Below are 44,026 nucleotides of genomic sequence, written 5' to 3' on the forward strand. Positions count from 1 at the left end.
CGCCCGCCCGGCGCACCGGCGCGGGCGCGGCGGGCTTCCGGGGGTGGGGCCCCCGGCGGCCGGCCCGCCTGGGGGGGGGCCCGCCCGGCCGCGGGGCGGGGGCGCCCGGGGCCCCCCGCGCCGCGAAGTCCGCGCCGCGCACACCGGCCCGTGCGGTGCCCGCGACCGCGCCGGCCGCGGCACCCACGGCAGGGGCGGTGCCGCGCGCGACCAGACGGGGTCCGGCCAGCACGATCCCGGTGACGGCGCCCTGGGAACGCGTCAGAAGTCCACCGGCCATCTCTGTCTCTCAGCCCGCCTTCCGAGTACGCGACGCGGACGCCGCCTTGCGGCTCCTGCTCCCGGCCGCGCCGGTGGTCCGGCCGCCGACGGCGGAACGGCTGCCCGCGGCGCTGTTGCCGGTCGTGCCCCTCGCGGTGGTGGCCTTCGCGGTGGTGGCCTTCGCGGCGCTCTTCTTCGCCGCGTCGGCCTTGGCGGCGGCGGTCTTCCGCGCCGCGGTGCCGGTCGCGGTGGCCTTCTGCGCCGCGGCCCCGGACGCGGTGCTCTTCTTCGCGGCGGTCCCGGTCGCGGTGGCCTTCGCCGCGTCGGCCTTGGCGGCGGCGGTCTTCCGCGCCGCGGTGCCGGTCGCGGTGGCCTTCTGCGCGGCGGTCTTCGTGGCGGCCGACCTGGTCACGGCCGTCTTCCCCGTGGCCGACGTGCTCCGCGCCGTCTTCACCGCGACCGTCTTCGCCGCCGCCGACCTGCTCGCGGCCCGCTTCGCCACGGCGCTCTTCCCGGCGGCGCCGGCCTCCGCGGCCGCGCCCCCCGTCGTGGCCGCGCTCCCCGTCGTGGTCTTCTTCGCGGCGTTCCTCTTCTCCGCCGTCGTGGCCGTCGGCAGGCTCCCGCCGGAGGCGGAGGCCGACCCCGCCGGAGGCGACTGCCGCGAACGCGGCCGCGTCAGCCACGCCACCGCCGCTCCGGTGAGCGCCACCGGCCACTCCACCACACCGGCGACGCCCAGCACTCCGGCCCCGGTGTAGACGGCCAGCCGCCGACCGCGCGGTGACACGGCCCCGATCCTGTCCAGCGCCCCCTCGGCCACCCGGCCGACCGTCCCGGCGCCCGGCACCTTCCGCAGCGCCGATGTGGCCGCGTGCAACGGTCGCGGCAGCGTCTGCGCCGTCTTCTGCTCAGCCATGGCTGTCCTCGCCCTGTGCGAACTGTCGAAACCCTGGAACATCACCTTCCGCACATCCCCGGGTTCCCGCACTTCGGGCGGTCATCCCGGCGATGTGGCTCCGCGTTCCAGGGCGATCGCGTGCAGCCTCTCCAGCCGCTCCCGGGAGACCTCGTCGGCCGGGGCGTACGTCACCATGCGGGGCCCGGACTCCGGTCCGAGCCACAGGTCGGTGTGGTCGACGCTGACGCGGCCCACGTACCGGTTGAGGAACTCCTTGCGCTTGCCGCGGTGGGCGACCACCTCGTACCGCTCCCAGGCCTCCAGGAACTCGGGGGACTCCGCCCGCAGCCGCTTCAGCAGCATCTTCCAGGCGGGCTCGGCGAGATGACCGGCCATCGTGGCGCGGAACCGGGCGGCCATCAGCCGCTGGGTCTCCTCCAGGTGGACGATGGAGGACCGCCACTCGGCGTGGGTGAAGGACAGGACCATGCAGTTGCGGTCCTCGGGCGGCACCGCGTCCAGGTCACACAGCAGCAGCCCGTAGGTGCGGTTGTGGGCGAGGATGTCGTACCGGCTGTTCTGGATGCACGCGGGATACGGCTCGAACTGCTCCATCAGGGCGCGCAGCGCCGGGGTGACCGACGGGCAGTCGGTCGCGGGCGTCGGGTCGACGGCCCCGGCCAGCCGGAAGAGGTGGGCGCGCTCGGTCGGGTCGAGCAGCAGCGCGCGGGCGAGGGCGTCGAGGACCTGCACGGAGACCTGGATGTCGCGGGCCTGCTCGAGCCACGTGTACCAGGTGACGCCGACGGCCGAGAGCTGGGCGACCTCCTCGCGGCGCAGCCCCGGGGTGCGGCGCCGGCGTCCGCGGGGCAGCCCGACCTGTTCGGGGGCGATGCGTTCGCGGCGGCTGCGCAGGAAGGCGGCGAGTTCGTGCCGCCGGACCCGCGACTCCGCCTCCGGGGGCCGCGGTCCCCGGTCCGTCTCCCGGGCGGCCGTCCGGCCCGCCGCCCCCGCGCTCTCCTGGGCCGTCGTCGTCATGCCTCCAGGGTGCCGCCGACCGGATCCTGTTGCCAGGTACTCCTTCTACCAGGACAAGGAGACTCTGGTACCAGCCTGGCGGGCGCAGCAGTCTCGATCCCGTGACCGAAACCATCACTTCACGTCCCGTCCGACCGGCGGCCTCGGCGCCGCCCGCGCTCAGCGGCCCCGGTCTGTTCACGGTGCTGCTGGCCGCGGCACTCCCCCTCGTCGACTTCTTCATCGTCAACGTCGCCCTGCCGACCATCGGCACGGACCTCTCCGCGGGCGAGTCGGTCCTCGAACTCGTCGTCGCCGGGTACGGGGTGGCGTACGCCGTCCTGCTCGTCCTCGGCGGCCGGCTCGGCGACCTGTTCGGCCGGCGGCGGCTGTTCCTGGGCGGCATGGCCGCCTTCGGCCTGACCTCGCTGGCGTGCGGCCTGGCACCGGACGCCTGGACGCTGGTGGCGGCGCGGGTGGCGCAGGGCGCCTCGGCCGCCGCGATGCTGCCGCAGGTGCTGGCCACCATCCAGGCGACCACCTCCGGTCCCCGGCGGGCCAGGGCCATGAGCCTGTACGGGGCCACGGCCGGCCTGTCGATGGTGGCCGGCCAGATCCTGGGCGGTGTCCTGGTGGCCGCCGACATCGCGGGCACCGGCTGGCGCGCGGTGTTCCTGGTGAACGTCCCGGTCGTGCTGGCGGGCCTGCTGCTGGCCGTCCGCGCGGTCCCGGAGACCCGCTCGGCGCGCCCGGAGCCGCTGGACGGCGCCGGCACGGTGCTGCTGGCCGTCTCGCTCCTGACCCTGCTGGTCCCGCTCACCGAGGGCCGGGCGGCGGGCTGGCCGCTGTGGACGTGGCTGTCGCTGGCGGCGTTCCCGTTCGCGGCGGCGGCGTTCTACGCGGTGGAGCGCCGGGCGGACCGCGCGGGCCGTACGCCGCTGGTGCCGCCGAGCCTGTTCGCGATCGTCTCGCTGCGGCGCGGGCTGCTGCTGATCGTGCCGTTCTCGGTCGGCTTCAGCGGTTTCATGTTCGTCGTCGCGGTCGCGCTCCAGCAGGGCGCGGGCCTCGGTCCGGTGGCCGCGGGGACGGCGCTGGCGCCGCTGGCGGTGGTGTTCTTCCTCGTCTCCCTCGCCGGTCCCCGGCTGGTCGCCCGGTACGGCAGCCGGGTGGTGCCCGCGGGCGCGGTGCTCCAGGGCGTGGGTCTGGCGCTGATGGCGCTGGCCGCCTGGCGTTCCTGGCCGGACCTCGGGCTGGTCGAGCTGATGCCGGGGGCGGCGGTCGCCGGGGCCGGGCAGGCGCTCCAGCTCCCCGTGGTCTTCCGGATCGTCCTGTCGGAGGTGCCGCCCGCCCGTGCGGGCGTCGGCAGCGGCGTCATGATGACGACGCAGCAGTCGTCGCTGGCGCTGGGGGTGGCCGCCCTGGGCACGCTGTTCCTGTCCCTGGTGCCGGGCCTGGGCATGCGGGACGCGCTGGTGACGACGCTGCTGGTCCAGTTGGCGGCGGTGGCGCTGACGGGGTTGCTGAGCCTGCGGCTGCCGCGCACGATCGGCTGAGGCGGCCGGCCGCCGATGAGTTCCGGACGCGGCCGCGGTCCTCTCCCCCGCCTCGGTCCGCGCCATGACCACCGACCACCTCACCGCCGTCCAGCGCGGGGCCGCGCGCCTGTTCCCGGACGGCCAGGGCTGGGGCTACGGCGGCCAGGGCTGAAGCTACGGCGGCCAGGTCGACGTGGACCGGTCGGAGCCGTGGAACGTGCCGGGCCGCTACGGCTGGGTCGGCGGCAGCGGCACCACGGCCCACCTGGTCCCCGCCACCGGGACGACGGCGGTCCTGCTCACCCAGGTGGCCATGACGGGCCCGCGGTCGACGCCGCTGATGCGTGACTTCTGGCGGTACGCGGCCGGCGTCTGACGCTCAGCCGCGCAGGCCCCGCACCAGCAGGTCGACGACGGCCGCGAACTCCTCCTCCACACCCGGCCGCTTCCACTCGGGCGCGTGGCAGGGGTCGTGGAAGCGGCCCGTGGCGTGGAAGACGGCGCGGGCCGCGGCGGCCGGGTCGGCCACGGTGAAGACGCCGGTCTCCGCACCCTCCCGGACGATCCGGGTGAGCTGTCCGGTGAGGTCCGCGAGGTGTTCGCCGACCGCGGTGCCGGCCTCGTCGGTCAGCACCGTGTACGTGGCGAACAGCTCGGGGTCGTCGCCCGCCTTGCGGCGCTTGGCGTCGAACAGGGCCCGCAGCCAGTCGCGCAGCCGGCCCTCCGCGTCCCGGTCCTCGGCGGCGATCCCGGCGAGCGCCTCGGAGGTGCGGTCCAGCCACCGCTTGGTGACCGCCTCGCGCAGCGCGGCCTTGGTGCGGAAGTGCCGGTAGACGCTGCCGTGGCTGACGCCGAGCGCGCGGGCCACGTCGACCACGGTGGCCTTGGCCGGGCCGTGGCGGCGCAGCACCTCCTCGGTGGCTTCGAGGATGCGCTCGGCGGTCAGGGTCTCGGAGGTCGGTGCCATGGACTAGACCGTACCCGGCGCCGTTCAGCGTTCGACGTGGGCCATCTGCGCCGCCGGGTAGCGCTCACCGGCGGCGGCGCCGGCCGGGACGGCGCGCTCGATCGCGGCCAGGTCGGCGTCGTCCAGGGTCACGTCCAGGGCGCCGAGCGCCTCGGTCAGCCGCTGCCGGGTGCGGGCGCCGACCAGCGGCACGATGTCCTCGCCCCTGGACAGCACCCAGGCGATGGCGATCTGGGCGACGGTGACGCCCTTCTGTTCGGCGATCTTCCGCAGGGCCTCGACGAGGTCCAGATTGTGCCGGAGGTTGTCGCCCTGGAAGCGGGGTGAGTGGGCGCGGAAGTCGGTCGGGGCGAGCTGCCGGTCGCGGGTGAAGTGGCCGGAGATCAGTCCGCGCGAGAGGACCCCGTACGCGGTGACGCCGATGCCCAGTTCGCGGGTGGCCGGCAGGATCTCGTCCTCGATGCCGCGGGAGATGAGGGAGTACTCGATCTGGAGGTCGGAGACCGGCGCGGTGGCGGCGGCGCGGCGGATCGTCTCCGCGCCGACCTCGCTGAGGCCGATGTGGCGCACATGGCCCTTCTCGACGAGTTCCGCGATGGCGCCGACCGTCTCCTCGACCGGCACGTCCGGGTCGAGGCGGGCGATGCGGTAGACGTCGATGTGGTCGACGCCGAGGCGCTGGAGCGAGTAGGCGGCGAAGTTCTTCACGGCGGCGGGGCGGCCGTCGTATCCCGACCAGCCGCCGTCGGGGTCGCGCAGGGCGCCGAACTTGACGCTGACCAGGGCCTGTTCGCGGCGGGCGGCGGGCGCGGCGCGCAGGGCCTCGCCGATCAGCGTCTCGTTGTGGCCCATGGCGTAGAAGTCGCCGGTGTCGAGCAGGGTGACGCCCGCCTCGAGGGCGGCGTGGATCGTGGCGATCGACTCGGCCCGGTCCGCGTCGCCGTAGAGCGCGGACATGCCCATGCAGCCGAGACCGAGGGCGGAGACCCGGGGGCCGGTGGTTCCGAGGGCGCGCGTGTTCATCGTCATGACACCCACCCTGGCATGACAGCTGACAGATTTCAATATCTGTCATTCATTGAATTGTCACCGCCCGGCGGACCGTCGACACGAAAAGGCCCACCCCCCACCCGGCCGAGGCGGGTGGAGGGTGGGCGAAGGCCGGGGGTACGGGGGGCGGAGCCCCCTGGTACGCCCGCGACGAAGAACGTCAGCAGCCGACGAGCCGCGACGCGAGGTACCCCTCGATCTGGTCGAGAGACACCCGCTCCTGCTTCATCGTGTCCCGCTCGCGCACGGTCACCGCGTTGTCGTCCAGCGTGTCGAAGTCGACGGTGACGCAGAACGGCGTACCGATCTCGTCCTGGCGGCGGTAACGGCGCCCGATCGCGCCGGCGTCGTCGAACTCGATGTTCCAGTTCTGCCGCAGCGCCTGGGCGAGACCCTTGGCCTTGGGCGACAGCTCCGGGTTGCGGGACAGCGGCAGCACCGCGACCTTCACCGGCGCCAGACGCGGGTCGAGGCGCAGCACGGCGCGCTTCTCCATCTTGCCCTTGGCGTTCGGTGCCTCGTCCTCGACGAAGGCGTCGAGCAGGAAGGCGAGCATCGCCCGGCCGACACCGGCCGCCGGCTCGATGACGTACGGCGTCCAGCGCTCGCCGGCCTCCTGGTCGAAGTAGGAGAGGTCCTGGCCGGAGGCCTTGGAGTGCGCGCCGAGGTCGTAGTCGGTGCGGTTGGCGACACCCTCCAGCTCGCCCCACTCGCTGCCGCCGAACTGGAAGCGGTACTCGATGTCGGCGGTGCGCTTGGAGTAGTGGGAGAGCTTCTCCTTCGGGTGCTCGTACCAGCGCATGTTCTCTTCACGCATGCCGAGGCCGGTGTACCAGTTCCAGCGCTGCTCCATCCAGTACTCCTGCCACTTCTCGTCCTCGCCCGGCTTGACGAAGAACTCCATCTCCATCTGCTCGAACTCGCGGGTGCGGAAGATGAAGTTGCCGGGCGTGATCTCGTTGCGGAAGGACTTGCCCATCTGGGCGATGCCGAACGGCGGCTTGCGGCGCGAGGTGGTCTGCACCTGGGCGAAGTTGGTGAAGATGCCCTGCGCGGTCTCGGGCCGCAGGTAGGCGACGGAGCCGCTGTCCTGGGTCGGGCCGAGGTGGGTGGAGAGGAGGCCGGAGAACTGCTTGGGCTCGGTGAAGGTGCCCTTGTTGCCGCAGTTGGGGCAGTTGAGGTCGGCGAGGCCGTTCTCGGGGGCGTGGCCCTTCTTCTCCTCGTACGCCTCCTCCAGGTGGTCCGCGCGGAACCGCTTGTGGCAGGAGGTGCACTCGGTCAGCGGGTCCGTGAAGGTGGCGACGTGGCCGGAGGCGACCCAGACCTCGGGGGCCAGGATCACGGACGAGTCGATACCGACGACGTCCTCGCGCGAGGTGACCATGTAGCGCCACCACTGGCGCTTCAGGTTCTCCTTGAGCTCGACACCCAGCGGACCGTAGTCCCAGGCGGCGCGCTGACCGCCGTAGATCTCACTGCAGGGGAATACGAAGCCACGGCGCTTGCTCAGGCTGACGATGGTGTCGATCTTGTCGGCGGCCACGGTGCTCTCTTCATTACGACGACGGGCGACGAAGCGAGATGCTTCCAGAGAATGCCTCAGGTTACCGGCGCGGGACGCCCCCCGGCCAAATCGGGGGCCGTTCGGGGGCTTGTTGACAACGGTTTCCAGAATCGTTGAAAATGAGTGTCATGAACGTACGACGACGCTCCATATCCGGCATAGCGGTCACCGCGGCCACCGCTCTCGGCCTCGCGACTCTCTCGGCCTGCTCCAGCGACAGCGCGGCGGCGGGCAGCACGGACAAGTTCGACGTCGTCGCGTCGTTCTACCCCATGGCCTTCCTCGCCGAGCAGATCGGCGGCGACCACGTGAACGTCACCAGCCTCACCCAGCCCGGCCAGGAGCCGCACGACCTCGAGGTCAGCACCAAGCAGCGCGCCCAGCTGGAGGAGTCGGACGCCGCGCTCTACCTCAAGGGCCTGCAGCCCGCCGTCGACGAGGCCGTCACCCAGTCCGGGATCAGGACGAAGATCGACGCGGCCTCCCTGACCTCCCTGGAGGAGCACGGCGAGGAGGTCGGCGGCCACGCGGCCGAGCACGACCACGCGGCCGAGGAGGACGGGCACGGCCACGACCACGGCGGGGAAGCCGGCGGCAAGGACCCCCACATCTGGCTCGACCCGGTCAAGTACGCCGAGGTCGCCGAGGGCGTCGGCAAGGCCTTCGAGAAGGCCGACCCCGACCACGCCGCCGACTACAAGAAGAACACCGAGGCCCTGGTCAAGAGGCTCGGCGACCTGAACACGAAGTTCGAGACCGGCCTGAAGGACACGAAGACCAAGGTCTTCATCACCACGCACGCCGCCTTCGGCTACCTCGCCGAGCGCTACGGCCTCACCGAGGAGGCCATCAGCGGCCTCGACCCCGAGTCCGAGCCCAGCGCCGCCCGGATCAAGGACCTTGCGAACATGGCGAAGGCCGACGGCGTCTCCACCGTCTTCTACGAGACGCTCGTCAGCGACAAGACCGCGAAGACCGTCGCCAAGGACGCGAACCTCGAGACGGACGTCCTCGATCCGATCGAGGGCATCACCGAGAAGTCCCGGGGCGACGACTACTTCCAGGTCATGGAAGCCAACCTCAAGGCCCTGCAGACGGCCCTGGGCGCCAAGTGACCGGCCGGGACGACCAGATGGAGGGTGGCATGACCGAGCCCGTCATCGCACTGCGCGGCGTCCGCGCGGACCTCGGTTCGCGCCCCGTCCTGCGCGGCATCGACCTCACCGTGCGCCGCGGCGAGGTCGTCGCCCTGCTCGGCGCCAACGGCTCGGGCAAGTCCACGGCCGTGCGCACGGTCATCGGCCAGGTGCCGGCCGTCGCCGGGGAGATCGAGCTGTTCGGCACCCCGCGGCGCCGGTTCCGCGACTGGGCGCGCGTGGGCTACGTCCCGCAGCGCACCACGGCCGCGGGCGGCGTGCCCGCGACGGTGACCGAGGTCGTCTCCTCCGGCCGGCTCTCCCGCGCCCGCTTCGGCGTGCTGCGCAAGGCCGACCACGAGGCCGTGCGCCGGGCCCTCGACCTGGTCGGCATGGCCGACCGCGCCAAGGACTCCGTGAACGCCCTCTCCGGCGGCCAGCACCAGCGCGTGCTGATCGCCCGCGCGCTCGCCTCCGAGCCCGAGCTGCTGATCATGGACGAGCCGATGGCGGGCGTCGACCTGGCCAGCCAGGAGGTCCTGGCCGCCACGCTGCGCGAGCAGGTCGCGGCCGGCGCCACCGTCCTGCTCGTCCTGCACGAGCTGGGCCCCCTGGAGCCCCTGATCGACCGGGCCGTCGTCCTGCGCGACGGCTGCGTCCTGCACGACGGCCCGCCCCCGAAGGCCGTCGGCCAGCACGCCCTGCCCGGCCACGACCACGTACACCCGCACGCACCCGCGGGCGCCGAACCGATGCGCACAGGACTGCTGAGCTGATGGAACTGTTGAACTACGCCTTCATGCAGCGGGCGCTGCTGGCGGCCGTCCTGGTCGGCATCACCGCCCCCGCCGTCGGCATCTACCTCGTCCAGCGCCGCCAGGCCCTCATGGGCGACGGCATCGGCCACGTGGCCATGACCGGCGTCGGCCTCGGCTTCCTGCTCTCCTGGTCCCCGGTGTGGATGGCGACCCTGGTCTCCGTCCTCGGCGCCGTCCTCATGGAGCTGATCCGCTGGTACGGCCGCACCCGCGGCGACATCGCCCTCGCCATGCTCTTCTACGGCGGCATGGCCGGCGGCGTGATGTTCATCAACCTCGCGCCGACGGGCTCCAACGCCAACCTCACCTCGTACCTCTTCGGCTCGCTGTCGACGGTCTCCGAGTCCGACGTGACCGCGATCTGCCTCCTGGCCGCCTTCGTGGTGCTGGTCACCCTGGGCCTGCGCCGGCAGCTCTTCGCCGTCAGCCAGGACGAGGAGTTCGCCCGGGTCACCGGCCTGCCGGTGCGCGCGCTGAACCTGCTGACCGCCGTCACGGCCGCGGTCACGGTCACGGTCGCGATGCGCGTCGTCGGCCTGCTGCTGGTCTCCGCGCTGATGGTGGTCCCGGTGGCCGCCGCCCAGCAGCTCAGCCGCAGCTTCGCCGCGACCTTCGCGATCGCCGTCGCCATCGGCGTGACCGTGACGATCGGCGGCACGGTGACGTCCTACTACCAGGACGTGCCGCCCGGCGCGACGATCGTGCTGCTCACCATCGCCGCGTTCGTCGCGCTGACCGCGCTGGCCACCCCGCTGGCCCGGCGACGCGCGCGGGCCGCCGCCCTCGCCCGGTCCGCCGCGGATCCCGCCGAGTGCCGGATTCCGGCCACCCGGGGCGCCGGCGACGAAGTCGGCGCCTGACCGCCGACAGCCCGGGCTGGCACAATGGCCCCGGCAGTGCAGACGTGAGGAGGCACCCCGTGACGACCGCTGGACCGCCCGTGAAGGGCCGCGCCACCCGGCAGCGGGCCGCCGTGGCGGCGGCCCTGCAGGAGGTCGAGGAGTTCCGCAGCGCGCAGGAGCTCCACGACATGCTCAAGCACAAGGGCGACTCGGTGGGGCTCACCACGGTCTACCGCACCCTGCAGTCCCTCGCCGACGCCGGCGAGGTCGACGTCCTGCGCACCGCGGACGGCGAGTCCGTCTACCGCCGCTGCTCCAGCGACGACCACCACCACCACCTGGTGTGCCGGATCTGCGGCAAGGCGGTCGAGGTCGAGGGCCCCGCCGTGGAGACGTGGGCGGAGGCCATCGCCGCCGAGCACGGATACGTCAACGTCGCGCACACCGTGGAGATCTTCGGCACCTGCGCGGACTGCGCGGCGGCCGGCGACGCCTGAGCCCGCGAAACGGCCGGACGGCCGGGTCCCCGCTCAGGGGCCCGGCCGTCCGGCCTTCGCATCCCGGCCGTCCCGCCCGTGGATTCAGGCGCGGGCCAGCCGACTGCCGAGGATCGCCCGCAGCCGGTCGACGTCCTGTGGTGTCCGGGCGCCCTGCTTCACCAGCACCAGCGCGCAGTTCCCGGCCCGGTCGGGGCTGCGCAGCACGAAGACGCGGTCGGACTCCGCCCAACTGCCGTAACTCTCCCAGCCGGAATGCAGTTCGGCGTGCTCGCTGACCATGTGCACGCCCTGGGTCCCTACGGTCACCCGGATCAGACCGTGATGCCCGTTGGCCTCGATCATGCGGCCGGCCGAGATTCCGGGGACGCAGAACATCACCACGCCCCAGACAACGAGGCCCAGCCCACAGCCCACGCCGGCCGCCATGCCGGTCCACCCGCCGAGGACGGCGAGCGTCGCGCCCGCCGCCACGACGAGACCGAGGAAGGCGGTGTGGTGGAGGATCCGGGCCGACGCGCCCCGCTTGCGCAGCACCAGTCGTACGGCGTCCTTCATGTCCTCACGCAGCTGTACGAACTCCAGCTCGACGGTGTCCTCGTCCAGCCCCACGCCGTGCTTCTCGGCCACGGCCCCTCCTCCGGTTCCTCGGCGACGAGCCGTGATCGTAGCGCCGGGGCCGGCGGGGCGTTCCGGGGCTCAGGGCTGCTTGCCCTCCATGGCGAGCAGTTCCTCGTTGGGGATGGCCCCGCCGAAGCGGCGGTCGCGGGAGGCGAACTCCAGGCACGCCCGCCACAGGTCACGCCGGTCGAAGTCCGGCCACAGCACGTCCTGGAAGACCATCTCGGCGTACGCGCTCTGCCAGATCAGGTAGTTCGACGTCCGCTGCTCCCCGCTCGGCCGCAGGAACAGGTCCACGTCCGGCATGTCCGGGTAGTACAGGTACTTCGCGAGGGTCTTCTCGTCGACCTTCGACGGGTCGAGCCGCCCCGCCCGCACGTCCTCGGCGAGCGCCTTCGCCGCGTCCGCGATCTCCGCGCGGCCGCCGTAGTTCATGCAGAAGTACAGCGTGAGCCGGTCGTTGTCCTTGGTCTGCTCCTGGGCGATCTGCAGCTCCTTGGCCACCGACTTCCACAGCCTGGGCATCCGCCCCGCCCAGCGCACCCGCACCCCGAGCCCGTCGAGGGTGTCGCGGGACTTGCGGATGAAGTCGCGGTTGAAGTTCATCAGGAAGCGCACCTCGTCCGGCGAGCGCTTCCAGTTCTCGGTGGAGAAGGCGTACAGCGAGACGTTCCCGACGCCGATCTCGATCGCCCCCTGCAGGACGTCCATGACCTGCTCGGCACCGACCTTGTGCCCCTCGGTGCGCGGCAGCCCGCGCTCCTTGGCCCAGCGCCCGTTGCCGTCCATGACGATCGCCACATGCTCCGGCACCAGCTCGCCGAGGGCCGGGGGCCGCGCACCGGACGGGTGCGGTTCCGGCGCCTTGTACTCCCGGCGCTGACGCCCCAGGAAACCGCGTACGGCCATGTGTCTCTCGTCTCCTCGTGCTCTGCCTGTGTCCAGGACTTCGTCTAGGTCTTCTCGACGTACCGCAGGGAACGCAGGCCGCGCTCCAGGTGCCAGTGCAGGTACGCGGACACCAGCCCGCTGCCCTCCCGGACGTAGCGCGCCTCGCACGCGTCCGCGGTCCCCCAGTCTCCCGTGAGGAGCGCGCCGAGCAGTTCCAGGGCCTGCGGTGAGGGTACGACGCTGCCGGGCACCCGGCAGTCGGCGCAGACGGAGCCGCCCGATCCGACCGAGAAGAACCGGTTCGGTCCCGGCATGCCGCACTTCGCGCAGTCGCCGAAGGTCGGCGCGTACCCGTTCACGGCGAGGGAGCGCAGCAGGAACGCGTCCAGGACGAGGTTCGGCGCGTGCTCGCCCCGGGCGAGGGTCCGCAGCGCGCCGACCAGCAGCAGGTACTGCTGGACGGCCGGCTCGCCCTCGTGGTCCGTGAACCGCTCGGCGGTCTCCAGCATGGCCGTCCCGGCGGTGTACCGGCCGTAGTCCGTGACGATCCCGCCGCCGTACGGCGCGATGGTCTCGCTCTGCGTGCACAGCGGCAGCCCGCGTCCGACCAGCTCGCTGCCCTTCGAGAAGAACTGCACGTCCACGTGCGAGAACGGCTCCAGCCGCGCCCCGAACTTCGACTTGGTGCGGCGGACCCCGCGCGCCACGGCGCGTACGCGTCCGTGACCGCGTGTGAGCAACGTGATGATCCGGTCCGCCTCACCCAGCTTCTGGGTGCGCAGCACGATGCCGTCGTCGCGGAACAGACTCATGGAGTCCATTCTCCCGCATGCCTCAGGGCACCTCGCCACGACTTCGCGCGTTGGCGTACGCCGTCGCCGCGCTGAGCCGCTCGGCCAGGGTGGCGTGGCGCACGTCACCCGGCTCGGCGTCCCACTCCCGGCCCCCGCCGTACGGCCGCATCTGGACGTACGGCCCCTCGTGCCCCATGACGACGCCGACCCGTCCGGTGCGGGTGTCGACCGCGTAGGAACCGATCGCCGGCATCACCGCAGCGCCGCCGCGAGGCGCCGCGCGGTCTCCACGGAGCATCGCCCCAATTCGATGAGCGGACAGGGTGCCTCCCGCGCAAGACTCACCGGGTCGATCCCGAGGGAGGGAAGAATAATTCCGGCCTCCGCGAGTGCCGCGCGCAATTCTTTCAACGTCTCCTCCGCTTCTTCGGCGCAGAGCGCCGAGTGTGCCGCCTCCACTGTGTTCCCCTTCCCTTTTCGGTTTCACTCTTCGTGTCTACAGAATGCCTCTCCGTGTCTACCCTCGGCAGGGGTCCGCGCACTACAAGTGCGGGTCAGTGCAGGGGGTTTGGTCATGGCCAATGGTTCGCGGCAGGCGGCCTGGGAGTTCTTCGGTACGGAACTCGAGCGGCGACGGGAGGACGCCGGGATCACCCAGGCCGAGCTGGGACAGCGGGTATTCGTCTCCGGCGGCTACATCGGACAGTTCGAACAGGCGATTCGAAAACCGCAGTTGGATGTGGCGCAGCGGATTGACGAGTCGCTGCAAACCGACGGTTTTTTCGAACGGCTCTGGCGGTAACTCATCAAGGAGAAAAGGTACGCGGAGTACTTCGCGCATGCGGCGGAGCTGGAGCGGCTGGCGACGGGTATCCGCGAGTGGGCGCCGGCCGTAATCCCAGGGCTCTTGCAGACGCCGGGGTACGCTCGCGCGCTCTACCTGGCGAGTAATCCGCCGGCGGCAGACGAGTGGATCGAGGAGATGGTCGGTCTCCGCATGGACCGCACACGGCTCCTCAAGGGCGCTGCACGCCCCGTGTATTGGGCTCTCCTGCACGAGGCCGTACTGCGTGTTCCGGTCGGCTCCCCAGCCGTGATGGCCCAGCAACTCGAACATGTCACGGAGTTGGTGCGCAGCCGCAAGATGTTGGCTCAGGTACTGCCGTTCTCCACCGGAGCGCACCCGCAAATGGGCAAGTCGATGAAGCTCATGGAGTTCGATGACGCTCCGCCGACGGTCTATACAGAGGGCGTGCTGTCGGGCAGTCTGCTGGACGATCCGGCAGTAGTGAAGCGCGTACGAGCGGATTACGATCTTCTCAGGGGCATGGCTCTGCCACTGGAGACGTCCCTGGACATGATCGAGGCGGCGGCGGCGGGCTACAGACAATGCGCAGGTACGACCTGACCAGCGCTCGCTGGCGCAAGAGCAGCTACAGCGGCGGGAGCGGCGGCGAGGACTGCGTCGAGGTCGCCGACGGAGTCCCCGGCGTCGTGCCCGTCCGGGACAGCAAGGTGGCCGACGGGCCGGTGGTCGTGGTCGGGCCGGCGGCCTGGACGGAGTTCGTACGCACCGTGGGGGCCGCCCGCTTCTTTGCCGGTGTCGTGCTTCCACGACCCGAGTGAAGGGGCGGCCACAGGCCGACGTGAGCTGCACGCTCAGCTCCGGATCGCTCGACTCCCCGCCTGGCAGTCCCGGCCGTAACGGCGGGCCAGGGCGTGGAAGGCCTCCTTCGGTTCCCAGTGCCAGGGGGAGGCCGGGTCGTCGGGGCGGTCCTTGACGGGCTTGGTGATGGCGTAGCTCACCATGTCGAGGTCGTGGAGCGGGTCGCCGGGCGTGTGCGGTGCGTCCGGGGTGAGGAATTCGAAGGCCATCGCCGCGTACAGGCCCATCGACTCGAAGACCGACAGCAGGTCAGTCAGGTAGGCGGCCTGGGTGCGTTCACTGCGTACCAGGCCGCCCTGGACCTCCGGCGGGTCCTTGTCGTAGTCGACGACGGCCCAGCCCATGCCGCCCGCCTCCGGCGCGCCTTCGTAGGCGCACGTGCCGAACTCCGTGATCGCCAAGGGCTTGCCCCAGCGCAGATGGCGGCGCAGTTCGCGGACGTGGTCGGCGGGGCGGGGGTGGTACGCGTAGTAGTCGATACCGACCACGTCGAAGAGGGTCCAGTCGACGTCGTCGTCCTGGGCGGCGGCGTAGCCGATCCGGCCGTCGAAGACGGAGCGGCCGACCGCTGCCGCCTTCGCGGTGAAGGCGTCCAGTCGGCTCTGCATCCGCTCGAAGTCGACGTTGCCGCTCTGCAGGTTCTCGATGCGTTCCGTGGCCGTCTCGCCGGGGACGATGCCCGGGACGAACAGCCAGAACTCGCAGCCGACGCTGAGTTCCACGCTCGCGCCCTGGCGGCGCAGTCGTCGCGCGAACCGGCCGCACTCGGCGAGGTGTTCCAGGATGTCGCGCTGCGGGACGTCACCGAGGGTCGGCTGGAACCAGACGTGCAGGCCCTGTTCGGCGGCCTCGGCCGCGGTGGCGGTGAGGCGTTCCACGCCGTCGCCGGTCACGTCCACGGTGTTGGCGTGCAGGTCGCGGCGGATGGCTCGGATGTCCGCGCGCATACGGGCGGCGTCCCAGGCCGTGCCCGGGGTCTCCCCCGCGCCGACGGTGTAGACGACGCCCCGGCGGGTCAGGCCGCGTCGTCGACCGGCTTCCGCTTCGCCCGCCTGTGCGCCGGCCGCCGGGATGGCCGCCCCCGCGAAGCCCACCGCTGCCGCCCCCGCCAGGAACCGGGCCCGGCTGATGCCCTTGCCTTGCGTGCCTGTGCTGGTCTTCTCCATTCCGCCCACTGTGTCGAGGGCGTATGGCGACCGCTGTCGGCCGTCGGTCTACGGCGGGGTGACGAAAGTCGGCGCATGGTGCGCCGAAGGGCAGCCGCCTCCATGCCGGTGCGGGTACGTCGTTGTCCCCCGTGCGAGCTACACGCGTTGTCCACCTCAAGGGGAGGTTTCGTGGTGCCTGCCGCCCATAGCGTTCCCCTTGATACAGGGGCGGCTCGGCCGCCGGTCAAGGATGGGAAGCATCATGTCGCCGTGGGACACACCGTCGGTGCGATGGACGAAGCGCCAGTTCTCGCAGTCACCGTTCGAGCCGACGCGCCGGGTGCGGCCGGCCTGGGTGCGGCTGGTGGTGATGGTGGTGCTGTTCGTCCTGGTGACGGGGCTCGCGGCGGGGATGAGGAGCGTGGCGGGGGACAACCCGGTGCTGTCCCTGCTGTTCGGTGCGGCGGCCGGGGTGATCGCCCTGACGGTCTACGCGGCGGCGGTACGGTTCCTCGAACAGCGCCCCGTGTACGAACTGGATCCCGCCGCGGCCCGGTCCGGCCTGCGCCGCGGCACCGCCGTCGGGGTCGGGCTCTTCCTCGTGACGCTCGCGCTGATCGCTCTGTTCGGCGGATACGGCACGAAGGGCGGGGTCTCCCTCGGGGGCGCGTTCACCATCCTGGGGATGATGGCGGGGATCGCCGTCGTCGAGGAGATCCTCTTCCGGGGCATCGTCTTCCGCCTCGTCGAACAACTCATGGGCACGACTGGCGCCCTGGCGCTCTCGGGTGTCCTGTTCGGGGCGCTGCACCTGGTGAACTCCGGCGCCACCGTGTGGGGTGCGCTGGCCATCGCCATGGAGGCCGGCCTGATGCTCGGCGCCGCCTACGCCGCCACCCGCACCCTGTGGCTGCCGATCGGCCTGCACCTGGGCTGGAACTTCGCTCTGAGCGGCATCTTCGGTGTCACGGTCTCCGGTAACGAGGACATGCCCGCCGGGCTGCTCCACGGCGTGCTGTCAGGTCCCACCGCGGTCACCGGAGGTGACTTCGGGCCGGAGGCCAGCATCTTCGCGATCATCGTGTGCGCGGTGCCCACGGTCATGCTCCTCCGCTCGGCCAAGCGCCGGAACCACCTGTACACCCGCCGCCAGAACCGCTCCGAGGGGACGCGCACGTCGACCTGACACGGTGCCACGGACCCCGGCCACGGAAGTGACGGCGGGCCGGAGCCGCAGCGGTCGGCCGGCTTCACCACCTCGGACACCTCGCCGTGGATCACCAGTCGCTCAGCCCCGGTCGCCGCCCCCTGCCAGGCCGGCCCGGTACGCCAGGACCACCGCCTGGACGCGATCGCGAAGGTCCAGTTTGGTGAGGATGCGGGAGACGTAGGTCTTCACGGTCTCCGGGCTGATGACCATCTCGGCGGCGATCTCCGCGTTCGACAGGCCCTCGCTGACCAGGAGGAGGACCTCGCGCTCGCGGCTGGTGAGGACCTTGAGGCGTTCGAGATCGGGGGACGCGGGGGCGGCGGCGGGGCGCAGACGTTCGGCGTGGCGGCCGATCAGGGTGCGGGTGACCACGGGGGACAGAAGGGACTCGCCGCGGGCGATGGTGCGGACCGCGTTGATCAGCTCGGGCGGTGCGGCGTCCTTCAGCAGGAAGCCGCTGGCGCCGGCACGCAGGGCCTCGTACACGTACGCGTCGACGTTGAACGTGGTGACGATCAGGATCTTCGCGGGGCTGGGGGAAGCGGGGCCGGCCAGGTGGCGCGTGGCCTCTATCCCGTCGAGCAGGGGCATGCGGATGTCCATGACGACGACGTCCGGCTCCAGCTCCCTGGCGCTGCGGATCGCCGCCCGGCCGTCCGTGGCCTCCCCCACGACCTCCATATCGGGCTGGGCGGAGAGGATCGTGACGAAGCCGGTGCGCACGAGGGCCTGGTCGTCGCAGACCAGCACCCTGATCGGAGCGGGACGAACACTCACGCGGAACCTCCCGCGGGGATGCGCGCGTGCACGCGGAACCCGCCCTCCGGGCGGAAACCCGCTGCGAACTCGCCGCCCAGCGCCTCCACCCGCTCCCGCAGCCCGGTCAGGCCCCGGCCTCCCGAGATGTGCGGGCCGCCGTCGCGGAGGGCGGCGGACTCGGCGGTGCCGTCGGCCGCGCCGGCGGTGGTGACCTCGACCTCCGTCCAATCGGGGGTGTGCGCGAGCCGTACCAGCGTCCGGTGGCCCGCGGCGTACTTCACGGCATTCGTGAGGGATTCCTGCACGACGCGATAGGCCGCGAGCCGGGCGCCCACGGCCGTGGCCGGCTGCCGGCCTTCCTCGATCAGCTCGACGGGCTGGCCGCCCGCCCGTGTCTGCTCCACCAGATCAGGCACCAGGCCCGGCACCGGCCCCCCGGCCCCCGACTCGCCGGTCGCCTCCAGCACGCCGAGGAGGAAACGGAGTTCGGCCAGTGCCCGGCGGCCGGTGCCGTTGATGGCGACGAGGGCTTCATTGAGCCGGTCCGGCGCCCCGGTGAGGTACTGAGCCGCGCCGGACTGGACCACCATGGCGGTCACGTGGTGGGTCACCACATCGTGCAACTCCCGTGCCAGGCGGCTGCGTTCCTCGGCGATGGCCACCTGCGCGGACAGGCGCCGACGCGTGGCCTCCTGCCTCCGCTGCCTGCGGACCAGGGTGCCCAGTCCCCACATCGTCACCAGGACCAGGTAGTAGAGCAGGAAGTCGATCAGGCGGGCGGGCGAGCCCAGTGTGCGCAGGACGACGCAGAAGAGCAGGTATCCGCCCGTGGCCGTCAGTGGTACGGCCCGCCGGAAGCGTTCCTGGTGGGCGCCTACGGAGTACAGCGCGATGTACAGACCCAGACTGCCGAAGGTCGCAGGGGAGCCGATGGACTGGTGGACCGCGAAGGACGTGCCCGCCATCGCGAGGCACACAGCCGGCCACCGGGTCCGCACCGCGATCGGCAGGGTCTGCCCCAAGGTCAGCAGCGCGCTCGCGACGGAGGCCTCGTGGACGGGCAGGTCACCGAACTGCGCCCCGATCCGCGACATCGGGGGCGTGAACGACAGGACCGTGAAGACGAGTGCGAACTCGCGGTCCCTGATGACGGCAGGGCGCGCTTCCCACCACCGCCACACCAGACGCAGCCTGCCGGCCGCGGCGGCCGGCAGGCTCGCGCGTGCGGCAGGACCACCGTCCCGTGCCGGCGACGCGGGTCCGGATCCGGTCGGGGACGCCGCCGGCCCGTCGGTCACCGGTCGGCCCGCGCGGGGAACGGAGTCCGTCCGGGCCGACGGTGCCGCATCCGATGGTTCACGAACTGTTTGCTCTTCCATTGTCAATCCATGATCGGTCAAGCACGGTGCCGGCAGGTAACCAGTATGCGGACCGGGTCGTGGGAGGTGGTCCTCGATCCACCCCTGTCCGGCACGCTGACGGTCGCCGTCGGCAAGGGCGCGTCCACCGTCTCAGAGACCGCGGACGACGTCGATGCGGCGCAGCTCATGCTTCTCGCACAGCCGCGACAGCCGGTCTCCGGGTTCGCGGGCGCTCTCCAGCAGGAACGGGCGGCGCACCGCGACACCCTGTTCGTCGATCGCCGTCTGCCAGGCACGGTGGTGAGCAGCCAGTCGCGCGGGGCGAGGTCGTCGCGGAGAGCGGCGAGGTCGGCGTCGGTGACGCCCTCGGGCGCGCGGGCGTACGGTGTGCAGCTCGTCCTCGGCAAGGGTGACCCACTCGACGGCGGGCCCGTCGCCCGTCTCGGTCGGCAGGGCCGCCCAGCGCGGCCGACTCGGACGTCTACCGCCGCTGACCCGCGCCCGGCACCACCAGCCCCGACTCGTAGGCCACGATGACCAGTTGCGCCCGGTCCCGCGCGCCCAGCTTGCCCATGATGCGGCTCACGTGGGTCTTCGCGGTCAGCGGGCTCAGCCCGAGGGATTCGGCGATCTCCGTGTTGGTGAGGCCCCGCGCGACCAGCGTGAGCACCTGGCGCTCCCGGTCCGTCAGGCATTCGGGACCGCCGCCCGTCACCACCGGCGAGGGGCAGCGCAGGAACCGTTCGATCAGGCGGGCCGTCGGTCCGGGCGAGAGCAGGGCATCACCCGCCGTCACCGTGCGGATGGCGTCGAGGAGTTCGGCGGGCCTCGTGTCCTTCACCAGGAACCCGGAGGCGCCCGCGCGCAGGGCCTCCACGATGTTCTCGTCGGTGTCGTACGTGGTGAGGACCAGCACCTTCACGCCCGCCAGGTCCTCGTCGGCGGCGATCAGCCGAGTCGCCTCGATGCCGTCCAGGTCGGGCATGCGGACGTCCATGACGACGAGGTCGGCCCTGCGGGCACGGGCCAGTTCGACGGCCTGGCGGCCGGTGCCCGCCTCACCGACGACCTCCATGTCGGGAGCCGAGCCGACGAGCAGGGCGAACGCGGCACGGACCAGGTTCTGGTCGTCCGCCAGCAGCACGCGTATGGTCATCCGTCCCCCTCCGAAGTCACGGTCGCCGGCACCCCGGCCGGCGCGGGTGCGGTGGGCGTCGGCAGGACGGCCGTCACCCCGAAGCCGCCCGCGTCCCGCGGTCCGGCGTCGAGTGTGCCACCCACGCTGCGGGCCCGCTCCCGCATGCCGACGAGCCCGAAGCCGGGGGTGCCGCCGGGGTCGGGGCCGGTACCGTCGTCGGTGACGGACAGGCGCAGGACGCCCGGCTCCGCGCGCACCTCGACGCGGACGGACGGTTCCGGGCCAGCGTGGCGTACGGCGTTGGTCAGCGCCTCCTGCACGATGCGGTAGGCGGCGGCGCCGACCGCGGGCGGTACGTCGCCGGCGCGTACCGACAGGTCGACCCGCGCTCCGGCGAGCCGGGCGGCCTCGGCCAGGTGGGACAGACCGTGCAGTCCGGGCAGCGGGCCGCGGGCGTCGGGCGTGTCCCGTTCGCGCAGGACCTCCAGTGTGGTCCGCAGTTCGCCGCGCGCCGTGCGGCAGGTCTCGGCGATGTCGTCGAGGGCCTTGGCGACGGCGGCCCGGTCCAGGCGCTCGGGGTCGGCGGTCAGGACGTGGGCGGCGACCGAGGTCTGCACGCCGATGAGGGTGATGCTGTGCGCGAGCAGGTCGTGCAGGTCCCGGGCGACGCGCAGCCGTTCCTCGGCGACGCGGCGCCGGGCCTCCTCCTCGCGGGTGCGTTCGGCGCGTTCGGCGCGCTCCACGATGGAGGCGACGTACTGGCGGTAGTAACGGACGTCGACACCGGCGAAGAGGATGGCGATCACCCAGCCGGAGACGCGGATCAGCTCGACGGCCTGGTGGGTGTTGACGGTGAGCATGATACTCACGGACACCGTGAGGACCGCGACGCCGGTCAGGATCGTGCGCAGCGGGCGGCCGGTGACGGCCAGCGTGTAGAGCGCGACGTAGGAGACGGGCCCGGGCGCGGCGGGGTGGTTGTCCAGGGCGTGGTACGGCCCGACGAGGGCCATGACCGCCGCGAGCACCAGCAGCGGGTGGCGTCGCCGCCACACGATCGGGACGTGGGCCGCGATCAGCAGCGTCCAGCCGGCCGCGTCGGGGCGGCGGCCCTCGTCGGTGAACAGCGCCAGGCAGACGGCGCCGGCGAGGAGGACCGTGGTGAGCACGGCGTCGTTGCGGGTGCCGTGCGGGGCGGTGCGCGGGTCGCGGTTGACGACGGCCATGATCCGCTCGCCGACGCGCGGCCGGGACGCTGTCTCGGTGGTTGCCTGCACACGCCCATCCTCCGCGCCGGGTGCGCCCCTCCGGGAGGGGAGGGGCGCACTCCGTTCTGTGACCGGGTCAGACACCGACGGGCTCCCGCTCACCGGCCGGCACCGGCTCCTCGGGGGCCCGGGACAGCCGTCCCGGCCACCACACCCGGCGGCGCAGGGCGACGCTCGCGCTGGTGACCAGGTAGGTGCGGACGAGGAAGGTGTCGAGGAGGACACCGACGGCGATGACGAAGCCCAGCTCGACGAGCTGCACCATCGGCATGTTGGTGAGCACCGCGAAGGTGGCCGCGAGGACGAGGCCGGCGGAGGCGATGACCCCGCCGGTGGTGCGCAGCGCGGTCAGCGCGGCCTCGGTGGGTCCGGCGCCGCGCAGGGCCTCCTCGCGCATGCGGTGCATCAGGAAGATGCCGTAGTCGACGCCGAGGGCCACCAGGAACACGAAGGACAGCAGGCCGAGGCCCGGGTCGGTGCCCTCGAAGCCGAACAGGGGCCCGAAGACGAGTCCGCCGATGCCGAGGGACGCGCCCCACACGGCGACGACGGCGGCGACCAGGATCAGCGGGGCGACCAGGGACCGCAGCAGCGCCACGAGGATCAGCAGGACGGAGAGCAGCACGATCGGGACGACGAGGACGGTGTCGCGGGCGTTGGTGTCCTCCAGGTCGATCTGCTGGGCGCTGGGTCCGCCGACGTAGGAGCCGTCGAGCCTGTCGCGCAGGGCCTCGATGGTGGCGGTCTCGGCCGCCGACTGGGGCGGGGCGGAGGCCAGGACGGACAGTTCGGTCCAGCCGCCGCCGCTGCGGCCCTTCTCGGCGCTCTCCACGCCGCGGGTGCCGCGGGCCTCGGCGAGCGCGGCGTCGGCGCGGTCGCTGGGAGCGATGACGGTGATGGGCTGGGTGCCGCGCTCCGGGTAGGCGGCGGCGAGGGTCTCCATGGCGGCGATCGCGTCGGGCTTGCTGGTGAAGGAGTCCTCCTGCTTGAGGGAGCCGGGCAGGTTGAACGAGCCGAGCGCCAGCGCGCCGAGCAGGAGCGCTCCGCCCACGAGGACAGCGCGAGGCCGGCGTTCGGCGGAGCCGCCCATCGCGGCGAACAGCGTCCTACGGGCCTTGGGCGTGCTGCCGTGGCGGGGCACGAGCGGCCAGAAGACGCGGCGGCCCAGCAGGACCAGGATCGCGGGCAGCAGCGTCAGCATGGCGGCCAGCGCGCACAGCACACCGACGGTGCCGAGCGGGCCCATGCCCCGGCTGGAGTTGAGGTCGGCGGCGAGCAGGCACAGCAGCCCGGCGGCGACGGTGCCGGAGGAGGCGAGCACGGCGGGGCCGCAGCCGCGCAGGGCGGCGGCCATGGCGTCGTACGGCCGCTCGACGCGGCGCAGTTCCTCGCGGTAGCGGGAGACGAGCAGCAGCGCGTAGTCGGTGCCGACGCCGAAGACGAGGATGGTCATGATGCCGGAGCTCTGGCCGGAGACCGAGGTGCCGAACCACTGGTTGAGGCCGTAGGCGACGCCCATCGAGAGGTAGTCGGCGATCCCCGCGACGGTCAGCGGGACCAGCCACAGGAACGGGCTGCGGTAGATGAGGATCAGCAGCAGCGCGACCACGGCGGCGGTGGTGTAGAGCAGCGGGCCGTCGAGGGAGTCGTAGACCTCGCCGGCGTCGGTGGCGAGCGCGCCCGGCCCGCCCACCTCGACGGCGAGCCCGTCACCTCCCCGGGCGACGTCGCGCACGGCGCCGACCAGGGCGTCACGCGCCTCCTCGTCCTGGCCGGGCTCGGTGCTGGCGACCGGGTACATCAGGGTGGTGCCGTCCGTGGACGGGACGCCCACCGGGCGGTTCGTCAGCCGGTGCGCGCCCGCGATCTCGGCGATCTGCTCGGCGGCGACGGCCTTGTCGGCGGCGGTCAGCCCGGTGTCGCGGTGGTAGACGACGACCATCTCGGTGGCCTCGCCGCCGGGCAGCCGGTCCTGGATCTTCGCGGCCTGCGTGGAGTCGGCGCTCGCCGGCAGGTAGTCGACGGCGCGGTCGCGCTGTACGTCCGACAGTCGCGACGCGAACGGCGAGGTGACGGCGAGTACGGCGATCCACAGTCCGAGCACCAGCCAGGGCACGGCCCGGCGTCGCCTCCCGCTCGTTCCCGCGCGTGTCCTTGCGGCCCCCATGTGACGGGCTCCCTCCGGTCGGATGTCTGGATGTGTACGTCTCCAGACTTCCGGCGCCGGAGCGCCGACGCGTCGGGCGGGAGGCCGAGCCGGCGGCTACCGCCCGGGGTGACACTCGGGTGCCGTTACTCCCCCGGGAGTACCGCCCGGGTCGGGTTCAGGCCTGGTCGACCATCCAGTTGCCGTCCTCCTCGGCGTCCACCCGCACCTCCAGCTCGCGCAGGCTCATGCTCCCCTCCCACAGCTCCTTGAAGCGCTTCATCCGGTCCCGCACGTGGTCCTGGCGGGCGATGAGCCGTGTCCTGACGTTGACGTCGCGCAGATCCTGCTCGATCTCGAAGGAGACCTCCTCGTCGAAGACGATGAAGTCGTTGGTGGTGCCGCGCTGGAGGTGCGGGGGCAGTTCGGGCAGGACCGCCGCGCGGACCTCGATGTGCCGCAGTTCCTGTTCCTCGCACAGCCGCAGCAGCCGGTCGTCGAGCTCCCGGGCGCTCTCCAGCAGGAACAGCCGGCGCACCGGCACGCCCCGCTCGTCGACCGCGTCCTGCTGGGCCTCGAGGTAGCGGCTGGCGGGCTCGCTGTTCCAGAACTCGCGGTCGACGGAGGTACTGGTGGCGCAGATGGACTGCTCGGCGGCGCGGGTGAGGGCGAGCATCCAGTCGTGGTTCTCGCCGGGACACTCCGCGGTCAGGTTGGTGAGGTCCGCCATGTGGCCGACGACCCGCGTCATCTCCAGGCGGACGAAGGTGTGGAGGATCGAGGGTCCGGGGGCGAGGACCTCGGCGAAGCTCTTGGCCAGTTCGGGCACGCCCTCGATGCGGGCGCGGTCGAGCGGGGGGTAGGGCTGCTCGGTGCCGTGGCCCGCCTGGACGAGGTGGTTCTCGACGAGTTGTTTCACGTCCTCGGTGTGCCGGACCAGGCCGGTCCGCAGTTCGTCGTCGTACTGGTTGAGGCCGTCGCGCACGGCGGCGGCGTGTTCGGCCAGCGCGGTCTCCACCCGGCGGGTGTGTTCCTCCACCCGGCGGGTGTGCTCCTGCACCCGCCGGTCCACCGTGTGCAGGTCCTTCGTGCGCGGGTCCTCGGCCGGCCGGTCCGGGCCGTGGAGGTACTGGACGAGCACCGCGGCGCCGGCGCACAGCGCGGCGGTCGCGAACTGCCGCAGCGGGCCGCTGTCCGGGCTCAGCAGTGCGGTGACGCTCCAGGCCAGGGCGCCGAGGACCAGGCCGGTCAGCAGGCGGCGCGGCCACGGGGACTCGCCCGTCAGGACCGCGAGGCCGGGGCTCGCCGGGCCGTTCGCGCGGCCGGGCGGAACGGCCGTGTCGTCGGGCTGAGGTGTCTGTGCCGTGCTCATCTCGCTTCTCCCCCCGTTGGGATACGCGTCGGATCGGGGTGCGGGGACGTGCGTGAGAGGTGTGCCGTCCGCTCAGGAAGCCGGCTCCACCTCCCGGTGGGCCGAGGGGATCGCGTGCAGCGTCAGCTGGTCGCGGATGCGCTGCACCAGCGTCTGCCACTGGCGGGTGAAGCCGGGCCGCTCCTCCAGCGGGTCCCACAGCGCGGCCAGTTCCTGGGGCACCCGGGCCCGCGGCATCCACAGGTGCAGCAGGTGGTTGACGGCGGGGCGCAGCGCCTCGACGGCGGCGGAGCCGTGTTCGGGGCCCGCGCCCAGGCGGATGCCGTCGAGCATGCGGACCAGGGTGGTGAGCAGCCAGTCGTGCAGGGCGAGGTCGTCGCACAGTCCGGCGAGGTCGGCGCCAGGGGTGCCCTCGGGCACCCGGAGCAGGACGGTGCGCAGTTCGTCCTCGGCGAGCGTGAACCGTTCGATCGTCGGGCCCTCGCCCGGCGGGGCGGACAGGGCCGCCCAGCGCAGCCGGGTGGGGCGGGATCTGAGGGGCGGCCGGTGGTCGAGGAGGGGGTGGCGCAGCAGCCGGGTGAGCAGTCCGTCGGCGATCAGTCCGGCGTCGAGGTCGCCGTGGCGTCCGCCGCCGAGCACGCCCTGCGCGACCGCGTCGCGGGGCAGCCTGCCGAGCGGCTCGACCATGCCGGGCCGCACCAGGTAGTGGCCCCAGGGCCGCCGCTGGTCGGGCCCGGCGGCGGGGACGCGGAAGTGGGCGGAGGCCTGCAGGACGCGGCCCTCGGTGAGCGCGGCCCGTGCGACGACCGTGCCGACCGCGCGGATCCGGGCGCCGTTGGCGCTGGGGAGGTGGCAGTCGACGCCGGTGAGGGTGTCGGGGGAACGCGCGTAGAGGTTGGGGCGCTCGGAGAGCAGGACCCGTTCGTCGGCGCGCAGGCCGAGGAGCTGGGCGGCGGCGCGGATGTCGAGGGCCTGCCGGGTGGGCAGCAGGCAGGTGCGGACCTCTCCGCAGGCGAGGACGGAGCCCGGCGCGTTCTCCCGCGGCCCCATGTCAGAACCCCGCGTAGTAGACGTAGGAGATGCGGTCGGCCACCGAGTCGGGGACGGTCGCCCGCTCGCCGGCGGACCGCTTGGCGACCTGGTCCAGCGCGTGGGGGTCGACCTCGATCTGGTCGAGGATGACGCGGACGGCGTGCTCGACGGGCAGGAACCGGGTGGGCAGCACCGAGCAGGTGCGGTAGGCGGCGAACGGGTCGGCCCGGGGGTTGAGCCGCACCAGCGAGGGCAGTTCGTCCCAGTCGTCGGGGAAGCCGGCGGTGGTGTGCGGCTGGGGCACGAGGACGGCCTCGCCCTGGTTGCGCAGCAGGCCGAGGCGGGCGAGCTGCCACACGGCGGCGAGGAAGGGGCAGGACCAGGTGCGCTGCCCGTCGGGGTCGTCGCTCCACAGCTCGACGTCGAGGAAGACGGAGTGGCGGCGGGCCGCGGTCTCCCGGGGCGGCTGCCAGGCGACGGCGCGCTTCATGGCCTGCGGGGCGCGGGCTACGGGGCTGCGTTCGCCGTTGGCCAGCCAGCCGGTCTGCGCGGCGGGCGGGCGCAGGCCGTAGCTGCCGGGCGGCGGCGACTCGACGATGCGGCCGGCCACCGCCTCGGCGACGGGCACCTTGCCGGTGACGGCGCAGCCGGACTCGCGGGCGAGGTAGTCGACGGTCAGCCCGGCCCGCTCGGCCTCCGCCAGCAGCATGGGGACGACTTCGGCGGGGGTGGAGAAGCGGGTGAAGTAGTCGTCGACGAGGAAGCAGGTGCTGATCCGGGGGCGTTTGCCGCCGCTGCGGGCGGTGGCGGCGGTGCGGGCCGCGTCCACCCAGGGGCGTACCTGGGTGAAGTGGTCCCGCAGCCGCTCGGGGCCGGCCTCGAAGTCCTCCATGTAGAGGTGGCCCAGCTCCAGGGAGAGGTGGGCCAGCGGCACGGCCTCGGTGCGCGGCTCGGCGGCGGTCTCGCGGAACCCGGTCTCCGTCACGGCCGCCCCCAGTACGTGTCGTCCGTCAGGCGCCGGGCGATCTCCTCCAGTGCCTCCAGGGTCTCCTTGTTGGCGATCTGGGTGGAGAGCACGTCCTCCTCGGTGATCAGCTGCTCGCGCCACTGGAGTATGGGTTCCAGGGGGACGATGCCGAGGACGACGCTGTCGCCGATGCGGTGCTCGGCGGCGAGCCGGCGCAGCGCCTCGTCGCAGGCCTGCATCCAGGCGGCCTGGGCGGGCGAGCCCTGGGACCACAGCGGCGATTCGGGGTCGGGCACGGCGGCCCGGACGAAGCGGGTGGCGGCGCGCAGTGCCTCCTCGTCGTGGCCGCGCTCGACGCCGCCGCGGATGATGCCGTGCTCGCCGTGGACCAGTCCGGAGGCGGCGATCACGTGCTGGCGGGTCCAGCGGTGGAAGACCAGCCAGCGGAAGGGGACGAACTGCATCCGGGGATGGGCGGTCGCGGCGAGGACCATGTCGACGGCGTAGCTGCGGCCGGCGCTGAGGTCGACGACGATCAGGTCGAACTCGCCGTTCAGCCGCAGCAGCAGGTCGACGCAGCGTTCGAGGGCTTCCTCGCCGGTGGCGAACTCGCCGCCGCCCGCGTCGCCGGGGAACAGGACCAGCCGGCCGGACTGGTTGGGGCGGGAGCGCAGCAGGGGGTGCTCGGTCTGGCGCCAGACGTCGATCCGGGCGGGTTCGGCGGTCTCGCCCTCCAGGTAGGAGTGGAGGCCGCGTTCCTCGGTGCCGCGCATGGCGCCGGGCACGTCGAAGACGGCGGCGGCCGTGGGCGAGCCGAAGTCGAAGTCCACGTAGGCGACGTGGTCGCCGGTGAGGGCGCGCTGGTAGGCCAGGTTGGCGCTGGTCACCGAGCGGCCGGTGCCTCCCTTGTCGGAGGCGGCGAAGACGAGCACGCTCACACCTCCTGTGCGGCCGCGCCCCTGGCCTGGGCCAGGGTGTCGAGTTCCTGGAGGACGGGCAGGGCGAGTGCGAAGGCGGTGGCGGGCCGGTCGTCGACCAGGCTGCGGGCGTGGTCGAGGCGGCTCTCGATGCTGCGCATCGCCCGGGCTCTGCTTCCGTCGGCGGCGGCGGACGCCTCCAGCTGTTCCTTGCCGAACAGGTGAGTGGCCTCGCTGAGCAGTTCGCGGGCCAGTTCGGCGAGTTCGGGGCTGCGGATGGGCTGCTGCTCGTACAGGTTGCGGGCGGCGACGAGGCATTCGGTGACGCGCTCGGTGATGCTCCAGGACATGCGCAGTTCGGCGTCGCGCGCGCCGGGGTAGACGGCGCGCACGTTGTCCCAGAGGCCGGCGCCCTCGTCGTCCTCTATCCGCCGGTTCCACAGGTGCTCGAAGGTCTGCTCGGCGAGGCGGAGCAGCCGGTCCTGCGCGCCGATGTTCCGGGAGAGTTCGGCGAGCTGGATGATCCGCTTGAGGAGCTGGGCGGAGAAGTCGGTCATGCGCCACAGGAGGAGGCTGCCGGAGCGCTCGGAGCCGGCGAGCGGCATGGTGACGCCGGGGTTGTGCAGTCGGATGGTGGGGTCCTCCCGGGTCATCCGGCTGGTGACGCGGCCGCGGTCGGCGAGGCGTTCCATGATGGCGACGGTGCGGGTGAGGTCGTCGTCGGTGGCCTTCCGGCGGACCAGGTCGTGGACGAGGATGGCGGCGACGGTCAGGGAGAAGTACTCGGACTCCAGCTGGAGGCCGGTGGTCTGCCAGGGCAGGTCCTCCAGGGGCCAGCGTTCGGAGCCGAAGCGGGCGATGGCCGACCAGTACTGCTGGCTGAGTTCCCAGCGCAGGCGCAGTGCCTCGGCGAGTTTCTGCTGGTCGGCGTCGAGCAGACCGAGGGTGAGGGTGCGCTCGGAGAACAGGTCCTGGATACCGTCCAGGGCGACGACGGTGAAGTACACGTAGGGCAGCCGGTCGGCGATGCCGTCGGGCTGGCCGGGCACCGGGGTGTCCAGGTCGGTGATTTTGGGCGCGTCCTGGACGATGCCCCAGGCCCAGCCGCACTCGAAGAGCTGGCTCTCGTCCCGGATGCCCTCGTCGAACTGGATGCCGCGGGTGAGGCTCTCGATGATGGTGGCGCGCAGGGGGCGCAGTCTCCGGGAGAACTGCTGGAGGGCGATCCGGTCGGACTGCTTGCCCTGGCCGATGACCTGGATCAGCCTGCGGCCCTGTTCGGACTCGGCGTCGAAGACGTTGACGGTGAAGGAGCGCAGCAGGCTGATCATGGCGGAGGTCAGCCGGGCGTTCGTGGCCTCGCGCAGCTCGGCGATCGACTTGAGGACCTCGGGGCGGGTGGTGGTGGTCTCGTAGACCTTGAGGTATCCGAGGGTGGCGAGGGAGAGCGTGATGGACATGGAGTAGGAGTCCACCACGCCCAGTTGGCTCTGTTCGTGGGTGATCTGGCTCCGGGGGTCGGCCGGTTTGAAGTAGTGGCCGCCGGCGAAGGTGGGGCTGTCGTCCGGTCCGGTGTGGGTGCGCATGAACTGGGTCAGCGCCGTGATCAGGTTGGCGGGGATCTCCAGCCGGGTGCCGACCCTCTCCAGCGCGCGCAGCACGTCGCGTTCGGTGGTGTCGGGCTGGTCGAGGCGGAACGCGGGGACCTCGGTCGCCGGATACAGCAGGCAGAGCAGCCGCTCCGCGTCCGCGACGCTGCTCAGCCCGTCGGTGGGCCCCTGGACCAGCTTCCCGTCGTCGAACGAGTGGCGGGCCATGGCCTGCCAGATGTCCAGCAGGTGCTGGCGTGGCTTGATCTGCATCCCCGTACCCCTCGTACAGATCTCGTTGCCCTGTTTTCAGACCGTGTGTGCGGACATGGTCCCCGTTCTCACGGGGCGGCAATCTCCGCGTTCCGCTGTCCCAGGGCGAGGAGGATTCCCTCGTGTCCCGGCCGCACCACGTGGTGCAGGTCGTGGATCTCCAGTTCCTTGCAGAAGGGACCCAGGCTCTCCCTGACCCGGTCCTCGTTCACCCGGTAGGCCGGGTACTGGTGTTCCCCGACCTGGTAGCCGACCGACTCCTTCATGAAGGCGGCGGCGAAGGGCGCTCCCTCGTTGAGGGCGTTCATGAAGCACCGCACGCCCCGTTGGAACTCCTCGGGGCATTCGGACATGGAGTCGGCGACGAAGAACATCGTCCCGATTTCCCAGCGGGTCTGTCCGTCGAGGTCGAAGAGGTTGCCGTGCTCCACCTGGACGATCTCGCTGAACCGGGCCCTCGGGTCCAGGTCGCGGTAGGCCGGGGCTTCCCGGAGCTCCTCCCAGAAGGCGTCCCAGGCCGTGTCGTACCCCTGGGGGGAGGCCTGCCTCTTCAGGTACTCGACGTTCGGGCCGGCGTACTCGAGGAGGAGCACCTTCTCGCACCAGGGCAGCATGGACAGGGCGGGGTAGAGATTCGCACCGGCACCGACGTCGACGCCCCGGACGGCGTCCGGTGCGGTCCCGTCGAAGCAGCGGCTGAAGTAGTCGCGCATGAGGCGGACGATCAGCCGGTCGACGTCGAGCGGGGTCCGGTAATTGTTGTCGACATACACCTCGGGATCGAATTTCGACCAAGGCGCGTCGGCATTGCGATCCATAGTCACCCTGCCGCGTTCCGTTCGCTTGTGGACAAGACCGTGCGCGTGAGCGCGGGTCTCGTGGACGCCGACCGGTGAAGAGGCGTCTCCTTGTTCGCAAGATAAGCCGCCACAGCGCATCCGGACAGCCGGGAACCCGCCAGTCCACATCCTCCGGGCGCACGTCAGGCGCACCGTTGCACACCCTAACTCTCCCTTGCAAGGCGGGAGTTGGGCGCTCACTCTAGCCAGAAGGAGCACCGGGCCGCCAGCGGGACCCTTCATTCCATCGAGTGCGGCCCCGATGCCTTCGTGTTGACGTTCGCACATCCTGACTGGGGGGTGGCATGACCGCCGAACCACTGGAACGCGCCCTGGACCGCCACGGGCGACTCACGCAGCGGGGACCGTTCCCGGACGCCCTGCCCCCGGTTCTGCGCACGGCGCGGGAGTCCGACCTGCCTGAACTGCGACGACTCGACGAGGAGGTCTTCCAGGAGGTCGCCTATCCGGGTTTCCTGCTGCGTCAGCTCTTCGACATGTACGAGGAGCACTTCCTGGTCCTCGACGGCGGCGGGGGCCGGCTGCGCGGCTATGTGCTGGCCGCCACGACGACGCCGGCGCTCGGCCGGGACAGCTGGATCCTCGGTCTGTGCGTGGCCCGGGACCGCCGACGGCACGGACTTGGCCGGGAACTGATGACGGAGATCCTGGTCCGGCTGCGCCGGGACGGCATCGAGCGGGTCCGTCTGACCGTGGAGCCCGCCAACCACGCCGCGATCCTGCTCTACCGCTCCCTCGGTTTCGATCCCGAGGGTCCCGACGCCGGGCTGCGCCGGGACTACTTCGGGCCCGGCATGGACCGTCTCGTGCTGCGCCTGGACCTCGCCCAGGGCCGCTGAGCGGCGTCAGGAGGGGGTGCCCGCCGATTCCAGCAGCCGGGTCACGTCGTCGTGGCGGAGGGTCAGGGCGGCGCCGACCGTCGCCAGGACGTCGCGCTCGGCGGGTGTGTAGGGGCCGTCGGCCAGGGCGATGCGGGCACCCTGGAGGAGGATCGACTCACGGCCGGCGGCGGCGAGGTGCGGGGCCAGCGGATCCAGCGCCTCGTGCAGCTCTATGGCCAGGCCGGGCACGCAGGGTTCGTCGCGCACCCGCCCGGTGTCCGCCTCGAGCGCCTCGACCAGCGCGCCGAGCCGGTCCTCGGTGCAGTCCTCGAAGCCGGCCGCGCGCACCGCGACGACCGCCGTCTCCAGGGACGTGCGGGAGCAGGTGCCGCCCGCGGCGAGCACCGCGAGGGCGACGGTGTGGACGGCGTCGCGGAGCATCGCGGAGAAGCGGGTGGTGGTCGGGTGGTCGAGGACGTCGGTGCCGTAGTGGCGGCGGCAGGCCGCGCACTCGACGGTCGGCGCGGACTCGCCGCGCGGCAGCACGGGCACCCCGAGCAGGGTGAACCGGCGGCGGCCGGCGAGGCGCTGGTAGTTGCGGTCGCCCCCGCAGCCGGGGCAGAAGAACTCGCCGTCGCCGACGGGCGTCCACGCGGTGCGGGTGCCCAGGACGCGCGGCAGCCGGGCAGCTCGGTCGTTTCGTCCCCGTCCAGGCAGCACGTCGCACCTCCGTAACCGCGCGGCAGCATCGCCGCGCTTGCGTGATGTTAGCCACATCACCGACGTGGAGTCAGTACCCCGGACGAGACCTTTCCGTGACCTACCCGTGGAGATGGCCGGTATACGCCGGGGCCCCGCCCGCCGTTCTCCGGCGAGCGGGGCCCCGAACCACCGATTCGGCTGGTCAGCGAGTTGCGCGGTTGACGGCGGAGACGACCGCCTTCAGCGAGGCGCGGGTGGTGTTCGCGTCGATTCCGATGCCCCACAGGACCTTGTCGCCGATGGCGCACTCGATGTACGAGGCGGCCTGCGCGGAGGCGCCCTCGCTCATCGTGTGCTCCTGGTAGTCCAGCAGGCGTACGTCGATGCCGACGCCCTGGAGGGCGTGGAAGAACGCCGAGATCGGGCCGTTGCCGGTGCCGACCAGGGTGGTCTCCTCGCCGTCGACCGTGGCCTCGACGGTGAGGGTGTCGACGCCGTCGCGGTCGGTCGTGGTCTGGCCGTTCCTGACCTGGATGCGGCCCCAGGGGTTGTCCGGGTTGGGCAGGTACTCGTCCTGGAAGACGTCCCAGATCGCCGACGGCGTGATCTCGCCGCCCTCGGCGTCCGTCTTGGCCTGGATGATCTTCGAGAACTCGATCTGCATCCGGCGCGGCAGGTCCAGCTTGTGGTCGTTCTTCAGGACGTAGGCGATGCCGCCCTTGCCGGACTGCGAGTTGACGCGGATGACCGCCTCGTAGGAGCGGCCGACGTCCTTGGGGTCGATGGGCAGGTAGGGGACGGCCCACTCGATGTCGTCGACGGTGACGCCCTTGGCCTTCGCGTCGGCCTCCATGGCGTCGAAGCCCTTCTTGATGGCGTCCTGGTGGGAGCCGGAGAAGGACGTGTAGACCAGGTCGCCCACGTACGGGTGGCGCGGGTGGACGTCCATCTGGTTGCAGTACTCCCACGTGCGACGGATCTCGTCGATGTCGGAGAAGTCGATCTGCGGGTCGACGCCCTGGGAGAACAGGTTCATGCCCAGGGTGACCAGGTCGACGTTGCCGGTGCGCTCGCCCTGGCCGAACAGGCAGCCCTCGACGCGGTCGGCACCGGCCATGACGGCCAGCTCGGCGGCCGCGACCGCCGTGCCGCGGTCGTTGTGCGGGTGGGCGGACAGGCAGACGTACTCGCGGCGGGACAGGTTGCGGTGCATCCACTCGAAGCGGTCCGCGTGCGTGGACGGCGTCGAACGCTCCACCGTGGCGGGCAGGTTGAGGATGATCTCGCGGCCGGGGCCGGGCTGGTAGGTGTCCATCACCGCCTCGCAGACCTCCAGGGCGAAGTCCAGCTCGGTGTCGGTGAAGATCTCCGGCGAGTACTGGTACCCGAACTCCGTCTCCGGGCCCAGCAGCTTCTCGGCGTACTCCATGACCAGCCGGGTGCCGTCGACGGCGATCTGCTTGATGTCGTCCCTGGAGCCGCGGAAGACGACGCGGCGGAAGACGGGGGCGGTGGCGTTGTACAGGTGGAGGGTGGCGCGCTTGGCGCCCTTCAGGGACTCCACCGTGCGCTCGATCAGGTCCTCGCGGGCCTGGGTCAGCACGGAGATCGTGACGTCGTCCGGGATGGCGTCCGGGTCCTCGATGATCGACCGTACGAAGTCGTAGTCGGTCTGGCCGGAGGCCGGGAAGCCGACCTCGATCTCCTTGTAGCCCATCTTGACCAGCAGATCGAACATCGCGCGCTTGCGGGCGGGCGACATGGGGTCGATCAGGGCCTGGTTGCCGTCGCGCAGGTCGGTGGAGAGCCAGCGGGGGGCCTGGGTGATGCGACGGTCGGGCCAGGTGCGGTCGGGGATGTCGACCTGCTCGTAGCCGCGGTACTTGGTGATCGGCATGGAACTGGGCTGCTGGCGGTTGGCCATGATCGCGTGGGCTCCTCGTGATGTCCGCGGTGTCCGCGTGTCCGGAAGGACGGCCGACGCGCAACACCAAGCACCGCGGGGAGGGAGTCGGCCTCTTACAGGCCCTCGCCGCGGCAGCTAAGGAGAAGCAGCCCGAAACGCATGATGCCCAGCACCTTAGCCGAGCCACGCCGGTCACGCGGGTCCGTATCAGTATGCGGGACCGGGGAGGCCAGGGGGACAAAAAGTGCCGTATACCACTTCCGGCTGCTCAGCGGGCCCTCTCGGCGCCGCATTCCACCCATCATGGTTGCGGGTGGTGACAGCGCCGTCACGCGGTGCGATGGTGCCGGTCATGACGACCAACGGGGGCTTCGAGCCCGTCTTCTGCACCATCGTGCCGCCGCACGTCCTCGACAAGCTGGCCCAGAACGAGGACCCGGTGCTCGCCGGGCCCGCGCGCCGGACGATCCAGCGCGACGCCGCCGAGCGCACCCGCCGCGGTCTGACCACCGTCGTCGGCGCCCCCGCCGTGCCCCCGCGCGCGGGGGCCGAGGCCGGCAAGCCCCACCGCACGGTCTACGACGCCCGGCACGGCACCGACCTGCCCGGCCACAAGGTGCGCGGCGAGGGCGAGGAGCCCGGCCGGGACGCCACGGTCAACCGCGCCTACGCGGGGCTCGGCGCCACCTTCGAGCTGTTCCTGAAGGCGTACGGGCGCGACTCCATCGACGGCGCCGGGCTGCCGCTGGACGCGACGGTGCACTACGACCGCGAGTACAACAACGCCTTCTGGAACGGCGAGCAGATGGTCTTCGGCGACGGGGACGGGGAGGTCTTCCTCGACTTCACCATCCCCGTGGACGTGATCGGCCACGAGCTGGCCCACGGCGTCACGCAGCACACCGCCAACCTGACCTACTACGGCCAGCCGGGCGCGCTGAACGAGTCGGTGTCCGACGTCTTCGGCGCCCTCATCAAGCAGTACACGCTCGGCCAGACCGCCGCCGAGGCCGACTGGCTGATCGGCGCCGGGCTGCTCGCCCCGCGCGTCACGGGGGTGGCGCTGCGCTCGATGAAGGCGCCGGGCACGGCGTACGACGACGACGTCCTCGGCAAGGACCCGCAGCCCGCGACGATGGACGACTACGTGCGCACCGGCCGCGACAACGGCGGCGTGCACATCAACTCCGGCATCCCCAACCACGCCTTCTACATCGTCGCCACGGAGCTGGGCGGCCACGCCTGGGAGCGGGCCGGACGGATCTGGTACGACGTGCTGACCGGGGGCGAGTTGCGCCAGGACGCGTCGTTCACGGACTTCGCGACGCTGACGGTCGAGGCCGCCCGCGAGCGCTACGGCGACGCGGACGAGCTGGAGGCGGTGCGCAAGGGCTGGGAACAGGTCGGGGTGCGCACGCGGTAGTTCCGTACTAGACACGGTCCCATGCGGATTCAGGTGAGGCGCACAGGAGGCTTCGCGGGCATCGAGCGCCACGCGGAGATCGACACCGCGGGACGCCCCGACGCGGACGAGTGGCACGCCCTGGCCGAGCGGGCGGTCGCCGACGGCCGGGGCACGCCGCCCGTCGGGGTGCCGGACGGGTTCAGCTACCAGATCACCGTGGACGGCAGGACGGTGTACGCGGCCGATCCCCGGCTGACGGACGACCAGCGCAGGCTGATCTCGCGGGTGCTGAAGGAGGGCGCGTAACGCCCTTGACGCGCAAGGGCGTTGACTTCCGTCACCGGGGCTGCGGATGATCCGCGCATGGCGACCGAGTCGAGCACGGACCCTCTGCCCCGGTTCCCGGACGGCTTCCTGTGGGGTGTGTCGACCTCGGCGCACCAGATCGAGGGCGCGGCCGGGCTGCGCGAGCGGTCCGTGTGGGACGTGTTCGCGGACCTGCCGGGGCGGATCAAGGACGGCTCGACGGCGGCGGTGGCCTGCGACCACTACCACCGCTACCGCGAGGACGTGGCGCTGCTGGCCGGCCTGGGCGTGGACGCGTACCGGTTCTCGGTCTCCTGGCCCCGGGTGAACTCCCCCGGCGGCCTCGACTTCTACGACCGCCTGGTCGACGAGCTGTGCGCGGCGGGCGTCCGTCCGGTGCCGACCCTCTTCCACTGGGACCTGCCGGCGGGTCTGGACTGGCTGGAGCGGGACACCGCGTCCCGGTTCGCGGAGTACGTGTCCGTCGTCGTGCGGCGGCTCGGCGACCGGGTCGGCACCTGGCTCACCCTCAACGAACCCGCCGAGCACACCCTCCTCGGCCACGCCCTGGGCACGCACGCCCCCGGCGGGAAGCTGCTGTTCGACGCCCTGCCGGTGGCCCACCACCAGCTCCTCGCGCACGGTCTGGCGGTCCGGGCCCTGCGCGCGGCCGGCGCGGGCGACGTCGGGATCGCCAACTCGCACGGCCCGACCTGGCCCGCCTCGGACCGGGCGGCCGACCGGGAGGCGGCGGAGTTCTACGACGTCCTGCTCAACCGCCTGTTCGCCGACCCGCTGCTGCTGGGCCGGTACCCCGAGGGCGTCGGCGAGCTGATGCCGGGCTCCGCCGAAAGGATCGAGGCCGACCTGAAGGTGATCGCCGAGCCGCTGGACCGGTACGGCGTGAACTACTACGCGCCGACGCGGGTGGGCGCCCCGCAGGGTGCGGAGAGCGAGGGGGGCGGTGTGCGGCTCCCGGCCGGGCTGCCCTTCTCGGTGCACCCGATCGAGGGCCGGCCGGTGACGGACTTCGGCTGGCCCGTGGTCCCCGAGGGGCTCACGGAGCTGCTCACCGGCCTGGGCGAGCGCTACGGCGACCGGCTGCCCCCGGTCGTCATCACGGAGAACGGCTGCTCCTACGAGGGCCTCGACGACCAGGACCGCATCGCCTACCTCGACGGTCATGTCCGCGCCCTGCACCGGGCGCTGGAGGCGGGCGTGGACGTGCGCGGCTACTTCGTGTGGTCACTGCTGGACAACTTCGAGTGGGCGGAGGGCTACGCGCGCCGGTTCGGGCTGGTGCACGTGGACTTCGCCACGCGGACGCGCACGCCCAAGGCGTCGTACCGCTGGTTCCGGGACCTGGTCCGCGCCCAGCGGTGAGCGTCCGGGCACTCCCGGTGTCCGGTCGGATAAAAGTCCTGGGTGCTGTCGTCGGGGAGTCGTACGCTGGAGACAGCAGACACACCCGTCACGCGGCACACGCCGCAGAGGAGGACGTGCAGGCCTCGAGCGCCGGCCCATGACTCAGACACCCTCAGCTCACACCCCCGCGCAGGGGCAGGCGAGAGCACAGTTCACCGTCCCCGCCCAGCACCCCATGGTGACCGTTCTGGGATCCGGCGACTCCCTGCTGCGCGTGATCGAGACGGCCTTCCCGGCGGCCGACATCCATGTCCGGGGAAACGAGATCAGCGCGGTCGGCGACGCCCATGAGGTCGCCCTGATCCAGCGCGTGTTCGACGAGATGATGCTGGTGCTGCGCACGGGGCAGCCGATGACGGAGGACGCAGTGGAACGCTCGATCGCCATGCTGAAGGCGAGCGAGAACGGGGAGAGCGACGGCCGGGAGACCCCGGCCCAGGTGCTCACGCAGAACATCCTGTCCTCGCGCGGCCGTACGATCCGCCCCAAGACGCTGAACCAGAAGCGGTACGTCGACGCGATCGACAAGCACACCGTCGTCTTCGGCATCGGCCCGGCGGGCACCGGCAAGACCTACCTGGCGATGGCCAAGGCGGTGCAGGCCCTGCAGTCCAAGCAGGTCAACCGCATCATCCTGACCCGCCCGGCGGTCGAGGCCGGTGAGCGGCTCGGCTTCCTGCCCGGCACGCTCTACGAGAAGATCGACCCGTACCTGCGTCCGCTGTACGACGCGCTGCACGACATGCTCGACCCGGACTCGATCCCGCGGCTGATGGCGGCGGGGACGATCGAGGTCGCGCCGCTGGCGTACATGCGCGGCCGTACGCTGAACGACGCCTTCATCATCCTGGACGAGGCCCAGAACACGAGCCCCGAGCAGATGAAGATGTTCCTGACCCGGCTCGGCTTCGACTCGAAGATCGTGATCACGGGTGACGTGACGCAGGTCGACCTGCCCGGCGGGACGAAGTCGGGTCTGCGGCAGGTGCAGGAGATCCTGGAGGACGTCGAGGACGTCCACTTCTCCCGGCTGACGTCCCACGACGTCGTCCGGCACAAGCTGGTGGGCCGTATCGTCGACGCGTACGAGCAGTACGACAGCAGGAACGGCACCGAGAACGGCGGCCACAACGGCGGCCGGACACCGAGAAGCGGTGCCAAGGCCAAGGGGAAGTAGACCAGCACGACCATGTCGATCGACGTCAACAACGAGTCCGGAACCGAGGTCGACGAGCAGGCGATCCTCGACATCGCCCGCTACGCGCTCGCGCGGATGCGCATCCACCCGCTCTCCGAGCTCTCGGTGATCGTCGTGGACGCCGACGCCATGGAGCAGCTCCACATCCAGTGGATGGACCTGCCTGGTCCGACGGACGTCATGTCCTTCCCGATGGACGAACTGCGTCCGCCGTCGAAGGACGACGACGAGCCGCCGCAGGGGCTGCTCGGCGACATCGTGCTGTGCCCGGAGGTCGCCGCCAGGCAGGGCGCCGAGGCCGAGACGCGGCACTCCATGGACGAGGAGCTCCAGCTGCTCACCGTCCACGGGGTGCTGCACCTGCTCGGCTACGACCACGAGGAGCCCGACGAGAAGGCCGAGATGTTCGGCCTGCAGGCCGCCATCGTGGACGGCTGGCGTGCGGAGAAGGGCCTGACCGGCCCGTCCCCGGCCCCGACCGTCTCATGAGCCTCCCGCTCGTCGCCGGCGCCGTCGCCCTGGTCGTGGTCGCCTGGCTCGCCGCGTGCGCGGAGGCGGGTCTGGCGCGGGTGTCCAGCTTCCGTGCCGAGGAGGCGGTGCGCTCGGGGCGGCGCGGCAGCACCCGGCTGGCCAAGGTCGCCGCCGACCCGACGCGCTATCTCAACGTGGCGCTGCTGGTCCGCGTCGCCTGCGAGATGGCCGCCGCCGCGCTGGTCACGTACGCCTGCCTGAAGGAGTTCGACGGCACCGGCGAGGCGCTGGTGATCGCCATCGCGGTGATGGTGCTGGTGTCGTACGTGGCCGTCGGGGTCTCCCCGCGCACCATCGGCCGCCAGCACCCCCTGAACACGGCGACGGCGGCGGCGTACGTCCTGGTGCCGCTGGACCGGGTCATGGGCCCGATCCCGTCGCTGCTCATCCTCCTCGGCAACGCGCTCACTCCCGGCAAGGGCTTCCGTCGCGGCCCCTTCGCCTCCGAGGCGGAGCTGCGGGCGCTCGTCGACCTCGCCGAGAAGGAGTCGCTGATCGAGGCCGAGGAGCGCCGCATGGTGCACTCGGTGTTCGAGCTGGGCGACACGCTCGTGCGGGAGGTCATGGTCCCGCGGACCGACCTCGTCGTCATCGAGCGGTACAAGACCATCCGCCAGGCCCTCACCCTCGCCCTGCGCTCCGGCTTCTCCCGCATACCGGTCACCGGTGACAGCGAGGACGACATCGTCGGGATCGTGTACCTGAAGGACCTCGTGCGCAAGACGCACATCAGCCGGGACGCGGAGAGCGACCTGGTGTCCACGGCGATGCGCCCGGCGTTCTTCGTGCCCGACACCAAGAACGCCGGCGACCTGCTGCGCGAGATGCAGAAGGAGCACAACCACGTCGCCGTCGTCATCGACGAGTACGGCGGCACGGCCGGCATCGTCACCATCGAGGACGTCCTCGAGGAGATCGTCGGCGAGATCACCGACGAGTACGACCGGGAGCTGCCGCCGGTCGAGGAGCTGGGCGAGGACCGCTACCGGGTCACCTCCCGGCTGGACATCGGGGACCTCGGCGAGCTGTACGGGCTGGAGGAGTTCGACGACGAGGACGTGGAGACCGTCGGCGGACTGCTGGCGAAGGCGCTCGGCCGGGTGCCGATCGCCGGGGCCACGTCGATCGTCGGGCTGCCCGACGGCCGCGAGCTGCGGCTGACGGCGGAGGCCGCCGCGGGCCGCCGGAACAAGATCGTGACGGTGCTGGTGGAGCCGGTGGCCCCGGCGAGGTCCGGCGCCGGGGAGGTGGCGGAGTGACGCCCCAGGAGCTGCGCGCGTTCTGTCTGTCCTTCAACGCGGCCGTGGAGGACTTCCCCTTCAGCCCGGAGATCTCGGTCTTCAAGGTCCAGGGCAAGATGTTCGCCCTGACCTCGCTGGACGCGCGCCCGCTCACCGTCAACCTCAAGTGCGACCCGGAGGACGCGGTCCGGCTGCGCGCCGAGCACGAGGGCCTGATCGTGCCGGGCTGGCACATGAACAAGCGGCACTGGAACACGGTGACCGTCGACGGCGGACTCCCGGACCGTGTGGTCCGGGAGCTGATCGAGGACTCGTACGACCTCGTCGTCGCCGGCCTGCCGCGCGCGGAGCGGCTCCGGCTCGACCGGGCGTGACGTCGGACCCGGCCGCGCTCCCGGCGCACGCCGCATTGGCGTGACTGCCCCTCGCCAATGCTGCGACACAGCGGCAGAATGAATCCACGGTGCGCTACGACGCCACCGCTCCGGGCCGCCTGCCAGGGAAACTCGGAGCGGAAGCGTCTTCCTACGGCGTCCGCCGCTCTCGGCCCCGGCCTCTCAGGTCGGGGCTGACTGCTGTCACACGAAGGGCAGGACCCACTCGTCGACGATCTTGTGGATCGCGATGAGGAGGTTGATCAGCGGGAGGGCCAGGGCCACCCGCTCCCCCCACGTGCGCTCGGCTCGCTCGGGGCGGCGCTCTCCTTCCTGTTCCTGTCGGTCCGGCATCGGTGATCGGCTCCTCTCGGCTCCGTCCGTCGCCGTGTCTCGGCGAGCCGCGAACGGGCGGTGTCAGGAGCAAGGACGATGGCTGTGACGTGCACTCACTGTGTCCGCTGGTCGCTCTGATGGCCGATCAACCCCCTTGCTGAGACGTGCCGTTCATTGAGGGTTACGCTTGAGAGCGTAACCCGAGAGGTGCGCATTGGGATAGGGCCTGTTGGAAGGCAGCCATGCGATGGATGCCATCTGCGACATAGCAAGTTGCAGTGACTCCGAGCGCGGAGAGTCCAAATGCAGGTGCGCGCCCACTGTGGTAGTCCTCTCCCTGGATTGGTTCGCAGTCCCCGATCTGATGCATCCCCCTCGAAAGGTATCGATGAGTCATATGCACACCTGCTATGTTGCACAGTGCTGGATCCGATGGGGGGTGGAGCAGACATGGCCGTGACAAGTGCCGCATTGCTGCGCCTGCGGCTGCGCACTGAACTCCGGAAGGCCCGCATGGCCGCCGGCCTGACGCAGCGCGAGGTCGCCGACCGGATGGAGTGGAGCCCCTCCAAGCTCATCCGGATCGAAGCGGGAGAGGTCGGCATCTCGGTCAACGACCTGCGCCCGCTCGTCGCCGCCTACGGAATCACGGACCGGCGCAAGCTCGAAGAGCTGCTGAACATGGCCCGGGGCAGCCGACGGATGCCGTTCGCGGAGTACCGGGACCTCTACAGCAAGGACTTCCTGCAGTTCCTCGCCCTGGAGTCGGCCGCTTGGATCAACCGCCAGTACAACTCACTCGTCATTCCCGGCCTGCTGCAGACCGAGGAGTACATGCGAGCCGTGATGCAGGCGTTCGGCAAGGACATGCCGGAAGAACTCATCGAACGCGGTGTCGAGGCGCGGTTGGCGCGGCAGGAGCTGCTGGAGGAGGCCGAAGGGCGCCAGTTCTTCTTCATTCTGGACGAATCGGTGGTGCACCGGCTCACTGGAGGGAGAGGCGTGATGCGAGCGCAGTTGGAACATCTGGCCGATCTGTCCATGCGTGACCACATCACGATCCAGATCCTGCCGTTCAGCGTGGGCGCCCACCCCGGCATCCAGGGGCCCTTCACCCTCTTCGAGTTCCAGGCCGAGGAGATGGAGGACGCTCTCTTCATCGAGGACTCGCGCGGAGTCTCCTACCCTGGCGGTTCCGCGGAGGAAACCCGGCGTTACCTGGAGCGGTTCTGGGAGCTCGAGGACCTGGCGCTCAAGGACGGGGTGGACGTGATCCTCCGCCGCCTCGCGGAACGTGTCGCCGAAGGAGGAGGGGAACTGGAGGTTCTGCTGGAGCAGGACGCCGCCTGACTCTTTACGCGCCCGCCAACTTCCGGCAAGGCCGGCAAGTTGGCGGGATCGGCGTGTTCGAATACGCGGTCGCCGCCGATATTCTGGATCCGCTGCTGCGTGTCCCCGCGACAGCTGTACGGGGGCACCCCGGCTGGACCGTCGACGACCGGGGTGGAGGTTCAGGGTGAGCAGGTCATGGGCGTGGCGTAAAAGCAGCGCCAGTGCCAACCAGGGGGCGGACTGTGTGGAGATCTCCTACACCGGTTCCACGATCCTGGTTCGGGACTCAAAGCAACGGCACGGCCGTGTCCTCGGTCTCACGCCCGCCGCCTGGCACTCCTTCATCTCCTCCCTCTCCGATGTCCCAGCGGCTGCGGACCACCCCCGGCCGGGACACCCCCCGACGTGACCCGTCTCGCTTCCTTATGCTCACCCCATGACCGAAAGCACCGACCTCGATCCCGAGGACCGCAAGATCGTCACCCTGGCCCGCTCGGCCCGCGCCCGCAACGGTGTCCCCGAGGGCGCGGCCGTACGCGACGGGACGGGCCGGACGTACGTCGCCGGGACCGTTGCCCTGGACTCCCTGAAGCTCAGCGCCCTGCGGACGGCGGTGGCGATGGCGGTGGCGTCCGGCGCGACGTCGCTGGAGGCGGCGGCCGTGGTGACCGAGGCGGGGTCGGCGTCGGCCGAGGACCTGGCGGCGGTCCGGGACCTGGGCGGGGCGGGGACGCCGGTCCTGGTCGCCTCGCCCGACGGGACGGTCCGGGACACGGTGGCCGCGGGCTGATCCCCGCGTCTCCCGTCGGCCCGCGCCCGGTGGTGGTACGGCGGGGCTCCGGGGATCAGGGACAATGGGCGCCATGAGCGTGCGTACCCAGTCATCCGAAGAGCCGGCCGAGGCTGTCCACCGGGCCGGCTTCGCCTGCTTCGTGGGCCGCCCCAACGCGGGCAAGTCCACCCTCACGAACGCTCTGGTCGGGCAGAAGGTGGCGATCACCTCCAACCGCCCGCAGACCACCCGGCACACCGTGCGGGGCATCGTGCACCGCCCGGACGCCCAGCTGATCCTGGTGGACACCCCGGGACTGCACAAGCCGCGCACGCTGCTGGGCGAGCGGCTGAACGACGTCGTGCGCACGACGTGGGCCGAGGTGGACGTCATCGGCTTCTGCCTGCCGGCGAACGAGAAGCTGGGCCCCGGTGACCGCTTCATCGCCAAGGAGCTGGCGGGGATCAAGAAGACCCCGAAGGTCGCGATCGTGACCAAGACCGACCTGGTGGACTCCAAGACCCTGGCCGAGCAGCTGATCGCGATCGACCAGCTCGGCAAGGAGCTGGGGATCACCTGGGCGGAGATCGTCCCGGTGTCCGCCACCGCCAACCAGCAGGTGGACCTCCTCGCCGACCTGCTGATCCCGCTGCTGCCGGAGGGCCCCGCGCTCTACCCGGAGGGCGACCTCACGGACGAGCCGGAGCAGGTCATGGTGGCCGAGCTGATCCGCGAGGCCGCGCTGGAGGGCGTGCGCGACGAACTGCCGCACTCCATCGCCGTGGTCGTCGAGGAGATGCTCCCGCGCGAGGACCGGCCCGCCGACAAGCCGCTCCTGGACATCCACGCCAACGTCTTCATCGAGCGCCCCAGCCAGAAGGGCATCATCATCGGCCCCAAGGGCAAGCGCCTGAAGGACGTCGGCATCAAGTCCCGCAAGCAGATCGAGGCACTGCTGGGGACGCCCGTCTTCCTGGACCTGCACGTGAAGGTCGCCAAGGACTGGCAGCGCGACCCGAAGCAGCTGCGCCGGCTCGGATTCTGACCGGCCCGGCCGGCTGCCGTACGCCGGCCCTCCGG

General features: G+C 71.7%; 44 protein-coding genes and 3 pseudogenes. 22 read left to right on the forward strand and 25 right to left on the reverse strand.

Translation table 11 applies throughout. The features are described from left to right. Positions 1 to 280 (reverse strand): annotated as a pseudogene (locus tag ACIRFH_RS00005) (hypothetical protein); the annotation flags it as partial. 46 nt (positions 281 to 326) lie between these two features. On the opposite strand from ACIRFH_RS00005, the gene ACIRFH_RS00010 reads away from it, so the two are divergent. After that, on the forward strand, positions 327 to 1,019 hold the full coding sequence (locus tag ACIRFH_RS00010) for a hypothetical protein (protein WP_403515991.1): 693 nt from the start codon (positions 327 to 329) through the stop codon (positions 1,017 to 1,019). A 239-nt stretch (positions 1,020 to 1,258) separates the two neighbouring features. Here the strand turns inward: ACIRFH_RS00010 and ACIRFH_RS00015 are convergent, their stop codons facing one another. After that, positions 1,259 to 2,197 (reverse strand): helix-turn-helix domain-containing protein, encoded by a 939-nt coding sequence (locus ACIRFH_RS00015; RefSeq protein WP_403515994.1) that lies wholly within the window; start codon positions 2,195 to 2,197, stop codon positions 1,259 to 1,261. Positions 2,198 to 2,298: 101 nt separating this feature from the next. Here ACIRFH_RS00015 and ACIRFH_RS00020 point away from each other — a divergent pair, with 101 nt between their 5' ends. Further along, complete coding sequence (locus ACIRFH_RS00020; protein WP_403515997.1) at positions 2,299 to 3,729, forward strand: MFS transporter; 1,431 nt, start codon at positions 2,299 to 2,301, stop codon at positions 3,727 to 3,729. Between the two features lie 37 nt (positions 3,730 to 3,766). After that, positions 3,767 to 4,087 (forward strand): annotated as a pseudogene (locus ACIRFH_RS00025) (serine hydrolase); the annotation flags it as partial. A gap of 3 nt (positions 4,088 to 4,090) precedes the next feature. On the opposite strand, the gene ACIRFH_RS00030 reads toward ACIRFH_RS00025, so the two are convergent. The 3 genes from ACIRFH_RS00030 to ACIRFH_RS00040 all read right to left on the reverse strand — a co-directional run bounded on the left by ACIRFH_RS00030 (position 4,091) and on the right by ACIRFH_RS00040 (position 7,271). Continuing rightward, the gene (locus tag ACIRFH_RS00030) at positions 4,091 to 4,678 is read right to left on the reverse strand and encodes a TetR/AcrR family transcriptional regulator (RefSeq protein ID WP_403516000.1); all 588 of its coding nucleotides are present in this window, start codon (positions 4,676 to 4,678) and stop codon (positions 4,091 to 4,093) included. Positions 4,679 to 4,702: 24 nt separating this feature from the next. After that, on the reverse strand, positions 4,703 to 5,707 hold the full coding sequence (locus ACIRFH_RS00035; RefSeq protein ID WP_403516003.1) for an aldo/keto reductase: 1,005 nt from the start codon (positions 5,705 to 5,707) through the stop codon (positions 4,703 to 4,705). 181 nt (positions 5,708 to 5,888) lie between these two features. After that, positions 5,889 to 7,271 carry a glycine--tRNA ligase gene (locus ACIRFH_RS00040; RefSeq protein WP_403516005.1) on the reverse strand — a complete coding sequence of 461 codons (1,383 nt, stop codon included), beginning with the start codon at positions 7,269 to 7,271 and terminating at the stop codon, positions 5,889 to 5,891. Positions 7,272 to 7,420: 149 nt separating this feature from the next. On the opposite strand from ACIRFH_RS00040, the gene ACIRFH_RS00045 reads away from it, so the two are divergent. The 4 genes from ACIRFH_RS00045 to ACIRFH_RS00060 are packed head-to-tail and all read left to right on the forward strand — an operon-like array spanning position 7,421 to position 10,585. Then, complete coding sequence (locus ACIRFH_RS00045; protein ID WP_403516007.1) at positions 7,421 to 8,407, forward strand: zinc ABC transporter substrate-binding protein; 987 nt, start codon at positions 7,421 to 7,423, stop codon at positions 8,405 to 8,407. 29 nt (positions 8,408 to 8,436) lie between these two features. Further along, a complete protein-coding gene (locus ACIRFH_RS00050; protein WP_403516009.1) occupies positions 8,437 to 9,204 on the forward strand; it encodes a metal ABC transporter ATP-binding protein in 768 nt (255 codons plus the stop codon). Further along, entirely contained in the window at positions 9,204 to 10,106 is a 903-nt protein-coding gene (locus ACIRFH_RS00055; RefSeq protein ID WP_403516011.1) for a metal ABC transporter permease, read from the forward strand. The genes ACIRFH_RS00050 and ACIRFH_RS00055 overlap by 1 nt, the downstream gene beginning before the upstream one ends. Before the next feature lie 59 nt (positions 10,107 to 10,165). Continuing rightward, complete coding sequence (locus ACIRFH_RS00060) at positions 10,166 to 10,585, forward strand: Fur family transcriptional regulator (protein ID WP_403516014.1); 420 nt, start codon at positions 10,166 to 10,168, stop codon at positions 10,583 to 10,585. 84 nt (positions 10,586 to 10,669) lie between these two features. Here the strand turns inward: ACIRFH_RS00060 and ACIRFH_RS00065 are convergent, their stop codons facing one another. From ACIRFH_RS00065 to ACIRFH_RS00085, 5 genes are all read right to left on the reverse strand, one after another. After that, on the reverse strand, positions 10,670 to 11,215 hold the full coding sequence (locus tag ACIRFH_RS00065; protein WP_403516017.1) for a hypothetical protein: 546 nt from the start codon (positions 11,213 to 11,215) through the stop codon (positions 10,670 to 10,672). A 69-nt stretch (positions 11,216 to 11,284) separates the two neighbouring features. Next, positions 11,285 to 12,115, reverse strand: coding sequence for an isoprenyl transferase (locus ACIRFH_RS00070; protein ID WP_403516019.1), 831 nt, complete (start codon positions 12,113 to 12,115; stop codon positions 11,285 to 11,287). A gap of 44 nt (positions 12,116 to 12,159) precedes the next feature. After that, positions 12,160 to 12,909 carry a DNA repair protein RecO gene (gene recO / locus ACIRFH_RS00075; protein WP_403516022.1) on the reverse strand — a complete coding sequence of 250 codons (750 nt, stop codon included), beginning with the start codon at positions 12,907 to 12,909 and terminating at the stop codon, positions 12,160 to 12,162. 22 nt (positions 12,910 to 12,931) lie between these two features. Beyond that, positions 12,932 to 13,189: a hypothetical protein gene (locus ACIRFH_RS00080; protein WP_403516025.1), complete on the reverse strand. Its 258-nt coding sequence runs from the start codon at positions 13,187 to 13,189 to the stop codon at positions 12,932 to 12,934. Continuing rightward, entirely contained in the window at positions 13,144 to 13,350 is a 207-nt protein-coding gene (locus tag ACIRFH_RS00085; RefSeq protein WP_403516028.1) for a hypothetical protein, read from the reverse strand. The genes ACIRFH_RS00080 and ACIRFH_RS00085 overlap by 46 nt, the downstream gene beginning before the upstream one ends. A gap of 115 nt (positions 13,351 to 13,465) precedes the next feature. On the opposite strand from ACIRFH_RS00085, the pseudogene ACIRFH_RS00090 reads away from it, so the two are divergent. Both ACIRFH_RS00090 and ACIRFH_RS00095 read left to right on the forward strand, forming a co-directional pair. After that, positions 13,466 to 14,299: pseudogene (locus ACIRFH_RS00090) on the forward strand (Scr1 family TA system antitoxin-like transcriptional regulator). Further along, positions 14,281 to 14,517, forward strand: a complete 237-nt coding sequence (locus ACIRFH_RS00095) for a DUF397 domain-containing protein (protein WP_403516031.1) — start codon at positions 14,281 to 14,283, stop codon at positions 14,515 to 14,517. Before ACIRFH_RS00090 ends, ACIRFH_RS00095 begins: the two are co-directional and overlap by 19 nt. Before the next feature lie 33 nt (positions 14,518 to 14,550). Here the strand turns inward: ACIRFH_RS00095 and ACIRFH_RS00100 are convergent, their stop codons facing one another. Further along, a complete protein-coding gene (locus tag ACIRFH_RS00100; RefSeq protein ID WP_403516034.1) occupies positions 14,551 to 15,723 on the reverse strand; it encodes an abortive phage infection protein in 1,173 nt (390 codons plus the stop codon). Positions 15,724 to 15,967: 244 nt separating this feature from the next. On the opposite strand from ACIRFH_RS00100, the gene ACIRFH_RS00105 reads away from it, so the two are divergent. Further along, a complete protein-coding gene (locus ACIRFH_RS00105) occupies positions 15,968 to 16,891 on the forward strand; it encodes a lysostaphin resistance A-like protein (protein WP_403516037.1) in 924 nt (307 codons plus the stop codon). A 102-nt stretch (positions 16,892 to 16,993) separates the two neighbouring features. Here the strand turns inward: ACIRFH_RS00105 and ACIRFH_RS00110 are convergent, their stop codons facing one another. The 11 genes from ACIRFH_RS00110 to ACIRFH_RS00160 all read right to left on the reverse strand — a co-directional run bounded on the left by ACIRFH_RS00110 (position 16,994) and on the right by ACIRFH_RS00160 (position 30,555). Continuing rightward, positions 16,994 to 17,692, reverse strand: coding sequence for a response regulator (locus ACIRFH_RS00110; protein ID WP_403516040.1), 699 nt, complete (start codon positions 17,690 to 17,692; stop codon positions 16,994 to 16,996). Beyond that, positions 17,689 to 18,855 carry a sensor histidine kinase gene (locus ACIRFH_RS00115; RefSeq protein WP_403516043.1) on the reverse strand — a complete coding sequence of 389 codons (1,167 nt, stop codon included), beginning with the start codon at positions 18,853 to 18,855 and terminating at the stop codon, positions 17,689 to 17,691. The genes ACIRFH_RS00110 and ACIRFH_RS00115 overlap by 4 nt, the downstream gene beginning before the upstream one ends. Before the next feature lie 661 nt (positions 18,856 to 19,516). Further along, the gene (locus ACIRFH_RS00120) at positions 19,517 to 20,191 is read right to left on the reverse strand and encodes a response regulator (protein WP_403516046.1); all 675 of its coding nucleotides are present in this window, start codon (positions 20,189 to 20,191) and stop codon (positions 19,517 to 19,519) included. Then, positions 20,188 to 21,399: a sensor histidine kinase gene (locus ACIRFH_RS00125; RefSeq protein WP_403516639.1), complete on the reverse strand. Its 1,212-nt coding sequence runs from the start codon at positions 21,397 to 21,399 to the stop codon at positions 20,188 to 20,190. Before ACIRFH_RS00125 ends, ACIRFH_RS00120 begins: the two co-directional genes overlap by 4 nt. A 118-nt stretch (positions 21,400 to 21,517) precedes the next feature. Further along, entirely contained in the window at positions 21,518 to 23,608 is a 2,091-nt protein-coding gene (locus ACIRFH_RS00130) for an MMPL family transporter (protein ID WP_403516049.1), read from the reverse strand. Between the two features lie 157 nt (positions 23,609 to 23,765). Then, positions 23,766 to 24,959 carry a hypothetical protein gene (locus ACIRFH_RS00135; RefSeq protein WP_403516052.1) on the reverse strand — a complete coding sequence of 398 codons (1,194 nt, stop codon included), beginning with the start codon at positions 24,957 to 24,959 and terminating at the stop codon, positions 23,766 to 23,768. Between the two features lie 72 nt (positions 24,960 to 25,031). Then, positions 25,032 to 26,009 (reverse strand): SCO2521 family protein, encoded by a 978-nt coding sequence (locus tag ACIRFH_RS00140; protein ID WP_403516055.1) that lies wholly within the window; start codon positions 26,007 to 26,009, stop codon positions 25,032 to 25,034. A 1-nt stretch (position 26,010) separates the two neighbouring features. Next, positions 26,011 to 26,976 (reverse strand): SCO2522 family protein, encoded by a 966-nt coding sequence (locus ACIRFH_RS00145; protein WP_403516058.1) that lies wholly within the window; start codon positions 26,974 to 26,976, stop codon positions 26,011 to 26,013. Next, a complete protein-coding gene (locus ACIRFH_RS00150; RefSeq protein ID WP_403516640.1) occupies positions 26,973 to 27,890 on the reverse strand; it encodes an SCO2523 family variant P-loop protein in 918 nt (305 codons plus the stop codon). Before ACIRFH_RS00150 ends, ACIRFH_RS00145 begins: the two co-directional genes overlap by 4 nt. A gap of 2 nt (positions 27,891 to 27,892) precedes the next feature. Next, a complete protein-coding gene (locus tag ACIRFH_RS00155; protein WP_403516061.1) occupies positions 27,893 to 29,737 on the reverse strand; it encodes an SCO2524 family protein in 1,845 nt (614 codons plus the stop codon). 68 nt (positions 29,738 to 29,805) lie between these two features. Next, entirely contained in the window at positions 29,806 to 30,555 is a 750-nt protein-coding gene (locus ACIRFH_RS00160) for an SCO2525 family SAM-dependent methyltransferase (protein ID WP_403516064.1), read from the reverse strand. A 326-nt stretch (positions 30,556 to 30,881) separates the two neighbouring features. On the opposite strand from ACIRFH_RS00160, the gene ACIRFH_RS00165 reads away from it, so the two are divergent. Then, on the forward strand, positions 30,882 to 31,436 hold the full coding sequence (locus ACIRFH_RS00165) for a GNAT family N-acetyltransferase (protein WP_403516067.1): 555 nt from the start codon (positions 30,882 to 30,884) through the stop codon (positions 31,434 to 31,436). 6 nt (positions 31,437 to 31,442) lie between these two features. Here ACIRFH_RS00165 and ACIRFH_RS00170 read toward each other — a convergent pair whose 3' ends face one another. Next, complete coding sequence (locus ACIRFH_RS00170) at positions 31,443 to 32,138, reverse strand: TerB family tellurite resistance protein (protein ID WP_403516070.1); 696 nt, start codon at positions 32,136 to 32,138, stop codon at positions 31,443 to 31,445. Positions 32,139 to 32,322: 184 nt separating this feature from the next. Then, the gene (leuA, locus tag ACIRFH_RS00175; RefSeq protein ID WP_403516073.1) at positions 32,323 to 34,044 is read right to left on the reverse strand and encodes a 2-isopropylmalate synthase; all 1,722 of its coding nucleotides are present in this window, start codon (positions 34,042 to 34,044) and stop codon (positions 32,323 to 32,325) included. 334 nt (positions 34,045 to 34,378) lie between these two features. Between leuA and ACIRFH_RS00180 the strand changes: the two genes are divergently transcribed. From ACIRFH_RS00180 to ACIRFH_RS00210, 7 genes are all read left to right on the forward strand, one after another. Next, positions 34,379 to 35,449, forward strand: a complete 1,071-nt coding sequence (locus ACIRFH_RS00180) for a M4 family metallopeptidase (RefSeq protein WP_403516076.1) — start codon at positions 34,379 to 34,381, stop codon at positions 35,447 to 35,449. Between the two features lie 21 nt (positions 35,450 to 35,470). Continuing rightward, positions 35,471 to 35,737 carry a protealysin inhibitor emfourin gene (locus ACIRFH_RS00185; RefSeq protein WP_403516079.1) on the forward strand — a complete coding sequence of 89 codons (267 nt, stop codon included), beginning with the start codon at positions 35,471 to 35,473 and terminating at the stop codon, positions 35,735 to 35,737. Between the two features lie 57 nt (positions 35,738 to 35,794). Further along, positions 35,795 to 37,120 carry a GH1 family beta-glucosidase gene (locus ACIRFH_RS00190; protein WP_403516081.1) on the forward strand — a complete coding sequence of 442 codons (1,326 nt, stop codon included), beginning with the start codon at positions 35,795 to 35,797 and terminating at the stop codon, positions 37,118 to 37,120. A 139-nt stretch (positions 37,121 to 37,259) separates the two neighbouring features. Beyond that, positions 37,260 to 38,339, forward strand: a complete 1,080-nt coding sequence (locus ACIRFH_RS00195) for a PhoH family protein (RefSeq protein WP_403516084.1) — start codon at positions 37,260 to 37,262, stop codon at positions 38,337 to 38,339. Between the two features lie 12 nt (positions 38,340 to 38,351). Further along, a complete protein-coding gene (gene ybeY / locus ACIRFH_RS00200) occupies positions 38,352 to 38,849 on the forward strand; it encodes an rRNA maturation RNase YbeY (RefSeq protein WP_403516086.1) in 498 nt (165 codons plus the stop codon). Next, positions 38,846 to 40,150, forward strand: a complete 1,305-nt coding sequence (locus tag ACIRFH_RS00205; RefSeq protein WP_403516088.1) for a hemolysin family protein — start codon at positions 38,846 to 38,848, stop codon at positions 40,148 to 40,150. Before ybeY ends, ACIRFH_RS00205 begins: the two co-directional genes overlap by 4 nt. Beyond that, entirely contained in the window at positions 40,147 to 40,506 is a 360-nt protein-coding gene (locus tag ACIRFH_RS00210; RefSeq protein ID WP_403516091.1) for an MmcQ/YjbR family DNA-binding protein, read from the forward strand. The genes ACIRFH_RS00205 and ACIRFH_RS00210 overlap by 4 nt, the downstream gene beginning before the upstream one ends. Before the next feature lie 204 nt (positions 40,507 to 40,710). Here ACIRFH_RS00210 and ACIRFH_RS00215 read toward each other — a convergent pair whose 3' ends face one another. Beyond that, positions 40,711 to 40,860, reverse strand: coding sequence for a hypothetical protein (locus ACIRFH_RS00215; protein WP_403516094.1), 150 nt, complete (start codon positions 40,858 to 40,860; stop codon positions 40,711 to 40,713). 432 nt (positions 40,861 to 41,292) lie between these two features. Between ACIRFH_RS00215 and ACIRFH_RS00220 the strand changes: the two genes are divergently transcribed. The 4 genes from ACIRFH_RS00220 (at position 41,293) to era (ending at position 43,991) form a co-directional block, all read left to right on the forward strand. Continuing rightward, positions 41,293 to 42,192 carry a helix-turn-helix domain-containing protein gene (locus ACIRFH_RS00220; protein WP_403516096.1) on the forward strand — a complete coding sequence of 300 codons (900 nt, stop codon included), beginning with the start codon at positions 41,293 to 41,295 and terminating at the stop codon, positions 42,190 to 42,192. Positions 42,193 to 42,358: 166 nt separating this feature from the next. Continuing rightward, a complete protein-coding gene (locus ACIRFH_RS00225) occupies positions 42,359 to 42,583 on the forward strand; it encodes a DUF397 domain-containing protein (protein ID WP_403516099.1) in 225 nt (74 codons plus the stop codon). Positions 42,584 to 42,610: 27 nt separating this feature from the next. Next, the gene (locus tag ACIRFH_RS00230; protein WP_403516102.1) at positions 42,611 to 42,964 is read left to right on the forward strand and encodes a cytidine deaminase; all 354 of its coding nucleotides are present in this window, start codon (positions 42,611 to 42,613) and stop codon (positions 42,962 to 42,964) included. Positions 42,965 to 43,037: 73 nt separating this feature from the next. After that, the gene (gene era / locus ACIRFH_RS00235; RefSeq protein ID WP_403516105.1) at positions 43,038 to 43,991 is read left to right on the forward strand and encodes a GTPase Era; all 954 of its coding nucleotides are present in this window, start codon (positions 43,038 to 43,040) and stop codon (positions 43,989 to 43,991) included. Positions 43,992 to 44,026 lie beyond the last annotated feature (35 nt).

The sequence above is a fragment of the Streptomyces sp. NPDC093586 genome (assembly GCF_044764905.1).
GTDB lineage: Bacteria > Actinomycetota > Actinomycetes > Streptomycetales > Streptomycetaceae > Streptomyces.

What these genes read in the sequence shown, in the direction of transcription:
- ACIRFH_RS00015 (WP_403515994.1), bottom strand. Translation starts at nt 2,197, where the DNA reads ATGACGACGACGGCCCAGGAGAGCGCGGGGGCGGCGGGCCGGACGGCC.
- ACIRFH_RS00030 (WP_403516000.1), bottom strand. Translation starts at nt 4,678, where the DNA reads ATGGCACCGACCTCCGAGACCCTGACCGCCGAGCGCATCCTCGAAGCC.
- ACIRFH_RS00035 (WP_403516003.1), bottom strand. Translation starts at nt 5,707, where the DNA reads ATGACGATGAACACGCGCGCCCTCGGAACCACCGGCCCCCGGGTCTCC.
- ACIRFH_RS00045 (WP_403516007.1), top strand. Translation starts at nt 7,421, where the DNA reads ATGAACGTACGACGACGCTCCATATCCGGCATAGCGGTCACCGCGGCC.
- ACIRFH_RS00050 (WP_403516009.1), top strand. Translation starts at nt 8,437, where the DNA reads ATGACCGAGCCCGTCATCGCACTGCGCGGCGTCCGCGCGGACCTCGGT.
- ACIRFH_RS00055 (WP_403516011.1), top strand. Translation starts at nt 9,204, where the DNA reads ATGGAACTGTTGAACTACGCCTTCATGCAGCGGGCGCTGCTGGCGGCC.
- ACIRFH_RS00070 (WP_403516019.1), bottom strand. Translation starts at nt 12,115, where the DNA reads ATGGCCGTACGCGGTTTCCTGGGGCGTCAGCGCCGGGAGTACAAGGCG.
- recO (WP_403516022.1), bottom strand. Translation starts at nt 12,909, where the DNA reads ATGAGTCTGTTCCGCGACGACGGCATCGTGCTGCGCACCCAGAAGCTG.
- ACIRFH_RS00080 (WP_403516025.1), bottom strand. Translation starts at nt 13,189, where the DNA reads ATGCTCCGTGGAGACCGCGCGGCGCCTCGCGGCGGCGCTGCGGTGATG.
- ACIRFH_RS00095 (WP_403516031.1), top strand. Translation starts at nt 14,281, where the DNA reads ATGCGCAGGTACGACCTGACCAGCGCTCGCTGGCGCAAGAGCAGCTAC.
- ACIRFH_RS00100 (WP_403516034.1), bottom strand. Translation starts at nt 15,723, where the DNA reads ATGGAGAAGACCAGCACAGGCACGCAAGGCAAGGGCATCAGCCGGGCC.
- ACIRFH_RS00105 (WP_403516037.1), top strand. Translation starts at nt 15,968, where the DNA reads ATGTCGCCGTGGGACACACCGTCGGTGCGATGGACGAAGCGCCAGTTC.
- ACIRFH_RS00120 (WP_403516046.1), bottom strand. Translation starts at nt 20,191, where the DNA reads ATGACCATACGCGTGCTGCTGGCGGACGACCAGAACCTGGTCCGTGCC.
- ACIRFH_RS00125 (WP_403516639.1), bottom strand. Translation starts at nt 21,399, where the DNA reads ATGGCCGTCGTCAACCGCGACCCGCGCACCGCCCCGCACGGCACCCGC.
- ACIRFH_RS00130 (WP_403516049.1), bottom strand. Translation starts at nt 23,608, where the DNA reads ATGGGGGCCGCAAGGACACGCGCGGGAACGAGCGGGAGGCGACGCCGG.
- ACIRFH_RS00135 (WP_403516052.1), bottom strand. Translation starts at nt 24,959, where the DNA reads ATGAGCACGGCACAGACACCTCAGCCCGACGACACGGCCGTTCCGCCC.
- ACIRFH_RS00140 (WP_403516055.1), bottom strand. Translation starts at nt 26,009, where the DNA reads ATGGGGCCGCGGGAGAACGCGCCGGGCTCCGTCCTCGCCTGCGGAGAG.
- ACIRFH_RS00155 (WP_403516061.1), bottom strand. Translation starts at nt 29,737, where the DNA reads ATGCAGATCAAGCCACGCCAGCACCTGCTGGACATCTGGCAGGCCATG.
- ACIRFH_RS00160 (WP_403516064.1), bottom strand. Translation starts at nt 30,555, where the DNA reads ATGGATCGCAATGCCGACGCGCCTTGGTCGAAATTCGATCCCGAGGTG.
- ACIRFH_RS00165 (WP_403516067.1), top strand. Translation starts at nt 30,882, where the DNA reads ATGACCGCCGAACCACTGGAACGCGCCCTGGACCGCCACGGGCGACTC.
- leuA (WP_403516073.1), bottom strand. Translation starts at nt 34,044, where the DNA reads ATGGCCAACCGCCAGCAGCCCAGTTCCATGCCGATCACCAAGTACCGC.
- ACIRFH_RS00180 (WP_403516076.1), top strand. Translation starts at nt 34,379, where the DNA reads ATGACGACCAACGGGGGCTTCGAGCCCGTCTTCTGCACCATCGTGCCG.
- ACIRFH_RS00185 (WP_403516079.1), top strand. Translation starts at nt 35,471, where the DNA reads ATGCGGATTCAGGTGAGGCGCACAGGAGGCTTCGCGGGCATCGAGCGC.
- ACIRFH_RS00190 (WP_403516081.1), top strand. Translation starts at nt 35,795, where the DNA reads ATGGCGACCGAGTCGAGCACGGACCCTCTGCCCCGGTTCCCGGACGGC.
- ACIRFH_RS00195 (WP_403516084.1), top strand. Translation starts at nt 37,260, where the DNA reads ATGACTCAGACACCCTCAGCTCACACCCCCGCGCAGGGGCAGGCGAGA.
- ybeY (WP_403516086.1), top strand. Translation starts at nt 38,352, where the DNA reads ATGTCGATCGACGTCAACAACGAGTCCGGAACCGAGGTCGACGAGCAG.
- ACIRFH_RS00205 (WP_403516088.1), top strand. Translation starts at nt 38,846, where the DNA reads ATGAGCCTCCCGCTCGTCGCCGGCGCCGTCGCCCTGGTCGTGGTCGCC.
- ACIRFH_RS00215 (WP_403516094.1), bottom strand. Translation starts at nt 40,860, where the DNA reads ATGCCGGACCGACAGGAACAGGAAGGAGAGCGCCGCCCCGAGCGAGCC.
- ACIRFH_RS00220 (WP_403516096.1), top strand. Translation starts at nt 41,293, where the DNA reads ATGGCCGTGACAAGTGCCGCATTGCTGCGCCTGCGGCTGCGCACTGAA.
- ACIRFH_RS00230 (WP_403516102.1), top strand. Translation starts at nt 42,611, where the DNA reads ATGACCGAAAGCACCGACCTCGATCCCGAGGACCGCAAGATCGTCACC.
- era (WP_403516105.1), top strand. Translation starts at nt 43,038, where the DNA reads ATGAGCGTGCGTACCCAGTCATCCGAAGAGCCGGCCGAGGCTGTCCAC.